The following is a 57,671-nucleotide window of genomic DNA, read 5'->3' as shown; positions in this document are numbered from 1 at the left end:
AAAGAAAAAAAGGTTCTTTTAATGAATAGAGAATAGGTTTTAAAATGAAAATTAAGTCGAATTACTTTATACTTCTTTATAAATGGGTATTGTACAAGAAATTGACTAATGGCTCCTAACAAAGTGGCAATGGCTACACCGTATATCCCATAGAACTGTGAGAGTACGACAATACTAATGATAATCAGGATATTTTGCGGGATGGCTCCCATTGCTGGTGGTGCGAATTCCTTTTCGTATTCTAAAATGCCAGTTGAAACGGCAGATAAAACGTAGAAGCAGAAGCTTGGTAGCATGATAATCGTTAATACATTTGTTACATACCACTGTTCTTCGGTAAACCCTGGTGCCATCCATTGGGTAATGATAGGGGTGAATAGAATTGCGATGACAGTAATCGCTAATGCAAGAATGAGGAATAAAGTCGTAAGTACCCCTACTACGTTTCGTGCTTCTAGTGAATGCTGTTTTTTTAATTCAGCATATAGAGGGATGATACCTGTTGTAATGGACATGCCAACTGCTGAGAATAATAAAACAGGGATAATGGATGCTACAAAGTAAGCATCAGCCACTGTTGAAGTACCGAAATAAGAGGCCATAAGCAATTCTCTTACAAAACCCAGAACCTTACTAATGATTGCAATACCTGTTATGAGTCCCGCAGCTTGGATAAGCTGTTTTTTCATCATGAATCTCCTTTAAGGAAAAGTGCTTTTTATTATTAGTATAATCAGAACGGTATAAACTAAAACACCGACTATTAAGATAAAGATTGAGGTTATAAAATGAGTCATGATTACGTAAATATACTTGGGGTTCCCTTTATTAATACAAGCTTTGCAGAAATGGAATCCATTTTAACCAACCATATAGATAAACAAGAAAAAACAATTGTTGTGACAGCGAACCCGGAAATCGTTATGTATGCCAAAGAGAATAAAGATTATCAAAAGATCATTCAGTCTGCTCATTACGTGGTGCCTGATGGTAATGGGATTCTACTTGCTGCTAATATGCTTCAAAAGCCGATAAAAGAGCGTGTAACAGGCTTTGATTTAACAATGTCCTTATTAGAAGAAGGAAATAAAAAAGGCTGGCATGTATATCTTCTCGGAGGAAGGGAACAAGTAAATAAAAGAGCAGCTGAAAATATAGAAAAAGATTATCCGGGAATTAACCTTGTCGGTAGACATAATGGTTATTTTGATTGGGAAGATGGGCAAGTGGCTGAAGAAGTAGCAGCTAAAGCGCCAGATATCGTCTTGGTTGCTTTAGGCTTTCCACGTCAGGAAGAATGGATTACCACTAATTATCATCGCTTCTCTAAAGGGTTATTCATGGGGGTCGGTGGCACGATTGACATTATATCTGGTGAAATGAAACGAGCGCCTGAATTTTGGCAAAACCTTAAGTTAGAGTGGTTTTACCGCCTATTGAAGCAGCCCTCTCGTTGGAGAAGGGTGCTCGTTTTACCTCAATTTGTGAAGCAAGTACGGCAATCCAGAAAGCGAGATTGATGTAAAAACCCTAGAATCTGCAACTATTTTCTAAGCTGTTCCGTCTGATACTATGAAGAAGGATGGAATATCAACGATGAAAGTACTCCATTTAAATGCAGGGAATGATACAGGTGGGGGCATGACACATATTCTTGATTTATTAGAGAATAGTGACCCTACTGTTTTTACGCTAGGGATTTTTGAACCTGGGCCGATTTATCAGAAGGCACTAGAGCGAGGGATTCGCGTAAAGCTTTTCGCTACGAAAAAAAGATATGATCTATCAGTCATTCAGCGTTTAAAGAAATATATTGAAGCAGAACAAATGACCATGATTCATACACATGGTGCGCGAGCAAATCTTTACGGTTATTTGCTAAAAAAAACCTCCCGAGAATGTAAGTGGGTGACAACATTACATAGCAATCCCTATGATGATTTTCTTAATCGGGGCTTGAAAGGAAAAGCCTTTACTAAGTTGCATTTATGGCTTTTGAAGCACCCTGATTATTATTTCGCCATTTCTAATCGTTCCAAAGAGCTCTTGCTCTCCCATGGTGTGGATGGGAGTAAAGTGAAGACTATTTTCAATGGGATAGATTTTAACAGACAAATGCAGTCTTGTACGCTTGAACGCAAAGGGTTAGGGCTTGAGGCGAATGATTTTGTGATTGCTATGGTGGCGAGACTCACACCTGTAAAGGGCCATCGGATTGCCTTAGAAGCCATCAGCCGTGTCATGGCTAAAGCACCTCAGGTCAAACTCCTTTTAATAGGAGATGGCTTTTTAGAACAAGAATTAAAAGCTTTTGTGAACAACAAAGGATTAGCTAAACAAATAAAATTTCTAGGATATAGACAGGATATTGATGCCTTATTACAAATTTCAGATCTTCATCTATTATCATCATTAAGTGAGAATTTTCCAATTGTCTTATTAGAGGCAGCAAGAGCGAAAAAGCCGGTGATTTCAACCGATGTTGGTGGAGTCTGTGAATTGATTCCATCGAAAGATTATGGCTGGCTTGTTCCAGTGAAAGATGTGGACGCATTAGCTCTGGCAATTGAAGAGGCGATAAATGCCCATTATGTAGGGTCCTTGAAAAAAATCGGTGAAAATCTCTATAAACATGCATCAAGGTGGTTTAGCGTGGAGCATTTTCGGGAAAATGTGATGGACGCCTACAAAAATTGGACATAAATCTTGCGGATTTTGTCAAAAAAAGTACCTTTTTAAATGGTACAACTATGATATAATAGGTTCGATATACATTTGTACGAATTTGTAAATTATGCCTGGTTCCAAGTGTGAAAGAGGGGCATGCTATCCATAAGGAGGGTCTTTATGATTTATTTGACCTTAATATTATGTTTTATATGCTCCGTTCTTTTAACACCGCTGGTAAAACGACTGGCCTTTAAGATAGGAGCAACAGACAAACCAAATAATCGAAAAGTCCATGAAAAAGTGATGCCTCGTTTAGGTGGTTTAGCAATTTATTTAAGCTTCATGCTCGGTGTGCTAATCTTCTCACCAAATAAAGAAGTGCATATCCCAATCATGGTCGGTGCATTTATCATCGTTGTAATCGGTATGTTAGATGATAAATATCAATTACCTGCTAAATATAAATTGCTAGGGCAAATTGCTGCTGCATTAATCGTAGTTTTTTGGGGAAATGTGGAAGTTGAATTTATTAACAACCCATTCTTTGGCGATAATCGAATCGACTTTGGTTATTTTGCCATCCCTATTACAATCTTATGGATTGTTGGTGTGACGAATGCAATTAACCTAATTGATGGTCTTGACGGATTAGCAGCTGGAGTATCATCGATTGCGCTATTTACGATTGCTGGGATGGCTGTATTCATGGGGAATACGTATGTAATTGCCATGGCTTCTTTGTTAATGGTAGCTACACTCGGGTTTCTTGTCTTTAACTTTCATCCAGCGAAAATATTTATGGGTGATACAGGTGCTCTCTTTTTAGGATATATGATTGCTGTCTTGTCATTGCTCGGCTTTAAAAATGTAACAGTGATTTCGTTTATTATCCCTATTTTAATTTTAGGTGTCCCATTATCCGATACGATTTTTGCGATATTTAGAAGGATTTTAAACAAACAACCGATATCAGCACCAGATAAATCACATCTCCATCATTGCTTATTGAATGCAGGCTTTACCCATCGCCAAACAGTCTTATTAATTTACGCGATGGCAGCTACTTTTGGCATGATTGCCATTATCTTCTCTCAAGCAAAAGTATGGGGAGCCATCTTACTAATAGCCGTTGTCCTTGTAATGCTCGAATTATTTGCCGAACTGATCGGTCTACTCGGGAAAGACTACCAGCCCTTATTGAAAAGACTCAAAGGAAAAGGCAACTGATACAAAAGCTAACCAATTTGGTTAGCTTTTTTTGTAGATTAAGAGGTTGATAAGGTTGATAAGGTTGATAAGGGAAAAAAGCTTTATCTAGAGCCATTGGTTAACTACAAAAGTGGCGAGAGCTGTTAGAAGGATGATGCCGAATAGAAGGTAGAATGGGAACTGCGCACGATCCGTGGATCCTATTTGTGTAAAAGTGAAAGAGAATAAGAGAGAACTGCGCGTAAATAGTATATGCGCGCAAAAAGAAGAAGGAAGAGCCTGAGTACTGCGCGTAAATCGAGTATACGCGCAAAAGTAAGAGAGAAAGATCACGAAATTGCGCGCAAGCGGTGTATACGCGCAAAAATGAGAGGGAAAAGCCAGGGAACTGCGCACAAATGGCATATACGCGCAAAAGTAAGGGAGAAAAATCACAGAATTGCGCGCAAGCCGAGTATACGCGCAAAAATGAGAGGAAAAAGCCAGGGAACTGCGCACAAATGGCATATACGCGCAAAAGTAAGGGAGAAAAATCACAGAATTGCGCGCAAGCGGTGTATACGCGCAAAAGCAAGAGGGAAAAGTCGGAGAACTGCGCGCAAATGGCATATACGCGCAAAAGTAAGGGAGAAAAATCACGGAATTGCGCGCAAGCCGTGTATACGCGCAAAAATGAGAGGAAAAAGCCAGGGAACTGCGCACAAATGGCATATACGCGCAAAAGTAAGCGAGAAAGAGCACGGAATTGCGCGCAAGCGGTGTATACGCGCAAAAGCAAGAGGGAAAAGTCGGAGAACTGCGCGCAAATGGCATATACGCGCAAAAGTAAGAGAGAAAGATCACAGAATTGCGCGCAAGCGGTGTATACGCGCAAAAATGAGAGGGAAAAGCCGGAGAACTGCGCGCAAATGGCATATACGCGCAAAAGTAAGAGAGAAAGATCACGGAATTGCGCGGAAGCCGAGTAAATGCGCAAAACAGAGAGAGAAAAGCCAGGGAACTGCGCACAAGCCGTGTATAAGTGCAAAAGCCAAAAGGAGAAGGCTGAGAAGTGCGGGAAAGCCATGTATAAGTGTAAAGTAACAAGAAACGGAGATGCATGTAAAAATTCCCGTACATTCTTATAAAAAGGCTATCAATTGCTTTATAAGGTGCCCCTTTAATTGAAGAGAAAAAAATAGAAAGAAGTCTGGACAAACGAGATATGCCCATACCACTAGCTAGAAAATAAGAGAGAATGAGCCCACCCAAGAGAGAACATACACGTACAACAGAACAGTATGAGTAAGGTGTGCCTGAATAAAAACCCCCAAACAGTTTTTTGTTTGGGGGTTCCTATAAAGCATAATTCTATTAATATCCGCTATTGTAACCAGCTTCACTTGATTCAGTAGAGATTTCGCCGTCTGTTGAACTCTCGCCATTTGTCGGATTAGTAGATTCATTTTGTCCGAGGTTCGTAGTCCCTAAATCAAGATGGCTTTGTAGTTCTGAAATAACTTCCTGTAATCCAGTATCATCTATTTGATAATAATACACACGATTACCATTAGAGTTTGGTAAGTACATATCTTGACCTTTGAGATTGAGCATTTCAATATCTGGAGTCATGCCACTAGAAGTCGCATAACTAATAAGTGATTTCATTTGGTCGAAGGAAAGGTCTGTTTCCATATTGTTTCCGACTGCTTCGATGACATCCCCGTATTTCGAAATAGCATCTACTGATACGGCTTTTTTCATCATTGCTTTAACGATTTCTTGTTGTCTTTGCCCGCGCATAATATCATTATCTTGCTTTCTCGTACGTGCTAGCGCTAATGCTTCTTCCCCATTTAATGTTTGCAAGCCTTCTTCTAATTGAATAGCCCCTGCGTTGTCATTTGAGTCTTGCTCAGATAAGGCATAAGGTACTTCTACTTCTACTCCACCTAGGGCATCAATAATCTCAATGAATGCATCAAAATTTAACTTTAAGTAAAAATCAATGGGAATATCGAGTAGCTGCTCAACCGTTTCAATAGAAGTGAGTGGTCCGCCGTGAGCGTGAGCATGGGTGATTTTGTCTTGATAACCAAGCTTAGGAATCTGAACATAAGAATCACGAGGGATGCTTAATAGTTTAATAGATTTTGATTCCTTATTAAATGTTGCGACCATTAATGCATCTGAACGCGCTGAATTACTAAAACCCCGTTTACTACTATCATCAACTCCGATAATGAGTAGTGAAAAGTTATCAACATCAGGTTGTACAGCTACATCTCGCTTGGTTTCTCTTTCTAGTGGATTATATGTGCTGTTCATCGCTGTCTCTGCTTTATTATAGAGATAGGCACCGTAGGCAGTGGCACTTAGGGCAAGGACTAGTAGAGGAAGAAGGATAAATGCGAAAACACGTCTTCTGCGCTTCACTTTACGTCTCCTCACCTTTTGGGCATTACGACCATCATAAGACATATGATTGCTCCTTTATTAGTAAAAATTTAATCGATTCTTTACATAGTTAATGTTTATTTTACAATGGATTTGCATATACGTAAAATATTTACTCAGAAATTGTCGATTCTAAATATAACACGTCACCTTCAGTTATTTCTGCTTGTCCATTTGTTAATTCGATCATCCAGGCATTGAAGTTAGCTGTTTCTTCATCTTTTACATAAGTTTCAATTTCAACAAGATCGGCATAATGGATTTCTTTTATTGCATAAATGGAAGCGCGTAATTCATTTTCTAGTTTTCCAAGAAAGGTATAATCAACTTTTGTATGCATGATGCGCATTAGCTTTCTTTCAACTATACCTGTAGCAAGTAAACCTTCGGATGTAGCTTTACCGTAAGCGCGAATTAAACCGCCGGCACCAAGTTTAATGCCACCAAAATAGCGGGTGACTACCACAACAGTATCCTTTAATTGTCTCTTCTTTAACACTTCAAGCATCGGTACACCAGCTGTACCACTCGGTTCACCATCATCGTTAGCTTTCTGAATTAAATCATGCTCACCAATTAAATAGGCAGAACAATTATGAGTGGCATTCCAGTTTTGCTTCTTTATTTTCTGAATAAATTCTTGCGCTTCTTCTTCTGTTTCTGCTCGGTCAATATATGCAATAAATCTAGATTTTTGTATAATAATTTCATGTTCCCCGTACCCTTTAACGGTATGATATTGTGGAAGCAAAAATATCGCTCCTTCCTGCAAGTCTCTTCCTATTATAATTCGACAATCTTCGGAAAACATAAATATTAATAGATTGTAAACAAACTTTAATATTGTCGAATCGTTGAAGTGATATAATAAGTATGTATCTGAGGATAACTATAGATATTGCCAATAATCCTCTTTTTTTAACATAAAATTAGGATATATGACATATAAATAATTTTCAAGCGTGCGACTATTTATCGAATTTTGTGTCAAATGGTATTATTTTCTGCCGCTACACATGGTCGAATACCGCTTTTCAAGGTAAAATAAGGAATAGCAACAACAGGGTATACCCTTGGAGGAATCGCGAATGAGTATAAAAAAATTTGATACGAAGTCGCTCGATTTAATTTTAGAAAAAATGATAGAAACGGTCGGTACGAGTAAGAATGAAATTTTCCGGATTGGTGAGCAATGTCGAAAAGATTATGAGACCTTAACCGAAGAACTGAAAGATGTAAAGGTAATGGTTATTAAAGTCATTGATGAAGGCGACCGTTTAGAAAGTCAAACACGTTTTGCGCGTAAACGATTATCTGAAGTCAGTATGCATTTCAAAGATTATACGGAAGCGCAAGTACGTGATGCATATGAAAAAGCCCATCAATTACAAATGGATCTATCGATGAATCGGCAAATGGAAAAGCAGCTTCGTGACCGGAGAGACGACATTGAAAGAAGATTAGTGGGCGTTAGTGATACGATTGAGCGTGCCGAGCATTTAATTTCCCAAATTACTGTTGTCATGAACTACTTGATGAGTGACATCAAACAAATGGGTGAGATGCTTGAAGATGCGAAGATGAAACAAGAGTTTGGCTTACAAATTATTGAGGCGCAAGAAGAGGAGCGTAAAAGGCTCTCACGTGAAATACATGACGGCCCGGCGCAAATGATGGCGAATGTGATGATGCGCTCTGATTTGATTGAACGTGTTTATAAAGAGCGTGGCACAGATGAAGCCATGGAGGAAATAAGGAATTTAAAGAAAATGGTCAGAAGTGCTTTATATGAGGTCCGAAGAATTATTTATGACCTGAGACCAATGGCTTTAGATGACTTAGGTCTTGTTCCTACATTAAAGAAGTATCTACAAACAATCGAAGAATATCATAATTCGACCAAAATCACTTTCATGAATGTTGGTAAAGAGGTTCGTTTACCAAGTCAATATGAAGTGGCGCTATTCCGACTCATTCAAGAAGCTGTGCAGAATGCGATGAAGCATGCTGATGCAGAAGAGATTATTGTTAAAACTGAAATTAATAATGAAAGAATAGCAGTCGTAATTAGAGATAATGGTAAAGGGTTTGATATTAATAAGAAAAAAGCACAATCCTTTGGTATTATCGGCATGAGAGAAAGAGTTGAACTTCTGGAGGGCCAGCTTTCGATAGATTCCAATATTGGTAAAGGCACAATTATTATTATTCAAGTACCTTATATGAAATAATATTTAATTGATGTTGAAACTGGTCAAACATCATGATAGATATAAAACAGTTGAAGATTGGGAGGGGAAGAACTTGAATACTAAAATAGTAATTATTGACGACCATCAACTTTTCCGAGAGGGCGTAAAACGTATTCTTGATTTTGAAAAAACATTTAACGTGGTAGCAGAAGGTGACGATGGCGACGAAGCGATCAGACTCGTTGAAGAAAATCAACCAGACGTAGTTATCATGGATATTAACATGCCGAATATTAATGGCGTGGAAGCAACGCGTCAATTAGTAGAGAAATATCCAGATTCTAAAGTAATCATTCTTTCAATCCATGATGATGAAAACTATGTAACGCACGCTTTAAAAACCGGAGCAAGTGGTTACCTACTTAAAGAAATGGATGCAGATGCATTAGTTGAGGCAGTAAAAGTAGTTGCAGAGGGTGGTTCTTACCTTCATCCGAAAGTAACGCACAATCTTGTCAATGAATACCGTCGCCTTGCTTCAGAAGGAACTGGCACAACAGGCGCTTATGGACAAATCGAAATCCGTCGTCCGCTACATTTACTTACTAGACGCGAGTGTGAAGTGCTCCAACTTCTTGCAGACGGAAAAAGTAACCGCGGCATCGGTGAAGCATTATATATTAGTGAAAAAACAGTCAAAAACCATGTAAGTAACATCCTGCAAAAAATGAACGTCAATGACCGTACACAAGCGGTTGTCGTAGCCATCAAAAACGGTTGGGTAGAAGTTCGCTAATCCCAGCCTTTCATACATATGAAGAAACACTCCGCATTGGGGTGTTTTTTTGTTGTAAATGCGGATCGGTTCGAAGATAAAAAGGTGGGTCAAGGGAAGGGAAGAAGTCCATTTCATGAAGGGAGAGACATAATTATAAGAAAAATGAGCAATGTAGAAGTTTCGTAGATAATAGGGGAGGAGTAGAACATATGAGTCGCGTGAAAGAAGAAATTGCGATTAAAAAAGAGGACGAGAGCGCAAAAGGTTCGCGACTAGTAAAAGAAGAGAGTGAAAGATAAGTAGGGAAAAAGTGAGAATCGCCACTAATAAAAGAAAAGAGTGAAAGATAAGTAGGGCAAAGGCAAGAATCGCGACTAATAAAAGAAGAAAGTGAAAGATAAGTAGGGAAAAAGTGAGAATCGCGACTAAAAAAAGAAGAGAGGAGAAGATAAGTAGGGCAAAGATGAGAATTGCGACTAATAAAAGAAGAAAGTGAAAGATAAGTAGGGCAAAGGCAAGAATCGCGACTGAAAAAAGAAGAGAGGAGAAGATAAGTAGGGCAAAGGCAAGAATCGCGACTAAAAAAAGAAAGGAGTGAAAGATAAGTAGGGAAAAAGTGAGAATCGCGACTAAAAAAAGAAGAGAGTAGAAGATAAGTAGCGCAAAGATGAGAATCGCGACTAATAAAAAAAGAGAGTGAAAGATAAGTAGCGTAAAAGCGAGAATCCCGACTAATAAAAGAAGAAAGGAGAAGATAAGTAGCTTAAAAGAAGGAACCGCATTAATTTCTCCGATCCCTCTCGAGTCTAAGATATTCGATATAAATATCGCCAAGTCCCCAAGAAAAGGAACCTGAGCTGAGAGTTGCGACACACATAAAAGGGGGATTATCAAATAAAATGTCTAAATCCTAATTTACTCTAGGTGTTTCATAACTGGATCATGGAGGAAGAGTTGACTCATGACCGGAGAAGGAGCTACCATACAATATACATTCAAAGCCTGCGCTCTTACACTATCTCAAAAGTTAAACCCCAGCCTTCGAGTATGAATCAAACCAACCACCCCAAAAGCCCACCAAAAAGTAAAAGATTTCCCCTTAAACCTCTCTAAACTTAATGCATTTTTATTAACTTTCATATAGAATGGTAACAGAACATATAGTAGAGAAAAAAGTGAAGGAGTCACTCTATTTATGAAAACGGCCGTAGTAACGGATAGTACATCTTATATCACACAAGAATTGAGAGAAAAGCTGAATATTCACATGATCCCGCTGAGTGTGATATTTGGCAATGAATCATATAAAGAAGAAATAGAAATCACTGCAGAAAGTTTTTATGAGGAAGTCAAACATAAGGATTTGCCGAAAACATCACAGCCATCCGTAGGTGATTTTGTCACATTGTTTGAAACGTTGAAGCAAGACTATGATGCCATCATCTCCATCCACTTATCAAGCGGGATTAGTGGCACCTATCAAGGGGCAGTATCTGCCGGTAATATGGTTGAAGGCATTACCGTCTATCCTTTTGACTCAGAAATTAGCGCACGTGTACAAGGTTTCTATGTCGTCAAAGCAGCCGAAATGGCAGCTGACGGGAAGTCGCCAGCAGAAATTATGGACAAACTGAATGAAATGAAACAATCCATTCGTGCTTATTTTATGGTTGATGATCTGTCACATCTACAAAGAGGTGGCCGCTTATCAAGTGCGCAAGCAATCTTAGGAAGTCTTCTCCAAGTGAAACCATTGCTTCATTTTGAAAATAAGCTCATCGTGCCATTCGAAAAAATCCGTACCCGTAAAAAAGCAATGAAACGGATCGTGGATTTGTTAGCGGAAGATGCAGCGAGTGGAGAAGCTTATGAAGCCTCTATTATTCATGCAAACCGTTTAGAGGAAGCGCAGAAATGGAAGGAAGAGCTAGAAGCACAATTACCGAATGTCACTTTTGGTATAAGCTATTTTGGTGCCGTTATTGGTACACATCTTGGCGAAGGCTCAATGGGTCTTGGCTGGGTAAAAAAGTAATACATCTACTAAGGAGTTATTATCGCAGACAAAACGAACCACTGCTGAAATAACTCCTTTTTTTAGCCACGAAAGGAGTCTATATGCGAATACTCATGAAAGATCACCTACTCATCCCCGTATTTCACCACGACTCAGCTTCTTACACTATTACAGAACTTCCGAACATCCCTCACCATATTCACAACCCTACATACCGCTTCAATCCACAAATTCAGACATTCCTATTTGGTAAACAATTACTGCTAGATGAAATTTCTCACCCTGTAGAAGAATTATTCACCCATGTGAACGAAGGTTATATCACGCTTCGTCGACCCTTTATAAAAGAAGGTAGAAAAATCAAATGTGCTCGCTGTGGCAGTAGTCATCATTTAGCGACATATCCATGTGCTCGTTGTGGAAATGAGCAATGCCATTATTGTCGCAATTGCTTGATGATGGGGAGAGTGTCGGCTTGTACTCCACTTTTTAGTTGGAATGGACCAAGCCCGAGCACCCTAATAGTCGACCAACCGTTAAAATGGGATGGGACGCTTTCTACAGGACAGCAACAAGCATCTACAGCAGTTGTCGCAGCCATTGATAACAAAAAAGAGTACCTGGTTTGGGCGGTATGTGGCGCAGGTAAAACCGAAGTGCTTTTTGGAGGAATCGCTCATGCACTAAAGCAAGGCCAGCGCGTGTGCCTTGCTACTCCAAGAACAGATGTCGTCTTAGAACTCGCACCCCGTCTGAAAAAAGTGTTTCCCCACACCACGGTTGCCGCACTGTATGGTGGAAGTGAAGACCGGCACCTTTTTGCCAATCTAGTCATCAGTACAACACATCAGTTATTCCGCTTTTATCGTGCTTTTGATACAGTCATTGTTGATGAAGTGGATGCCTTTCCTTACACAATGGATGCCACACTCCAGTATGCTGTTCAGCAAGCGAAAAAGTCTGCAGCTGCCACGATTTATTTAACAGCTACTCCTTCAAGGAAGTGGCAAAAAGAATGTCGGCAAAATAAAAGAGCATATATGACCATCCCTGCTCGTTTCCATCGCTTTCCTTTACCGATTCCTCAATTTAAATGGATTGGACAATGGACAATCCCCCTAAAAAACGCCCGTCTCCCTTTTGTGTTAAAAAAATGGTTACAGCAACGCATTGAAAAAGAGAAACAGGTTTTGCTGTTTATTCCTAAAATTAAGCTAATAGATGATATGCTACCTCTCATACAAAAAATTCATCCTAAAGTGGAGGCAGTGCATGCGGAAGATCCTTTACGAAAAGAAAAAGTCCAGAAAATGAGAAAGCAAGAGACGCTTATTTTACTCACAACGACGATTTTAGAAAGAGGAGTGACTTTTCCTCATATAGATGTTGCTGTATTAGGAGCAGAAGAGCGTATTTTCACAGAAAGTGCGCTTGTTCAAATAGCTGGAAGGGTTGGGAGAAGTGTTGAGGCACCAACAGGAGATGTTGTTTTTTTTCATTATGGTAAAACAACTGCAATGGTACGGGCTAAAAAGCAAATACTGCAAATGAATAAAGAAGCAAAACAAAGGGGCTTACTTCATGAATAGCTGTCTCTATTGTCAAAAAGAAATGCAACTTCCTGGTGGATTTCAAGCATTGTTTCAAAAAGCTGCGCAGTCATTTTGGTGTGAAGACTGTATAGCAAAATGGACATTTATCAAAGGTCCCACTTGCCCAACTTGCCACCGGTGGATGGAAACGGCTGAAATCTGTCTCGACTGTAAGAAGTGGCAGGTGGATCCAATATATAGCGGTTGTCTGGACGAGAATATTTCTGTATTAGCATACAACTCTTTTTGTCAGCAAGTGCTCGCTCAATATAAGTATCGTGGCGATTATATCCTCGCAGTTGCAATTGCTGATTTGCTAAAATCCAAATTAAAACAAATAAGCTTTGATCTTATTACACCGATTCCGCTGAGTGAAGAAAGACGCTATGAAAGAGGGTTCAATCAATCAGAAGCACTGATCACCGCATTAGGCAAAAAGCCCACCATTCTCCTCACCCGTATGCATACAGAAAAACAATCGAAGAAAACAAGAAAGGAAAGATTAGAGACACCACAAGTTTTTCGATTCACGGGTCAACAAGAAATAAGCGGGAAGAAAGTGTTAATCGTCGACGATATTTATACAACAGGTACGACTCTTTATCATGCAGCTAAATTGCTAAAAGAGGCAGGAGCAAGTGAGGTTCGATCATTGACGATGGCAAGAAGTTAAAAAAGTTAGCCGATGCTGACGATATATAGAATAGAAGCTATCAGTAGAGGTGAAAAGAATGGCGGAGATCGCAAACTGCCCTAGATGTAATGCCTTATTTATGAAAAATCAAGTCAGCACCATTTGCCAAGCGTGTTTTAAAAAAGAAGAAGAAGCATACGAAGTCGTATATGCCTTTCTAAGGAAAAGAGAAAATCGTGCTGCTACTATGCAAAGAATAACAGAAGCAACAGGAGTAGAGGAGTGGCTCCTGCAGAAGTTTGTTCGATCAGGTCGATTAAAGGTGGCGCAATTTCCCCAGCTAGGCTATCCTTGCGATCAGTGTGGTACATTAATTCAAGAAGGAAGAATTTGTGAGTCTTGTCGCAAAGCATTACAAAAAGAATTAGAGCAATTTGAACGAGAGCAGGATCGGATAAAAGAAAGAGAGAGAACCTACTATTCTTATAGAGGTAAACAGTCTTAAAGAAGGAAGTCTAAAGAACTAATGTTTACTTCCGGAACGATAGTATGTATGTAAAATTTACTAAAAGTGTAATATCACTTTAAACTCATTCTATTTATACCGATAATAGGAGTAATAAAAGGGACGAAGAAAGCGGGGGATTTATAATGAAGGTTAATCATTTTAACGCGGCAAACCAGGTCAATCCCTACCAACGCCAAGCGAATATGACAAAGCAAGTAGAACAAGCGAAAACGAATCAAGCAGATAAACTCGAAATTTCTTCAAAAGCATTAGAAATGCAAAAAACATCACAATCAGATCCTGCTCGCCAAGCGAAGGTGGAGCAATTAAAAATGCAAGTGGAAAATGGTACGTATCATGTTGATGCGAATGAATTGGCGAAAAGCCTAGTTCAACATTTTCAACAAAAACGCTCTTAAGGAGGGTGTGGTATGTCTGCAGAAGCACTTCTCACTGCGATGGAACGCTTAATATCTTATCATCAAAGCCTTTATGAGCTTGCAGGCCAGAAGACAGATATGATTAAAAAGGGTGATATGGCTGCATTAGATCAGATGCTAAAAGATGAACAAACCCATGTCGCAACAATAAAGAAGCTTGAACAAGCGCGTATCCAGATTGCAGCAAGTCTTGTACCTAGTATCGATAAGCCAACAATAGCAGACTGTATATTAGTACTGGAACAACATGAACAACAAGCTTTACTTGAAAAAAGAGAGCAGTTATCATCCGTTATTGACAAATTAAAAGAGAAAAATCAATTGAATCAACAACTGATTTATCACTCCTTACAATATGTGAATTTATCTATGAATCTCGTCAATCCGAAAGCAGCTGCGCAAAATATGAATTATATTCATCCGCAAAAAGCGAAATCTCAAGCTGCAACAGGAATGTTCCAGTCTAAAGTGTAGGATAGAGAAAAGAGAGGAAACGTTATGAAATCTACTTTTATGGGGTTAGAAACGGCGAAGAGAGCCATACATACACAACAAAGTGCACTCTATACAACCGGGCATAATATTGCCAATGCGAATACTGTAGGATATACGAGACAACGGGTGAACTTTACACAAACAAATGCTTTTCCGTCTGTTGGAATGAATGCGCCATACATGCCAGGACAAATTGGAACGGGTGTTCAGGCAGGATCGGTTCAACGCATACGCGAAGACTATTTGGATGTACAGTACCGTAATGAGCACAATAAATTCGGTTATTGGAATACGAGAAGCAGTGAGCTTTCCCGAATTGAAAGTGTCATGAATGAGCCGTCAGATACTGGCCTTGCGAATACATTAGATCAATTTTGGAATGCTTTGCAAGACTTATCAACTAACCCTGAAGATTCAGGTGCTCGTTCGGTTGTTCGTCAGCGTGGGATTGCCGTGAGTGATACTTTTAATTATTTGGCAGGACAACTGAGCGCTCAGAAAGCAGATGTCGGTGAGCAAATTGATATGAATGTGAAAACAATTAATTCAATCCTCACACAAATTAACCAGATCAATGAGCAAATTGCTAGCGTAGAACCACATGGCTATTTGCCGAATGATTTATATGATAAAAGGGATGTACTTGTTGATCAACTCTCAGGCTTAGTCAACATTAAAGTGAGTGCTACACCAAGTGGTGGGAATGCAAGTAGTCAAGCTGCCGGGAAATATTCGATTGAATTAGTCGATGGGAATGGTAAAAGTGTCGGTACTTTACTCGATGGGAAAAATGATATCGTCCAATCATTGAGTGTCAAAAAAGACCCTGAAACACAAGCTATTGCTAGTTTGCAAATCGGTAATAAATCGATGGCGGCATCAGATTTTACTTCGAAAGGGAGCTTACTTGCGAATATAGATATGTACGGCAAAATAGATGCCACTGGGAAGGAAACAGGTGTTTATTCTGATATGCTTGCGAATCTGGACTTAATGGCTTTCCGCTTTGCCACGGCCTTTAATGCTGTCCATCAAAGTGGCTGGAGTTTATCTGAAATTGAGAGCGGCGTTAAGAACGGTGTGGACTTCTTTGAAATTGGCGATAATGCAGCAGGGGCAGCAGCCAGTATAAAAGTGTCTGATTCAATCATGAATAATTTAAATCATATTGCCGCTTCCTCAAGTAGTGAGTTATTTACGGGTTCTATTACGAAACATGCGGACAACCCATCGACTGGTAACCCAACGATTCTGGGTGCGTTCAGTGGTATTCAAACATATGACACCCCGCCGATCACGATTAGTGAGGCAAAAATTGAGTTGACTTATGATAATGGTTCATGGAAGTACTCCGCTTATGATTTAGACGGCAACCCAATAGCTGACCATCAAAATCAAGCAGTGAAAGAAAATATGAATCTCTTTGGCCTTAAAATCGATACTAGTACAATCTCTAATTTACAATCTGGTTCTACTTGGTCATTTGAGTTAACAGGTATTGGACAAAATCCTTCGAGTGAAAGTTTTGTTGGCGACGGTTCTAATGCAGTTGCTCTGGCAAATGTAAAAGACATGATGCTCGATTTTAATGGATCAGATACAAATATGATGAGCTTCTACCAAGGGATGATTGGTGAGTTAGGAGTAACTACACAAGAGGCAAATCGAATGACGGAAAATGCTGCTACGCTAGCCGACACGGTCCAATTTAACCGTTCTTCTGTAAGTTCGGTCTCTCTTGATGAAGAAATGTCGAATATGATCATGTTTCAACATGCTTATAGTGCAGCGGCTAGACAAATCACTGCAATAGACGAAATGCTTGATACCATCATTAATGGTATGGGCAGAGTTGGAAGATAAGGAGGTAATGACTGATGCGCGTAACACAATCCATGCTTTCACAAAATTCACTAAAACATATTCAAAACAACTATCAAAAGCTTGGTAAGTTAGAAGAGCAGTTATATACCGGCAAAAAAGTGAATCGCCCGTCTGATGATCCTGTAGCAGCGATGAAAGGGGTCAATTACCGTTCCCAAGTAACGGCTGTATCCCAATATCAACGCAATTTAGGTGAAGTATATAACTGGATGGATAATACGGAATCGGCACTGGATGAAACGAATAAAATTATCCAACGTATCCGTGATCTTACGGTACAGGCTTCCAGTGATTCATATGATGCAGGTCAACGTAAGAACGTGGCTAGTGAAATTGAACAGCTGCGAAATCAATTAGAAACGATTGCCAATACTAAAGTGAATAATAAGTATATTTTTAACGGCTCAGATACAACGAATAAGCCAGTAGATTTAAAGAAAATTGATCAAAATGTTGATATCAGCACAATTGATGCGAATAATGCCAAGGATTATGTACTTTTCGATGAGAAGGGTAGTCAGCTTGTTTGGAATGAATCTTCGAATGCATTTAAAGCTCAAGATGGCACTGAAATCGGATTCCCGATACCAGATTCTTTTGTAGCGAAAGAAAAAGGGGCGGTTGCTAGCAATGCTGAAGGCGTAAAAATTGAAGTTTCTGCAGGCATTCATCTCGATGTGAATAGTAAGCCGCAAAATGTCTTTTCATTAGATTTATTTAAAGATATTGGCAACTTAATTGATAAGTTGAATTCACCTGATACAACAGCGGATGATTTATCTGGGGAGCTGGATATGATTGATCATCACCATAATAATGTAATCTCCGAAATGGCAGATATCGGTGCTAAATCTAATCGAGTAGAGATGGTTGAAAGTCGTTTAGGGAATCAAGAGATACTTGCCAAAACCATGATGTCTAATAATGAAGATATCGATGCAGAGAAGGTCATTATTGAATTAACATCCCAAGAAGCCCTCCACCGTGCTTCTTTAGCAGTAGGAGCAAGCATTATTCAACCAACATTAATGGACTTTTTACGATAAAAAACGCTGACGACGGTTCATCTCTAGAGATGGGCCGCTCGTCATGTAAAGAGCGGTGAATCTATGCATACACCTTATTTAGAAATAACGACAAAACAGGCGCAACTTGGTATCAATTATTATCAACCTGTGATGAAAATCAAACAGTCGCAAGCAGACGTTTCGATGCATCAGCCACCAGCAAAGCTTACAATTAGTCATGAAGCATCCCGGCTTTTTATTGATCAATCAGAGGCGCGAGCTGATCTGGATAATAAAGGGGCAGGCAGGCGAGTCGCAGAAGCGGCTGAACAGGCAAAGATGACGGCAATTACAGGGATCTCTAGGCGGGTTCGTGAAGGTGATGCGATGATGAAAATTGAAAACGGAGCAGGTGCCATTCCACAAATTGCGAAACAAAATAGTGAGCCCAACCAAAAGACACCAGGGATCGGCTATTTACCGAAAAACCATTTCCGGGTACAAATCGATTATGATCCAGGGAGCGTCGATGTGAACGTAACCCCGCAAACGCCAGTCATTGATGTAAGTATCAATCGACCACAAATCGCTCATGAAAACTGGCAAGCGCAAATTTATTTACAGCAAAAAGAAGCGATTAACTTTGAACTAAGAGATTTTCAAGTGGATCAGCTTATTTAAGGAAGTGTTACGATGAAAATTGAGACAAAATATCAAGGGACAGTTGAAGTGTCAGCAGAGCAACACCTTCATTTTCCGGTAGGCTTGCCAGGGTTTCCAGAAGAACAGCAATATGTGCTTCTTCCCTTTTTAGAAGAACTCCCTTATTTTATTTTACAATCAATCAATACGGCTGAGTTAGCGTTTGTCGTTGTAGACCCGTATGCCTTTTTTGCTGATTACGAATTTCAGCTCAATGAAGCATCGCAACATGCGCTGCAAATTGAACAACCGGAAGATGTAGCTACTTTTGTCATTCTCACGTTAAAGGAACCGTTTAAGTCATCAACGGCGAATTTGCAAGGTCCATTGGTGATTAATATGAAAAAACGAATGGGGAAACAGCTTGTCTTAAATGATGCGCGCTACAAGACGAAGCATCCGTTATTCCAGCTTATGGAGGAGGATGCCTCATGCTCGTATTAACCCGTCGCAAAAACGAATCGATTATCATTAATGAAAACATCGAAATCACGATCGTCGCCGTCGAAGGAGACCAAATCAAACTTGGCATCCAAGCACCAAAAGACATCGACATCTACAGAAAAGAAGTATACCTACAGATCCAGACAGAAAACAACGAAGCCGCACAAAACCCTGTTGATTTAATGGCACTATTGAAAAATAATACTGAGAAATAAACCGGTTGGAGATATCGGTTTATTTTTTTTATATTTTTTCTGAAGATAAACAAAGGAAACAAGAATTCATGTTGGAGTAATGAGAAGGCAATAGAGACAAGTATTTTTTAAATTATTAATTTTTTATAAAAAAGTATTAAACAAACTTTATAGCACTCCGATAATAAATAAGAATAAAGCGACAAGCTTTACTTCAATCCACAAGGACGTGGAAAAATACAACTCATGGAGGAATTCAAATGATTATCAACAATAATATTTCAGCATTAAACACGTATCGTCAATTAGGCGTAAACAACAATGCAAACGCTAAAGCGATGGAGAAATTATCTTCAGGTCTTCGTATTAACCGTGCAGGAGATGACGCAGCAGGTCTTGCAATCTCTGAAAAAATGCGCGCGCAAATCCGCGGTTTAGACCAAGCTAGCCGTAACTCTCAAGATGGTATCTCAATGATCCAAACTGCTGAAGGAGCGCTACAAGAATCACAAAACATTCTTCAACGTATGCGTGAACTTGCTACACAAGCAGCCAATGACTCAAACGTTGGATCTGACCGTGAAGAAATCCAAAAAGAAATCAACCAATTAACTTCAGAAATCAACCGTATCGGTAATACAACAGAATTCAATACACAAAAATTAATCGATGGTGGGAAAGATGGTTCAGAAGCAGTAGCAGCTGTTGCTGGAACAACATCATTTGTTGCAGCTACTGGTGCTGACGCCACTCTAACGATTGATGGTACTGACGTTACTATTGAGGCTGCTGATGATTTAGCTGCAATTGTAGGTAAAATTAATGGAGATGCAGAATTAAGCGCAAAATATACTGCTGCAATTGATCCTGATGATAATACAAAAATATTATTAACACAAAATGCTGGCCAAGAGTCTGCAACAGCAGCAACTGTAGTTGGTGGCACTGATGTTGTTAATACAGCTGGAGCAGAAGGAAAAGCTGCTGGAGCAGGTTCTAGCATTACTTTCCAAATTGGTGCAAACGAAAACCAAAGCATGAGCATCAATATTTCTGATATGAGAGCATCTGCTTTAGGAATCACTACTGCTGATACAACTGATTCTAAATTAGGTGTAACTGACGGGACAAGCTCAACAATCCAAGAATCTGCTCTAAGTGTATTAACTCACGAAGATGCAGCTGCAGCGGTTACTAAATTCCAAGAAGCAATTGATAAAGTATCTGCAGAGCGTTCTAAACTAGGTGCTAGCCAAAACCGCCTAGAGCACACAATCTCTAACTTAAACAACTCTTCCGAAAACCTTCAAGCAGCTGAATCACGTATCCGTGACGTAGATATGGCTAAAGAAGTTATGGAAATGACACGTACAAACATTCTTTCTCAAGCTTCTCAAGCGATGCTTGCGCAAGCAAATCAAAAACCACAAGCGGTTCTTCAATTATTAGGTTAATTCGTCGCTTATTGGTATTTTCATCTAAGAAGTCTCAGCTTTGTCTGGGGCTTCTTTTTGTCTTTTTAGGTAAAAAGACCTTATGTATAAGAAAAAGGTCGCTGTTTTTTCTCTAATAAAAACCGAACTTTAGATTGATAGAGAGCCTTATGGTTGTTTCCGATATAAAGAGAAAATAGGTGATTTCGGTAAGGGGCGAATAGGGATGAGAGTAGAGTCGAATATGAGAATGATGGTGGACTCGCCTTTTGTTATTCAGCAGAAAGAAAAAAGTCAACCTGAAAGAAATTTTACAATAAAAGATAAAGCAAAGGTGTCTGCTCCTGACGTACAAAAAGACTTCTTGCAATCAAAGGTGGAGCAGGCAAATAGTCATTTGCAGACGCATTATACTTCGGTACAGTTCCAGTTACATGAAAAGCTCGATCGCTATTATGTAGAAGTTGTTGATGCGGATACTAAAGAAGTCGTTCGTGAAATACCACCGAAGGATTTCCTTGATATGATTGCAGAAATGACAGAATTTCAAGGGCTTATGGTGGATCAAAAAGTCTAGAAGCTACTGGCTGATGCTAGTGGCTTTTTATTCGTGAACAGTGGCAATTAGTCATATTTTTACTGTAAACGATAGGACTATAGTCGATATAATAAATAGATAGAGAGAAAAGGGGACGGATGGTCATGGCGAATTTTCGAATAGGTGGTTTAGCATCTGGTTTAGATACAGAATCCTTAATTAATGATTTAATGAGAGTACAGAGAGTGCCGATTGATAAATTGTCACAAAAGAAACAAACGCTCGAATGGCAGCGCGATTCATATAGAGATATTAACTTAAAACTAGCATCATTCCGCGATATGACTTTAAATATGCGCTTGCAATCTTCATTTTTATCAAAAATTACGACTTCTTCTAATAGCAACAAAGTCACAGCAACGGCAGATTCGACAGCAGGGAACGGATCTTATACATTGTCTGCCGTGAGTAGATTGGCGACTTCTGCTACGAATGCGAGTGCGGGAAGAATAACTAGTACAGATGAAAAACTAGATACAACGAAAAGTCTATATAGCCAAAAGGACATTTTTGAAAATAGTTCATTTGATTGGAAGAGTACCGAACAAAGTATAAACGAAGAAATCACAGTAAAGAAAGCAGGAACCGAATTTTCATTACAAAAGCTTGGTAAGCATAATATAGAACAAATGGATAGTGTTACAGTTGGTACAGACAACTACCAAGTGGTGACGAGCCTAGATGACTTAGATGCTAGTCAAAAGCAAGTGTTTGTAGATGAGAAAACAGGCAAAATGACTTTCAGCCAACAAATTCCCGCCGACAGTAAAATTGAAGTGGAATACAGTATGGTTCAAAAAGATACAATTTCTGTTGGCTCTGCAACAAAAGAAGTGCAACTTTCACAAATAGGGATCACAGAATTTGAGGATAGCATTACTTTTACATGGGACAAAAAAGATGCAGCTGGTAACATCATTAAAGACACGAATGGTGACCTAATAAAAGAAACGAAAACATTTACTGCTGGTACGGATATGAATAATCTAGCAGAAGATCAATTTTATTTAGATAAAGAAACAGGCAAAATCACTTTCGGCTCTGACCTACAAGCAGGTGCAAAAGCGGAAGTGAGTTATGACCACCAATACTTTGAATTCAGTATGTCTACATACAATGAAACAGGTGAAGTGAGCCAAACATTTACTTTCGATGCCCGTGATTCTTTAACGACAGTCATCGATAAAGTGAATAAATCGTCCTTAGGTGTCAATATGTTTTATGACCAACATTCTGATAAAGTAACGATTGCCCGAACGTCAACAGGTGATTTTAATCAAAGTGGCGATGGGAAAGAGATTTCTTTTAATGGTAGTCCGTTTTTAAATAATGTTCTAAAACTTGATAGCAATAATGAAAAAGGTGGAGAAAATGCGAAGTTTACTTTAAATGGTTTAGAAACGGAGAGAACCTCTAATACGTTTACAGTAAACGGTGTTTCTTTTACTTTGAAGGATACATTTGATGCTGTTAATGGCGATTCGCCTGTTACAATCTCAATCAATAACGACACCGATCAAGCCGTAGAAAAAATCAAAGAATTCGTAGAAAAATACAATGAATTAATAGATAATATACAAGGACAGTTATCTGAAGAAAAATATCGTGATTATGCACCGTTAACAAGTGAGCAACGTGAGGCGATGTCTGAGAAGGATATTGAGCTTTGGGAAGAAAAAGCGAAAAGCGGTTTACTTCGTTCAGATCAACAATTAAGTAGTTTACTAAGTAATATGCGGATGAACTTTTATACACCGCTAGAAGGTGCTACGAGTGAATATAACCAGCTGTCAGCTATTGGTATTACCACAACGAAAAATTATTTAGAAGGTGGTAAGCTTGAAATCAATGAAGATAAGCTGAAGGAAGCATTGGAAAATGATGCAGAAGGTGTATTTAATTTGTTTGCAGCAGATGGGGATACACTTGGTGAACAAGGGATTTCTAGACGATTGCGAGATACCGTTACACAATCAATCGATGCGCTTACCTTAAAAGCGGGTAATGGCATGAAGACAAATAGTCAATTTACTATTGGGAAAAATTTAGATGATATCAATAATCGTATAACTGAACTAGAATCGAAATTAGCAGATAAAGAGCAAAGGTATTGGTCACAATTTGCAGCGATGGAGACCCAAATGCAAAAAATGAATGAGCAAATGAATTATATGCTCACACAATTCGGTTATAGCTCGCAATAAGGAGTGAAAAGATGACAACCAACCCGTACCAAAAATATCAACAAACTTCTATTAATACAGCCACACCGGCAGAACTAACGATGATGCTTTACAACGGTTGTTTGAAGTTTATTAGCATTGCCAAGCAAGCAATGGAGCAAGGTGAAGTTGCAAAGCGCAATGAAAATATGCAGAAGGCGCAAAACATCATACAAGAATTTATGGTGACACTCAATCAAGAGGTTGAAATATCTAGTGATCTGCTACGAATCTATGATTATGTGTTGAGAACCTTAGTTGACGCCAATACACGCAATGATCTAACAGCCTTAAAAGAAGCGGAATCAATGATTATGGATCTTCGTAATACATGGAAAGAAATGATGTTAGCGCAGAAAAAACCCCAAATGGTTAGCAGTGAACAATCATGACAGCGACAACTGATTTGATCGTTTGTACGCGTGAGTTATTGCTTCATTTAAACCAAGGCTTACCTGAACATGAACGAGAAGCTTACATAAAGAAGACGGATGATTTGCTTGATCAACGATTTATTTTAATGAGACAAGTTGATTTTCAGTCAACAGAAGCTCAGAAGATGAAAGACGTGCTATTGAAGCAGGATCGCGCCATTAAACAATTATTAGATCAGCACCAGCAAATCATTAAGGATGATATCAAAAGATTGAAGGTGCAGAAAGTAAAGAGTAAGCAATATGCGAATCCGTATGAAGCTGTTGGGATGAGCGACGGTGTTTTTTATGATAAACGAAATTAGGTGATGAAGTTGAAGGAGGAGCAGTATATTCTCCTAAGAGAGTATTGTTCTGTGTTAAATACACTAGAAGAAAGCTTTACCTATATTGTAGATAGCTTCACAGATTTAGATAAAGACGATGGTGATGCGCTTCTTTTTGAGGTTATTGATTCTTTTCCACAAATCAAAGCAGTGAACGAGCAATTACTGCATTTGTTTAAGGAAAACAGTGAAATGGTTCATATTATGCATGTGTTTGAAAAGGTGCAGGAACAAGCTGATCGACTGGAGCAAACCATCGGTAACGCGCCAGAAAAACAAGAAATATTACGTGAGCAATTTTTCCCTTTGTTTGCAGCTTGGCACCGAATGATAGACTATGAATTGCAACCTTATTTATTTTCTTAATTACGTTAAAAAGGTTTTAGCAGGACTTTTTACGGGTAACATAGAAATATAGAGTATAGTCTTATTTAAAGACTAGCTGATAAGGATTAGCTGAAGAAGGACAGGCTAAATCATCCTTATGACTCTTATAAAGAGAAGGAGGAGTTCACTTATGAATTTTAACATTCGGGGTGAAAACATTGAGGTAACTCCAGCAATCAGAGACTACGTCGAGAAGAAAATTATGAAGTTGGAAAGATATTTTACTGAAACTCCTAATGTAAATGTAAACGTAAACCTGAAAACCAATAATGATAAAACGTCAAAAGTTGAAGTAACGATTCCGATGACGAATCTTGTACTTCGAGCAGAAGAGGCTCATGCTGATATGTATGCAGCCATCGACTTAATCAACGACAAGTTGGAGAGACAGATTCGTAAACATAAAACGAAAGTCAATCGAAAATTCCGCGAAAAAGGCGGCATTAACGAATTATTCGCTACTTTTGAGGAGCCTGAAGAACACCCAGAAGAAGACAATGACTTAGAGGTCGTTCGCCAAAAGCACTTTGACCTTAAGCCAATGGACAGTGAAGAGGCCATTTTACAAATGAACATGCTCGGCCATAGCTTCTTCGTCTTCACCAACGCAGCCACAAGCTTAACAAACGTTGTATACAAACGAAAAGATGGGCGCTACGGACTCATCGAAGCGCAATAATATAAAAGCAAGCAGGTAGGTGCTATGGCACTGCCTGCTTTTTTCATGTGCGAAAGAAGTTTATACCACAGAAGATAAATACTAGCAGAACATTAATATGTCTTCCCTTCGTAAGTTATGCAAGTATTCATATAGCTCCCATTATTAAGATACGTTCTCTAATTTGAGCTCGCCATTCTTTTAGTAGTTCTTTTGTTTGTTCGTATTCCTTTGCTTCAATGGATAGGTAAAGTGCTTCATTATAATGAGCACCAGAAAAAATCCGTTTTTCTGGGTAAAGCAAGTAACTGGCCATAGAACCAATGATGATTTTGTCCATATGCTGATCCATAATTTGAAGCATGATTTGGTTTTGTCCAGCAGCTATGATTTGTCTTATGAATTGTAATGAGTGAGTCGCATAAGAGAAATAACGATCGTTCTCTTTATCTAGTAGTTGTTGCTCTAAATGTTCATTTAAAAGTGATAAATTAAATGAATAAAGCGGATTTGTTTCTACCTTTTCAAGCGCATACATTTGATGGGTGAAAATGACTTCGAACATATCTAGTATCTCTTTAGATGATACTTCCTTCACCATCACACCTCTATTTTTTAAGGAGATCACTAACCCTTCTAGTTCAAGTTTAGCAATCGCATTAGAGATGGGTGTTCGACTCATAGCTAATTCCTCTGATAATTTATATATGGATAGTAGGCTTCCCGGTAGGTATTCGCAAGTAAGAATTTTCGTTCGAATGGTGTGATAAGCGGTATCTATTAAAGATTTTGTCATTGTCCTAATTCCTCTCTGTCTAAATCCATTAATTGAACATCCTATGATTATACAATTATAGCGATGATTTCCTAAGAATACATCTTGTAACCTTTGAATTTACAATAAATTTAAAAATTTCACCAAACTCATAAAATGATTCATGTTAGATTAACATCTTATTAACATGCTAGTTGTATACTTCAGTTGTATTTAAATAAAGGAGGACAACTGGATGCATGTTATAGATCAAAAAAAGCTTGGGACGCAACATTATTTTAAAGAAGATTTTTCTAAGAATGGTAAGAGACCTTGGTTTGGAGACATGTCCACTCACCTTGAAAATGATTTTTCGTTTGTAGTTGTTGGTGATCGCTGTGGGATTACAACACCAGGCATTTTTGAGAAAGGTTTGCAGGTGGTAAAAGGCCTTAATCCTGATTTTGTCCTTTCAGTAGGTGATTTCATTGAAGGTTATTGGGATCAAGAGGAAGCGGCCCATGGAGAGTGGGACTATATTGATCAGTTAATTAAAGAGGTAGACATCCCATTTTATTTAACAGTTGGTAACCATGACTATGGAAATGACACTATGGTTAAAGTTTGGCGTGAGCGAAAAGGTTTTGAGTATTACGCTTTTCGATTAAATGATTATTTATTTTTAGTGCTGAATACAGAGGAAAATCCTTTAGGTATGCCTGAATCTTTTGTAAAGAGTTTTAGGGATATTACCAATCAAGTAGTTGAAAATCCAGCAAAAGCTAGAGGGTACATTGAAGAATTCTTCGGACAAATGACTGAAGGGGCTTCGGAGGAAGATATTGAGAAGGGTAACTTACCTCATATTTCAGATGAGCAATTACAGTTTTTTGCTGAAGTGTTACATGAAAATAATGATGTGAAACATACTTTTGTATTTATGCATAAGCCAGCTTGGAAAACGAAGGATCCTAAGTTCAGCCAATTTGAGAATATGCTTGAATCAAGAATGTATACGATGTTTGCAGGACACCTTCATCAATTGGAAGTAACGAAAAAAAATAACAGAAATTATATTCAAATGGGTCGTACGGGTGCATGTTGGCACGGTGATAGTGTTGGATCGATCGATCATATTCTTTTTGTAACAGTAAAAAATGGCGAAGTTGGTTTTCAAGTTATCGAACTAGATGGTGTCAGTGATTTGGAAAAGTATGAGGTGAATCAATGACAACAACTGGACTTTATTCACAAACTGTTCCCCTAAAAGGGGCTCTGAATTTTCGTGATATGGGAGGGCTCGTTACCGTAGATGGTCGAAAAGTACGAAGCGGCATCATATATAGAGCGGGAGATTTAAGTGGATTAACGACAGATGATATTGCTCAACTGTCTAAACAAAAGATTAAATATATATTTGACTATCGTAGAGAAGATGAAGCAAATGAAAAACCTGATCCGGAAATTGGTAGTGCCAAGCTTTTACGAGTACCGGTAATCGCTGAGGATAATATCGCCGAGCAAGTATCGAAAGTAAAGAAAAAAGAAGATGTATTCAAACACTATACTAAAGAAACATTTTTAACACTCTATTCTACTTTTCCGGTTCGAAATGCTTCTTACCAAGCTTTGATGAATTTATTAAAAGAACCAGAGAAAAACTTGCCGCTAATCCATCATTGTGCTGGAGGAAGGGATCGAACAGGTATAGGCGCTATGATTATTTTACTTACACTCGGTGTGCCATTTTCAACTGTGATGGAAGATTACCTTTATTCTAATGTTGCTTTAGCCACTTTTCATGAGCAAATGTTTCTGCAGGCAGAAGCAGCACTTGTGGAAGAGGAGTTCTTGCAATTAAAAGCAGCCTTTTTATTGCAAGAAGAATATTTACTTGCAACTAAATCTGCTATAGAAGAAATATACGGCGATTTTGACACTTATTTGTACCTAGAGTTTGGAATAACAAATGAAATAAGGAAAAAAATAAAAGATTTCTGCTTGCAAGAGTAATTTTCTAAAGGGGGAAATGAACATGGATAAATTAAGGTTTGCTCATTTATCAGATACACATATTCTAAGAGAATATAAAGGCAGTTTAATTGAAACATTAACAGGTGTTGACAATAACCCAACTGAAACGTTGAAAGGAATACTACAAGCAATCACACAAGATGAAAAAGCGCCAGATTTCATTTTAATTAGTGGGGACCTTGTTCACGAAGGGACAGTTGAAGATTATGCTTTCTTAGCTAAATTACTAGAAGATCATATCATAGATATTCCTTATTATTTAGCTTTAGGGAATCATGATGTGACAGAAGCTTACTGGGAAGGTATAGGCAACGTAAAAGGAGAGAAGCGGGACTTATTTTACGAAGCAATTATTCAAGGCTATCGCCTAATCGTACTAGATTCTAGCTATGATCATAGTGGAAAAGGTGTAGTGAGTGAGGAACAACTCCAATGGTTAAAGGAGACATTAGCTCAGCCTGCCCCTAATGGTTCGATTGTTGTTGTCCATCATCCATTGGAAGCTGGACATGTGGTCGATGGCCATAGCTTATCGAATTCAGCAGAGGTATTGGCTATTATAAAAAATACCGATGTCAAACTAGTTCTTAGTGGTCATACTCATCAGAATAAAGTAACTACCTATGAAAATATTCTATTATCTACTGCGGGAGGAACTTCTTTTAGTATGGAAATTGGTCAAGAATTAGCTTCGTTTAATAATCGTACGGGCTATAGCATATGTACATTAGGCGAAAATGGTGCAAGTGTAGAACAAGTTAGGTACCCAGATAAGTTTGATACATTTTTATCAGTAGAATTGAAGCAGATGCTTCAGCATTCTTAAGTGAAGGGGGAGAGGTAAATGGTTAAATTAAAAAGTAAGAGGCTCTTTATTATGCTCATTCTATTGTTAGGTATCGCTTCAGTGTTAAGTGGTTGTAGCTCTTCTGACGCTTCAACCGTCTCACAGGAAATGGGAGAATTAGACCCAGAGAATCCTACAAAGATAACTTTTTATTCTTATAGTTTAGCTGCTCCAACAATGAAAGAGGGTATGGAACATCTAATTAATGAGTTCAATGACACAATTGGAAAAGAAAAGGGTGTCATTGTTGAAGGGGTTGCTGATGCCTCTTATCAACAGTTTAAGGCAGATATTGCGGCTGGAAAAGCGGTTGATATTGTTCAACATACTTTTTCAACATTAGATAATTCAAGAGAAACTCTCGGATTCCAAGCTTATGAAGATGTGTTTCCAGCAGAAGAATTAAACAATCATTTCAATGGCATTTCAGATAATGCATTGAGTTTAGGGAAAATTGATGGAAAGACATATGGGTTGGCATTTACATTTAGCACACCGATTGTTTTTATGAATGGAAAATTATTCGAAGAAGCAGGCTTAGATCCAACAAAGCCACCACAAACGTGGGAAGAGGTTAAGGAATATTCACTTAAAATAAATGAAGCGACAGGCAAAGATGGCTTTGCGTTAGCACCGGATAATGGTTGGACAACTGAAGGTGTGATATTAAGTAATGGAGGCAAAGTACTTTCTGATGATCGTAAGGAAGCGCAATTCGCAAATCAAGAAAGTATTGAAGCGATTGAAATGTGGAAGGATCTCTATCAAAACGGTGCCCATGCAGTTGGGAGTGATACGGAGTTACCCGAGCAATTTATGGCTGGTAATCTAGGAATGTACATTACTTCTACTGCATTGCATAGCGGATTTAAAAATGCTTCCGAAGCAGGTGGCTGGGAACTTTACGGCGCTGGTTTACCATCATTCGGAAACAATCCGTCTGTACCAGTGAACTCTGGAAGTGTTTTAGCTGTTAGACCAGATAATGATGTGAAAAAGGCAGCGGTGTGGGAGTTTATTAAATATGTTACTGGTAATGAAGGCTATACAATTATAACTTCTGAGGTAGGCTATTTACCGCTCAGAACAGAGTTAGCTGATGATCCCAATTATTTAAAAGGATTTATTGACGAAAATCCATTATATAAAATCAACTTGGAGCAATTGAAAAACATCCAACCAGCAGTAATTTGGCCAGCGGAATATGCAACTGAAATGTCCAATATATTTAGAGATGCGATTGTTCAATCGGTTTCAACGGATGCAGATGTAGAAAAAACTTTAAAAGTAGCAGAAGAAGAAATTAACCAATTAATACAATAGGTGTTCATGAGAGAAGGGAATCTTATGAGTGAGGTAAAAAGCATAATCGTATCAGAGCAAGGAAAAAAAGTGAACGGGCAGAAAAACAGACGTGTTGCTCGTTCACTTATAAAATGGAAACCTTATTTATTTTTACTACCTGCAATTCTTTTATTAGGGGTTTGGATGTATAAACCGTTACTATCTACTTTTGTTTTAGCCTTTCAAAAGTGGAGTATGGTCCCAGGCACAGAACCTATTGCAGTAGGGTTAGATAATTTTATTCGCTTGTTCCAAACTAAGGACTTCGTTCAATCTATCGAAAATACAGTTTTTTATACAGTGGGTATACTACCTTTCTCTATCATCATTCCAATGCTTTTAGCTGTAGCAACAAATGGGTTAAATGGCAGAGTGAAAAATGTGTATCGGGCAATGTTTTTCATCCCAATGATATTGGCACCAGTAACTGTAGGGGCAATCTGGAGATGGCTCTTTCATCCTGCCAATGGATTAGTCAATATTACATTACAAAAACTTGGAATCACCGATGCAAACATCTCTTTCTTTACTGATCCAGTCTATGCGAAATGGCTCATTCTTTTGATGACAGGATGGGGCTTGATTGGATTTAGTACGATTATTTTCTCTGCAGCATTGACCAATATTAACAGAGATTATTTCGAAGCAGCAGCTTTAGATGGTGCGACGAAATGGAAGCAATTAATGACGATCACTATTCCTTTATTGTCACCAACAATATTGTTTATGCTCACAATGAGTATTCTATTTTCTAGTCAATTTACCTTCGCTTATATTGATATTTTAACAGCAGGCGGTCCGTTCGGTACGTCAACGAATATTTATTATGAGATGTATAAATATGGATTCAGTAACTTAAATGCAGGATTAAGTTCAGCAGCCGCGACGTTATTTTTTATTGTATTTGCGATCATTGCTATCGGTTTAAATGTGTTAACGAAAAAATTTGCATTCTATGATAATTAAGGGAGTAAAAGTGATGAAACGGATAAAATCAGTAACGGTACTTCAGCATTTTCTATTAATAATGATGAGTATCATCGCTATTTTCCCACTATATTGGATGATTATCTCTTCATTTAAAAATGAATCTGAAATTTTCACAAGTTCTTTTATACCACAGGCACCAACATGGCAAAATTATCTATATGCATTCGCAGAAATGCCTATCATACAAATGTTATTTAACTCATTTGTAGTTGCTACTTTAATGACGATTTTGCAGTTGTCAACCAGTTTATTAGCGGGGTATGCATTAGTCCGATGGAGTTTTAAAGGGAAACTTTTAATTTTTACATTACTTAGCTTAACTTGGCTGATTCCTTTTCAAGCGGTAATGATTCCAAACTATGTGTTGATTAATCAAATGGGCTTAAATGAAAATCCATTAGGTATTGTCTTACCATTCGCTGCATCAACCTTTGCTATTTTATCAATCTATCAAAGTTTTAAGTCATTTCCTACTGCACTAATTGATGCGGCAAGGTTAGATGGAGAGTCTGACCTCGGTATTTTATTAAGAATTATCCTTCCAAATATTCGTTCGACCGTCATTTCATTGGGCATTATTCTTTTTATTAATGCTTGGAATGAGTATTTATGGCCAATGTTAGTGACGAAAGAAATGGAGAATGCACCCATTCAAATTGGATTGAAGTCTTTTGTCAATTCGGATGTGAATATGTGGGGATCACTGATGGCAGCTACAACTATCTCATGTATACCGATATTACTTATCTACTTATTTTTACAAAAACATATCGTTGACTCTTTTGTTCGATTTGGCATCAAATAAATAAGCTGGAGGCGTAAATTATGGGGAGTATCAAAGTTGAACAAATGAAGAAATCTTTCGGTCAAAAAGAAATACTAAAAGGAATCGATGTTGATATACCAGATGGATCCTTTGCCATTTTACTAGGTCCTTCAGGATGCGGTAAGTCAACGCTATTGCGTATGATTGCTGGTTTAGAAGAACCGACAAGTGGGTCTATTTTTATTAATGACCAAGATATTACCTATAGCGAGCCTAAAGACCGTGATATCGGCATGGTTTTTCAAAATTATGCATTGTATCCGCATATGACAGTATTTAAGAACATTGAATACGGATTAAAAATAAAAAAAATAGAGAAAAACAAACGTCTGATCATGGTAAATAAAGTGATTGAGATGGTGGAGTTAACAGAACACGCTAATAAGCGTCCAGGTGAGTTATCAGGGGGGCAAAGGCAAAGGGTGGCGTTAGCGAGGGCTATTGTTAAAAGGCCGCACGCGTTTCTAATGGACGAGCCTTTGTCCAACTTGGATGCAAAACTGAGGAATCAAATGAGACAAGAACTTATTGAATTACAAAAAGAATTACAAACTACCTTTCTTTATGTCACACATGACCAAATTGAAGCGATGTCAATGGGGTCATATATCATTATTATGAACAATGGTCATATCATGCAAAAAGGGACACCGAAGGAGATCTATACAAATCCAGCCAATCTATTCGTAGCACAATTTATCGGCTCACCCCCCACAAATATATTGTCTTATGGTGATTATTCCATCGGTATCCGACCAGAAAATATGAGTATGAAGGAAGATGACCTTAATGTGAATGCTGATTATGTATTAACAGGTGCCGTTGTTTCTACTGAACATTTAGGTGGAGAATCTATCTATTGTCTTACAACGGATTGGGGGAAAGTTTTTGTAAAAGGTGAGTCCACTTGGCAAACACCTACTAAAGAATCCCTAATCGCATTTTCAAAAGAAGATGTCTTGGTATTTGATAAGAGTGGGGAAAGAGTGAGAGATGTTAATTTGGTAGAAAATCTTTTAGCAGATATGAAGGTAAGTAATAATAGAAGAGAACCAGTAGTTTTATAACAGGTATGCGCAATTCCAGGTAGGAGATTGCGCTTTTTTAAGTTTTGTAGGGGCCACCGGGAATTATTCATTTGCCGAATCGATTTTTTCTGGTGCTTCTTTTATTTGTGCCCCCACAGTAAAATTTCGACGTTTGTTGTATAGCTCACAACCTTTGCTAAATATCGCTTATTTTAGGATACATGATCAAAAAGCTGAATAAACAAAAGCCCCTTCTAAAGTAGAAGAAAGGGCTGATTTACATTAGTCTTGCGGAAGAGCTGAAACTTGCCACTCTACTCCATATTTATCAGTTACTTGTCCATATGATGGGCTCCAAAACGTTTCTTGTAGAGGCATTGTAACTTTCCCCTCTTTAGACAATTTCTCAAATATTTGTTTTGATGAATCCACTGAATCGATTTGAATGGCAATGGTTACTTGATTTCCAATCGTATAAGGAGCTCCAGGAAAATTATCGGAAAGCATCATAGTGGTATTGCCTACTTTAAATTGAGCATTCAATACACGGTCCTGTGCTTCACTTGGAAGTGGGTGATCCGGATCCTCTGGCATCTCTCCAAATGTTTGCAACGAAATAAGCTCTGCGTTAAAGACATCAACATAAAATTGCACTGCTTCTTTTCCATTTCCGTTTGTTACTACATAAGGGTTTACTGCTACAATCATTTTTAGCACCTCATCGTCTCATTTTTTTACCACAGAATATTTATTTGTATACCTTGTATCAAACTTTATTTCTATATTTCTACTAAAACAGATTTACACCTTCTATTTCGTAAAAAAAAGAGAAGCATTTAAGCTCTCTCTTAACTTCATACTTTAGATAATCCGAAAATAGTGTTAATAAGTACCCTCTACCATAGCCTTTATCTGCCTGGGAAAATCAACAGGCATAAGTTTCTTTAGATTCCCCTTCATAGGAGATTACGAAAGGAATATTCTTTCAAAAGTCACTTCGACTTCACTTCTTACCGACAGCCTTGAGTAAACAAGATTTTTGCTTCAATAGCTTACATTGATTCATTGTCTTAATTAAACGCAAAAAGCCCTCAACAAGAACAGAGGGCAATCCACATATAAGCATTTATTTCTTCACGAGTTTCTGGTTGTCATCCAAGAGCTTCGAGTACTTCAGTTTCAACCGGTCCGGTGCATATTTAACCATACTTTGGAGAATAAAGGTTGTGAAGAGTACATCATCTGTGATACCGATGATATAAAGAAAGTCTGGAATGAGATCTATTGGAATGAGAATATAGGCAATCGATACGCCTACAGGAAGTAGTTTCTTCCATAAAGGAATATCTTTAGCTGCTAAGTATTCAAAGAAAAAAGGAATGAATCTCCAGAAGGTTAGGACAAACCCAACACGTTTAAAGAATTTCTTCATCTTCCTCTTCCTTTCCGATTGTTGTCTGTTATTTCCCTCATCATACCTGTTGAGACGATTATTGACAATCTAAATGCTGTTTATGTTCATTACCCCTACTCTTTAGAAGATATCCTTTACTCTATCAGTTGAATTATACTGAATCATTCCATCTTTTATAATTTTCTATTAAATGACCTTAGCCCTAGATTAATGTTAGTATAGAATAGCGATAATTTTGTAGGTTAGCCGGGGGCACTTATTGTGAGTCGGCTTTTAGTTGAGTTGGTATATCCGCGATCAACGAAAGTAGATAACTAATCATATATAATAGAACAAGCTGTTCCTAGGTGATGAGAGGAGAATGAAATATGCAAACAGCTGTGAAAATTAATCGAAATGACCCTTGTCCTTGTGGCAGTGGAAAAAAATACAAAAAATGCTGTGCGAAAAAGGAAACAATTACTATTACAGAACTCATTGATAATGAAGTGAGCGAGTTACAAAAAGAATTACGTATTTTTGCGTATCAAAGATATGGTAACGCCATTAGAAGTGAGTATCAACAACTAATGGAAAAACTGGAAGATACCGATAAAGATGACGCGGAATTTTTCGAATTTATGATGCCTTTCTGGTATATTCCATTTAAAACGGTTGAAGACGGTGAAACGATTCTTCATAAGTTTATTGAACATAAAGAATCAGCTGTCTTAAGACCAAGATTACAAGAAATTCTACAATCTTGGAAAGTGGCGATCCCGGTAGCTGGGAAAGTGATTGGACTTGATGATAGAGACCTACATTTTGTTGATACACTGACAAATGAATCGTATACAGTCGTATTAGATGAAGCAATGAATGATTTTTCTGAAGGTTGGTTTGCTTTCGGTGTATTATTCCCATATGAGGACAAATATACCGCTTTCCCTTGCTTATTCGAAGTATCAGAAGGAAAAGCAGCAGATTATGAAGGTTATCTAAAAGATGATTTTGCAGCAATCGGAAATAATCATGCTATCCAATATCTCGAAGATCATTTCTTGGAGCTCATGCATCGCCTTCCAGAGGCAGCAGCAAGTGTAGATATGGATGCTTATGAATGGCCAACCGAAGGGGCTAAACAAGTGGCAGAGCAATTTGAAAAAGATATGACTGCAGCGGGAGAACCGCAATGGGTCATTAATTTCGGTGTAGGTGTGTGGGTAGAATACATTAAACAAACGAATAAACGTATTCAAAAAGCAGAAAATTATATTGCTGCCCTACGTTATTTTGTTTATGAACAGTCAGGTGTCGAATCAAGTATGACACAAAAAGAGCTTGGGGAAAAATACGGGCTAACAGCTGGCCGCGTATCCACTTACTATAGGGATATTCAGAGCCAAGTAGCTGCATTTATTGACGATATTTTTAATAAAACAAAGCAAGATATTTAAATGGGAGAGAAGCTAGTAATGAATCTAGCTTCTTTCTTTATTATTTCGCCGCCCTATATGACAAAAATTACACCGTCACACCTGACAAAAGTTGTCTCTACCCATGCGAAGTGGTATCATTAATACCATATATCATTGTTTCAGGATGACACATTAAATAGACATCTCCAATAGATAAAGGAGCGTTTGTATGCTTGGGATTTTAAATAAGGTTTTTGATGTGAATAAACGTGAATTAAAACGCCTAACGAAAACGGCGGAACAAATAGAAGCATTAGCTTCGAAGATGGAAGCGCTGAGTGATGAACACTTAAAAGCGAAAACGGGTGAGTTCAAAGAGCGTCATCAAAAAGGTGAATCGCTTGAGGATTTACTAGTAGAAGCATTTGCTGTGGTAAGAGAAGCGTCAAGACGTGTGTTTGGCTTATACCCGTATCCCGTACAGTTAATGGGTGGGGCAGCACTTCATGATGGCAACATATCTGAAATGAAAACCGGTGAAGGTAAAACTTTAACTTCGACGATGCCGGTTTATTTAAATGCGATTTCAGGAAAAGGTGTACATGTTGTAACAGTCAATGAATACTTAGTGACTCGTGATGCTACTGAAATGGGACAACTATATGATTTCCTTGGACTAACTGTTGGTTTGAACTTAAATGGTATGTCTAAAGAGGAAAAACAAGCAGCCTATGCAGCTGATATTACTTATAGTACAAACAATGAATTAGGTTTTGATTATTTACGAGACAATATGGTGCTTTATAAAGAGCAAAAAGTGCAACGGCCGTTAAATTTTGCAGTTATTGATGAGGTTGACTCGATTTTAATTGATGAAGCGCGTACACCATTAATTATTTCTGGATCCGCACAAAAATCAACGAAACTTTATTTACAAGCGAATGCCTTTGTTAGCCGCTTAAAGGTAGAGGAAGACTTCACTTACGATGAAAAAACAAAAGGTGTGCAATTAACGGAAGAAGGGATGACAAAGGCCGAGAAAGCTTTTGGCATTGAAAATTTGTTTGATGTTTCTCATGTTTCTTTGAATCACCATATTACGCAAGCGCTAAAGGCACACACAAGTATGCATAAAGATGTGGACTACGTTGTACAAGAAGGCGAAATTGTGATTGTCGACCAATTCACTGGCCGTCTCATGAAAGGTCGTCGTTATAGTGATGGTCTTCACCAATCAATTGAAGCGAAGGAAGGCTTAGAAATTCAGAATGAAAGTATGACCCTTGCTTCCATTACATTCCAGAACTACTTCCGTATGTATGAGAAATTATCAGGTATGACAGGTACAGCAAAAACAGAAGAAGAGGAATTCCGTAACATTTACAATATGAATGTCATTGCAATTCCGACAAACCGTCCTGTTGCACGTGATGATCGTTCTGATTTAATTTATGCAACGGTGGATGGAAAATATCGTGCTTTAGTGGAAGACATAGCAGAACGCCATAAAAATGGGCAACCAGTCCTTGTTGGTACAGTTGCCATTGAAACGTCTGAAATTATCTCAAAATACTTAACGAAAAAAGGGATTCCGCATAATGTCTTGAATGCGAAAAACCATGGTCGTGAAGCAGATATTATTTTAGATGCTGGTAAGTCTGGCGCCGTTACGATTGCTACAAATATGGCTGGTCGTGGTACTGATATCAAACTTGGTGAAGGTGTCAAAGAAGTTGGCGGCTTAGCTGTTATCGGTACAGAGCGACATGAAAGTCGTCGAATTGATAACCAGCTCCGTGGTCGTTCTGGTCGTCAAGGTGATCCTGGTGTCACCCAGTTCTATTTATCAATGGAAGATGAATTAATGCGTCGTTTTGGCTCGGATAATATGAAAAACATGATGTCGAAGCTCGGCATGGATGATTCGCAACCGATTCAAAGTAAAATGGTTTCACGTGCAGTTGAATCCGCCCAAAAACGTGTAGAAGGAAATAACTTCGACGCACGTAAACAATTGCTTTCATATGATGATGTTTTGCGTCAGCAACGTGAGATTATTTATACACAAAGAAATGAAGTGCTTGATTCAGAGAACTTAAGAGAAATTGTCGAGCGTATGGTTCATAGCGTCTTAACACGGAACGTCCACGCTTTTGCTTCACAAACAGAAGAAGATGGTGACGATGAATGGAACTATGAAGGATTAATTGATTACGTTAAAGGAAATCTTCTTCCAGAAGGAACGGTTACGGTGGAAGATATTCGCAGAAAAGAAGCGGATGAAGTAATCGATCATATTTGGGATAAAATCATTGCCTTCTATAATGAAAAAGAAGAAAAAATGCAAAGTGAACAAATGCGCGAATTCGAAAAAGTAATTATGCTTCGTGCTGTTGATACAAAATGGATTGATCATATTGATGCCATGGATCAACTTCGTCAAGGGATTCACCTGCGTGCGTATGGACAAATTGATCCACTGCGCGAATATCAAAAAGAAGGATTCCACATGTTTGAAATGATGATTGCTGCTATTGAAGAAGATGTAGCGAAATATGTGATGAAAGCAGAAATTCGTGACAATCTTCAACGTCAAGAAGTAGCAAAAGGCCAAGCTGTCAACCCGAAAGAAAGTGAAGACGGTAAACAGAAGAAGAAAAAGCCTGTTGTCAAACAAATGGATGTTGGTCGTAATGATCCATGTATTTGCGGCAGTGGAAAAAAATATAAAAACTGCTGTGGTGCAAAAGGTTAACAATATCTGAATAAGAGCCGGCAAAAACCTGTTTATAAGGGTCGCTGCCGGCTTTTTACACGAAGTGTTTCACTTTGCCGGGAGAAGTTATATAATATAAAGGTTAAAAATATGTGTAGAGGTGACCAAGATGGAATTAGCAGAGATTCGTCATGAGTTAGAGAAAACAGCTAAAATTTTAGCGGACTTTAGGGGGTCTCTTTGACTTAGAAAACAAAGAGGCACGTATTGCAGAACTTGATAACGAGATGCTTCATCCTAGTTTTTGGGATGATCAACAAGCCGCACAAGTAGTGATCAATGAGTCCAATGCATTAAAAGAACAAGTCAATGAGTTCAATGATTTAAATGAGACGTTCGAGAATCTCGAATTAACATATGAATTAGTAAAAGAAGAAGCAGATGCAGAGCTACAAGAAGAGCTTGAAACGGAGATCGTCGCTTTATCTAAGCGTTTAGCTGATTTTGAGCTGCAATTGCTTTTAAGTGAAGAATACGATAAAAATAACGCGATTTTAGAACTTCATCCAGGTGCTGGTGGTACAGAGTCTCAGGACTGGGGTTCGATGTTATTACGTATGTACACTCGTTGGGCAGAGAAAAAAGGATTTAAAGTAGAAACATTAGATTACCTGCCAGGTGACGAAGCGGGAATTAAGAGCGTAACATTGTCTATTAAAGGACATAATGCATACGGCTATTTAAAAGCGGAGAAAGGCGTTCATCGACTCGTACGTATTTCGCCATTTGATTCTTCTGGCCGTCGCCATACTTCCTTCGTATCTTGTGAAGTAATGCCAGAATTCAACGATGAAATTGAAATTGATATCCGGACAGAGGATTTGAAAATTGATACGTACCGTGCCAGTGGAGCAGGTGGACAGCATATCAATACAACGGATTCAGCGGTAAGGATTACGCACTTACCGACAAATGTCGTTGTTACATGCCAGTCAGAACGTTCCCAAATTAAAAACCGCGAACAAGCAATGAAAATGTTGAAAGCGAAACTTTACCAAAAGAAAATCGAAGAACAAGAGCAAGAATTACTAGAGATCCGTGGAGAACAAAAAGAAATTGGTTGGGGAAGCCAAATTCGTTCCTACGTCTTCCACCCATACTCTATGGTCAAAGACCACCGTACAAACACCGAATCAGGCAATGTACAAGGCGTCATGGACGGAGACCTAGACATCTTCATCAACGCTTACCTACGCTCTAAATTGAGCTTAGGTGAATAAGAAGGAAAGCAGCGTCCGCAATGGAGGACGTTGCTTTTCTTATATTGGTGATAGTTTTATGTTGGAAACGAGGTTTGGTAAGTGGGGCAGAAGTGAGGGGGGATGAACGCTATGTGAAGCGGGGTTTGTGAGTCACTTGGAAAGAAGAAGGGGAATGAGAATGAGAGCTTTGTAAAGTGGATTAGTGAGCCGCTCAGCAGGAAAATTGGGAAAGAGAGCTTCGCAAATTGGAATTGTGAGTCACTCAGCAGGAAAAATGGAAATGAGGGCTTCGCAAATTGGATTAGTGAGTCACTCAGAAAGAGAACCGAAGCTGAGAGCTTCACAACCTGAATTAGCAAGTCGCTCAGAAAGAGAACCGAATATGAGAGCTTCGCAAACTGGATTAGTGAGTCACTCAGAAAGAAAACCGAAAAGGAGAGCTTCGCAAACTGGATTAGTGAGTCACTCAGAAAGAAAACCGAAAAGGAGAGCTTCGCAAACTGAAATAGCAAGTCACTCAGAAAGAAAACCGAAAAGGAGAGCTTCGCAAACTGGATTAGTAAGTCACTTAGCAGGAAAATTGGAAATGAGAGCTTCACAAACTGGATTAGTTAGTCACTCAGCAGGAAAATTGGAAATGAGAGCTTCACAAACTGGAATTGTGAGTCACTCAGAAAGAGAACCGAAAATGAGGACTTCACAAACAGGAATAGTAAGTCACTCAGAAAGAAAACCGAAAATGAGAGCTTCACAACCTGGAACTGTGAGTCACTCAGAAATAAAACCGAAGCTGAGAGCTTCACAAACAGGAATAGCAAGTCACTCAGCAAGAGAACCGAAAATGAGAGCTTCGCAAACAGGAATAGCAAGTCACTCAGAAAGAGAACTGAAAATGAGAGCTTCGCAAACTGGATTAGTAAGTCACTCAGCAGGAAAATTGGAAATGAGAGCTTCACAAACTGGATTAGTAAGTCACTCAGAAAGAGAACTGAAGCTGAGAGCTTCGCAAACTGGATTAGTAAGTCACTCAGCAGGAAAATTGGAAATGAGAGCTTCACAAACTGGAATTGTGAGTCACTCAGAAAGAAAACCGAAAATGAGAGGTTCGCAAACAGGAATAGTAAGTCACTCAGAAAGAGAACTGAAGCTGAGAGCTTCGCAAACAGGAATAGCAAGTCACTCAGAAAGAGAACTGAAGCTGAGAGCTTCACAAACTGAAATAGCAAGTCACTCAGAAAGAGAACCGAAGCTGAGAGCTTCACAAACAGAAATAGCAAGTCACTCAAAATGAAAATCAGAAGTGGAAGCACAGCTACCGTATCCCTTGAAAGGTTTTCACATCTATGTTGAGGACGAACAATTAGCGCATCCAGTCAAGAAGATTCCACAATGGAAAAAGGATTGAGTTTCTATACGAATTAGAATTATCCGGCTATTCATGGCTACAAAAAATCAAAAAATACAACTAGCTGAAACCAAGCAGCTCCCTTTAAAGTAAGCCTCTCCTTACACCCACCACATGTATCCCTAAAATAAATCTAAATAGAGAACGTATAGTCTTCCCGCATAATCCCATCCACCACAACTCATAATAAAATTTATATCTTTGTTTATTTACCCCTTTAACACAGTAGTTGAATGTCATTTACATAGGATAAAAGCCATGCTATACTCACTCTCTGAAAAGACAAAGGTGATGAAAAGATTGAATTGTGTGCATTTACTCGTAATTGAGACGATTTCTTATTGCCTCGTGTCCTTTAGCAAATGAACATCATATAAGACTTGGCACTAAGGAGGCATTTTACGTAAATGAATACTCAAAAAGTAAATAAAAAGAAACGAAAGACAGGATCAGGGAACTCAAAGCTAGTTGAATACGTATTCGTATTGATTGGATCGGCACTTGTCGCTATCAGTTTTAACTTATTCTTACTACCAAATGAAGTGGCCTCAGGGGGAGTAAGCGGGATTAGTACAATATTGAAGGCAATTACAGGATGGGAGCCAGCTTATGTGCAGTGGGCACTAAATATTCCCCTATTTATTGCTGGCGTCATATTATTAGGTGGATCATTCGGTATTAAAACATTAGTAGGAACCATATTCCTTCCTTTCGTCGTTTTCTTAACAAAAGACTTGGAGCCTTGGACTATGGATCCGCTACTTGCCTCTTTGTTCGGTTGTATCGGTGTCGGTTTGGGTCTAGGTATTACTTTCCGCGGGAAGGCATCTACAGGTGGGACTGACTTAGCAGCTCAGATTATTCATAAATATACGGGATTATCTCTCGGTGTATGTGTGGCACTTATTGATGGATTGATTGTGATAGCAGCTGCTGTAGTGTTTGATATTGAAAAAGGTTTATATGCATTAATTGGCCTATATGTAACGAGTAAAACCATTGATATAGTTCAGGTTGGCCTTGGTAGGAAAAAAATGGCGCTTATTATTACTAACCGTCAAGATGAAGTTCGTGATGGAATTTTGAATAAAATTGATAGAGGTGTGACAAAACTATCAGCATACGGTGGATATACAGATCATGAACGTCCTGTTTTAATGTGTGTGGTTGATCAGACAGAGTTCACGAAATTGAAACAACTGGTTCAATCAATTGACCCATCTGCTTTTATCATTGTTAGCGATGCTTCAGAGGTACTTGGAGAGGGTTTTAAACGGGCGTAATATTGGTATAATTTCACTGTAATCTGTAAATTTTCCTATAAAGGGAGGTAAATGTAATGAAGAAAAAGCTTTTATCAATTCTTTTCGGCTCAGCTCTTGTTTTTTCACTCGCTGCATGTGGTGGCAATGATGAGGCAGGTGAAGACACTGCAACAGATGATAATACGAGTGGTGAAGAGTCAACAGCAGATGCGGGAGATGCACAAAAACTGTATGACAATAACTGTATGAGTTGTCATGGTGGCGATCTTTCAGGGGGCGCTGGACCTGCGCTAGATAAAATCGGTGCTAACTACTCTGCTGATGAAATTCACGATATTATTATCAACGGTAAAGGTGCAATGCCTGGCGGACTCTTGAATGAAGAAGAAGCAAATACAGTTGCTGAATGGCTTGCAGCTAAAAAGTAATAAAAGAGAAAAATCGCGCTCACTCACAGCGCGTTTTTTCTTTGGGAAAAATAAAGAAAAATCGACAAATGTTACATTACCTTAGGGTGAAAAACGTCACTAGCATATCCAGTCAACAATAGAGCTGCTTACATAATATTAAACGGAAAATTGCGACAAAAGAAAGGTCTAATTATCTAATATTGGAAAATAATTCTATTATAATTCCTCAAAAGTAGACATATTTACCTATAATATTACTGTGTTGAAAAGAAAATGTAATAATTTTATGCGTTATTTTGACAATATATGATGTTATAATGGGTGAAGTAAACGTAAGAAATGTTGTTTGATCCCTCGAGTCAATGGTTTTTAGAAGAAGATGTCAGTTTATGTCGATTAAATGCATCTTTATCATTCACACACCGCAATTGCCCCGCCTAAGGAAAAGAAACCCACTTTAACTGATGATTATTTTATAAAAAATAATTGGGTTAGGCTTGCGCAATTTTTACTAAAAATAAACTCCGGATATAAGGTGATCTACATGTTAGAAATGAAAAATGTATATAAAAAATATAAAAATGGTGTTACTGCAACAAATGGCATTGACGTGAAGATCGACCAAGGTGAGTTTGTCTATATCGTTGGTCCAAGTGGTGCAGGTAAATCTACATTTATAAAAATGATGTATCGAGAAGAAAAGCCAACAAGCGGTACAATCACTTTAAATGGAATAGATATGGGTTCATTAAAGAACAGTAAAGTTCCACTCATTAGGCGTAATATCGGAGTTGTCTTCCAGGACTTTAAGTTGCTACCGAAGTTGAATGTATATGAAAATGTAGCGTATACACTTGAAGTTATTGAAGAGAATCCGAAAAATATAAAGAAAAAAGTAATGGATACATTAGATTTAGTTGGTTTGAAGCATAAGGTGCGCATGTTTCCAGATGAGCTTTCAGGTGGAGAGCAACAGCGTGTTTCCATCGCACGATCGATTGTCAATCAGCCTAAGTTGGTTATTGCCGATGAACCAACAGGAAACTTAGACCCTGATACATCTTGGGAAATCATGAATATCTTTGAGGAAATCAACACGAGAGGTACAACGGTTATCATGGCTACCCACAACAAAACGATCGTTAATACGATTAAGCATCGTGTCATTGCGATTGAGAGTGGCAGAATTGTCCGTGATGAGCAAAGAGGTGATTACGGATATGAAATCTAATACTTTTTTAAGGCATATAAGAGAAAGTTTCAAAAGCTTAGGTCGTAACGGTTGGATGACATTTGCTTCTGCAAGTGCCGTCACGGTTACATTGATTCTTGTTGGTGTATTCTTTGCCATTATGATGAACCTTAACCATATGGCTAGCAGTATTGAAAGTGATGTTGAGATTCGAGTTTATATTGACCGAACCGCAACAGAAGAAGATGCCACAGCATTAGAAGAGAAGATAGCTGCACTGCCGAAAGTTGATTCTGTGACATTCTCTGGGAAAGATGAAGAACTAGATAGTTTAATTAGTAGCTTAGGTGAAGAGGGAGAAGCGTTTAAGCTTTTCCAACAGGACAACCCATTAAATGATGTTTACGTTGTGCAAGCAAAAACACCAAATGATACGATTCCATTAGCTGAGGAAATCGATGAAATGGAATTCACTGCTAACGTGAATTATGGACAAGGAACGGTTGAGAATTTATTTTCTACCATTAACTTTGGCCGTAATATAGGCATTATTTTAATTGTTGGTTTATTATTTACTGCTATGTTCTTAATCTCAAACACGATTAAAATCACTATCGTTTCAAGACGTCACGAAATTGAGATTATGAGATTAGTTGGGGCAACAAATTCCTTTATACGCTGGCCATTCTTTTTAGAAGGGTTATGGCTAGGGTTACTCGGTTCGATTATTCCTGTCGCCGCTGTAGGTACAGCTTATTATTACTTTTATGATTACGTATCGCCAAAACTTCAAGGACATTTTATTCAACTGTTAGAGGTAACACCATTTGTTTATCAAGTAGGTGCGATTCTCATACTATTAGGCGCAATTATTGGCGTTTGGGGAAGTTTAATGTCTGTTCGTAAGTTTTTGAAAATATAAGGATGCTTGAGCTGAGTTGGCATGAGATGCTGACTTCAGCTCTTTATACATATTTGCCACGGGGAGAAACATACGAGAGGGGAAAATGAAATTGAAGAAAAAGATGGTTACATTATCTTTAGCCGCAATGATGAGTGTTGGAACGGTTACGGCAACATTGCCAACGAATGCTTTTGCCGATAAGCTTGGCGATTTAGAAAGTCAAAGTGAAGAACTTAAGAAAGAGCAATCTAATATTGATTCGCAGATTGATAAGTCTCAAAAAGAGATTGAAAGATTAGTAGGCGAACAAGAGGATGCTAAGACTGCTGTAGAAAGACTAACGAAAGAAATCTCAGATGCAGAAGCGCAAATAGATGAGAAAAACAAAGAAATTGAAGCAAAGAAAGCAGAAATTAAAAAGCTTGAACAAGAAATAGAAGATTTAAAAGAACGTATTAAACAAAGAAATGAACTTTTAAAAGACCGAGCACGTTCGATGCAAGAATCAGGTGGAACAGTTAATTACATAGACGTATTACTTGGCGCACAAAGTTTCAGTGATTTTATTGGACGAGTTGGTGCAGTAGCAACAATTGTTGAAGCTGACCAAGAGATTGTAAGACAGCAAGAAGAAGATAAGAAATCACTAGAACAAAAACAAGCAAAAGTAAAAGAAGATTTAGCTTCGCTTGAAGGTATGCGTAAAGAATTAGAAAAAATGAAAGCAAATCTTGATAACCAGAAAAAAGAGAAGGCTAATCTTATTACAATCTTAAAAGAAGAAGAGGACCATCATCACGCTGAAAAAATAAGTGGTGAAGAAGAAAAAGAATTATTAGCTGCACAAGAGAAAGCTGTTGCAAAAGCAATACAGGCAGAAAAAGATCGTCAAGCTGAAGCAGCACGAAAAGCTGAAGAAGCGAGACAAGCCGAACTCGCAAGACAGGCGGAAGCAAAAAAAGCAGCTGAAGCAGCCAAATCAGCAAAACAAAATGCAGGTACAACTAGCAGTTCCGGCAACAGTGGTTCCGATAGTTCTTCAGAATCTAGTGGTGGACAAGAACAAGTACAAACACCACCTCCGTCAAGTGGAGATTGGATTCGTCCTTCAGCAGGTGTATTAACTTCAGGTTTAGGACAAAGATGGGGCTCATACCATGCTGGAATTGATCTAGCAGCTGCAGGAACAGTGCCTATTTATGCCGCAGCTGATGGTGTGGTCATTCAATCTTACCATTCATCTAGCTATGGTGAAGTCGTGTTTATTGCACATTCTATTAATGGACAAACGTATACAACGGTTTATGCACATATGAGAAGTGGCTCAAGATCTGTTAGTAATGGCCAAACGGTTTCACAAGGTCAACAAATTGGTTTAATGGGTAATACAGGACAATCGACAGGACAACATTTACACTTTGAATTGCATAAAGGTGGTTGGAACCAATCGAAATCCAACGCAATTAACCCAGTTGGAATTGTACCATTGTAAGAGAGGAGCTTTTAAAGCTTCTCTTTTTTCTTTTACCCATCGTACGATATATAAAACAATTTTAGCATAAAAATGGCTCTTTTGATACCTCGATCGAGGTGAAAAAGAGTCATTTTTCACTTTTTTGGATATTTAAAGACTTGTGTTGCCTTTTTTAAGAACAGGTAGGATATGACATCGAGCTTTCTTGGCTAACTTTATGGTTAAACAATTTCACAATCATAACTCGTCCTATTCATTCATATATTGATGAAAGAGCCACAGTTGCTTAAAGAAGGGACGGCGGTTAAGTGGGCAAAAAGAAAGTAGTCATATTAATGGTCATATCATTACTTGTGGGCGCGATAGGTTCCTATGCAGGCTTTCAATTAAAGTTAAATATATCGCAAACAAAACAGCTAGAAGAAATGGGAGGTAGTCAACAGCTTGCATCTGATTTGGAGAAAATGAACGCGGCTTATCAGCTCATTTACAAAAATTATGTTGAAGAAGTTGATGCACATAAGTTAACAGAAGGCGCGATTCAAGGGATGCTTACCACGTTAAATGATGATTATTCCGTTTATATGGATGAAAGTACAGCAAAACAATTTAGTGAAACACTCGATTCTTCATTTGAAGGAATTGGAGCCGAGGTTAGTTTAGTAGATGGTAAGATCATTATTGTATCTCCAGTAAAAAATTCACCAGCAGAGCAAGCTGGTTTGAAACCAAATGACCAAATCATCAAGATTGATGATGAGAGTGTTGAAGGCTTTAATTTATTGCAAGCGACCTTAAAGATAAAAGGAAAAAAAGGGACAAAAGTCAAATTGACCATTATGAGAGAAGGTTTGCAAAACCCGTTAGAAATAGAAATTGTTCGGGCAGAAATACCTCATATTACAGTCAATTCTGAAGTTATAATGCACGACAATGAAAAAGTTGGCTATGTTGAGATTACTTCTTTTGCAACAGATACAGCTAAGGAATTTAAGATTGCTCTCAAGGACCTAGAAGAACAGGGAATGGACAGTTTGTTAATTGATGTACGAAATAACCCTGGTGGACTATTAAAAGTAGTTGACGAAATATTGGAAGAGTTGGTTACGAAGGATAAACCATATGTGCAGATAGAACAAAGAAACGGTGAAAGAATGATGAATTTCTCTCCTTTAGAAGAGAAGAAATCGTACCCTATCGGCGTTCTTATTGATAAGGGTAGTGCATCTGCCTCAGAAATATTAGCAGCAGCCCTCAAAGAAGCAGGTGATTATCCGTTAATTGGTACACAAACATTTGGTAAAGGAACAGTTCAACAACCTGTTCCAATGGGGGATGGCAGTAATATTAAATTGACCTTATATAAATGGCTTACACCTGACGGAAATTGGATTCATAAAAAAGGTGTCGCACCTACTTATGAAGTAAAACAATCTGAACTGTATGAGACTCACCCGATCCAAGTGGAGAAAACGTTAAAAACGGACATGAATAATGATCAAGTGAAGAATGCGCAATTCATATTAAAAAGCTTAGGTTATGCACCTGGTCGAGAGGATGGCTATTATAGTGCTGCAACTGCAACAGCAGTTAGAGCGTTTCAACATGCGGCCGGACTAACAGCAAACGGACAAATTGATGAAAAAACAGCCGAATCTCTTGAGAAAGAAGTCATTAAGCAAAGAAATAACCAGGACAATGATATGCAATTACAAACAGGCTTGCGTATTATGGCAAACCAATAGTGTTTACTCTATATATCAAAGCCGGACAAACTCAATGTTTGTTCGGCTTTTTAATGTGAGGTTGATGAAAAGGCTCCGGAATAAATGGTAAAATAGGGGAAATGTAGCAAATATAGAAGTGCCTGTATATGATGGATGAACGAAAGCGAAAATCATCGCTTTTTGGGAATTGCGAATTACTCAAATATAAAAAGGTAATAGCGTTAGCGTGTCTTCAAGTTAAAAAACAGAAACGAGAAACAGCTCGGAAACTGCGCGATAGAAGAAACCCTTCTCCCATACGAAAGTAAATTCTAGCGGAAAGAGATTTTCTCTCACTATTTGTCTATATTTTGAATATCGGACACCTATTCCTTGTCATCACTTCTATTATAAGAAAATGTATTTACAAGTAGGAAGAAGACAATGGGTTGGCTATGTTTTTAAAGGGATATTTGGTAGAATATAGTCAGATTAGTAGATTAGATTAATGGTAGAGGTTGGTGGGAAGCTTGGCTGAGGCTTGGGCAATAGAGTTATTCAAGGGGTTAGGAAGGTTATTTCTAAACCCGGTCTTTTATTTAGTATTTCTAGCAGCTGCTTATTACGGTATACAAAGAGTCAACAGGGAAAGACAGCATTTCTTAGTCCGTGCTGAAAATGCCTATTTTGAGCTGAAGCAATTATTGCCTTTAGGGTTCATTCTTGGTGTTTCTCTTTCCCTTATTACCGTACTAGCTGGTTTAACTGTTCCTATTGAGTTACTTGTTTTTGCAACTGTTGCAACAATTATCTTGATGCTGACTCCAAAAGCAAGATGGGCGACACCGGCTTATACGGTAAGTATTGGTTTTATTCTTACCTTCTTTGCATTAGAACAGAACTGGCCACTGCCTGCCTTCATCTCATCACAAGTGGAAGGCGTAGAGTACCTACTGCCAGCTGCCGCAATGATCATTGCCTTGCTTGTGATTGCTGAAGGAATAATGATCACCATCAATGGTCCAAAAGGGACGTCTCCAAGACTAATGAAGAGTCGCCGTGGTCAGGTTGTGGGTATGCATGAAGCAAAAAGAATGTGGCTTTTACCACTGTTTTTACTAATACCTGGTGACGCCATTAGTTTGGACTCAACATGGTGGCCATTATTTTCAATTGGAGATCAATCTTATGCTTTAGTAGCTGTTCCTTTCGCTATTGGTTTTCAACAACAAATCCAAAGCAAATTTCCGGCTGTAGCCGTCGCAGCTTATGGAAAAAAAGTAATCTTCTTTGGTGCATTGCTGCTCATTATTGCCAGTGGCGCATTTGTTTATCCAATTGTAAGCTTAGCGATACCAGTACTAGCAATAGTAGGGAGAGAGTGGTTAAATTATCGCCAACGATCTGTAGATGCAAAGGCGGCGTTTTACTTTGCTAAAAAGAATGATGGTTTAATGATTATTGGTGTTGTTCCTCATTCACCAGCAGACAAAATGGGATTAAAAGTAGGAGAAACTGTTCTTAAAGTGAATGGTTTGCAAGTGAATGACGAAAAGGGATTTTATCAAGCATTGCAAAAAAATGCAGCTCATTGCAAACTTGAAGTCATTGACACCAATAATGAAAACCGATTTGTGCAAAGGGCACTTTATAAAACAGATCATCATGAATTAGGTATTCTCTTTATTAAAGAGGAATTTAAGAAAAGTCACCAAGTAGTTTAATATTTTTACCGGTTGTCTCTATGGGGCAATCGGTTTTTTTATTCAATAGATTGTGAAAAGAACATGTCCTTGATTCATTCTATTTATATTCCTAATTTGAGGAAATTAATATAAAATATAACAAAATTCAGATAACTTGTGTTAAGTTAATCAAAAGGAGGTATTTCATTGACCCATTCGATTTTAATTAAAAATATGTCTTTTCAGTATCATTCAATGGATAAAAGGATTTTTAGTGATGTGAATGTAAGTATTGATGAGCACTGGAAGCTTGCGCTGCTAGGGCGTAATGGTCGCGGAAAAACGACATTTATGAACATTTTAACAAATAAACTTCAATATAGAGGGACGATTCAAACGCCACTGACATTTAAATATTTCCCTGCCTTTCCACTACAAGAGGAGAATTTAACAGTATTAGAGTTATTGCTTAAAGAAAACCCTAATGTTGACCGGTGGAGAATTGATTATGAATTATCACTCATCGGATTACCACCTCATATTAGTCAAAGAAAGTTCCATCAATTAAGTGGTGGGGAACAAGTGAGAGTGTTACTTGTAGAGCTATTCTTAAATGAGGATGCTTTTCCTTTAATTGATGAACCGACAAATAATCTTGATAAAGAGGGACGTAACATGATTGGGAATTATTTGAGAATGAAAGAAGGGTTTATTGTAATTAGTCATGATGAATCCTTTTTAAACCAATTCGTCGATTATGTGTTAGCAATTGAAAAGCAGTCGCTCACCTTAATTAAGGGAAATGTGGATGTGTGGCGAAGAGAGAAAGAGCATGCGGATCAGCTTGCTGAATCTAGAAATAGTAAGTTAAAGTCAGAAATCAAACGGTTAAATGAAGTATCTGGTAAGGTAAACCAATGGGGAATGAAGCGAGAAAACAGCACAAAGGATGCGTCGGAAAGACGTTTAGCCGCGAAACAAATGAAAAGGGCAAAGGCAATAAAAAAACGCACAGAAGCGATGGTTTCTGAAAAAGAAGGACTTATCGATAATCGGGAGAGGGTCTCACAATTGAAAATGCTTGTGAAACAACCTGAAAAGCAAGTTTTATACTTCCGTGATTTTTCGATATTAAGAGACGGAACCCCCTTATTCCAACCAATTTCCATCGATATGTATCCTAATGATCGCTTATTTATTGAAGGGAGTAATGGTGTCGGGAAGTCAACACTACTCCAATTTATATTAGGGGTAAAGTATTTAGAGACAGTAGGGGAGTATCGCATTCATTTACCGCGAAAGATATCCATTTTAAATCAAAAAAATGAGCAAGATGTAGATTATGCTTCTTATTTACAACAATTGACTATAAAAGAAGAAAAACAAGCTTTTTGGCATTTGCTGTATCAGTTAGGCATAGATAGACACAGTTTCACTGATACATCTAGTCAGCATTGGAGTGCTGGCGAGCAGAAGAAAGTATTTTTAGCTCATGCTTTATTAGGGGAAAATAATTTATTTATATGGGATGAAGTCACCAATTACTTAGACATATTTGTCATTCAGCAATTAGTTGAGACGATTAAGGTGTATCAGCCGACGATGATTGCAGTTGATCATAATGAATCTTACATAAATGCAATTGCAACAAAGACGATATCATTAATTCCCTACGAATAGAGGTTCTTGTATCATGTTATAGGCAATATATTATCAAGAGAAGAAGCGGATAGGAAAAAAACAATGCAGTTATTGCTATTTATCTATCGACAGCGAATCGTTTATATCGTATGTATTAATAGAAGTTAGCAATATTTCTTTTTATTCAAACGGAATATGTTTGTTGTCTAGGCCAGTCGGGGTGAAGAAAAATGTCTCTGTTTTCACAAGGTAAAAACCGGATCTTAAAATGTCGAGAAAGTCATTTGAAAAAGATGCACCAGCAATATGAGTACGTCCTTTACCTATTGAAAACTTTGCTAGAAGATAAGGATGCTACCGATGCTACCTATTCTAAAAGCAGTAAAACGACTTAGTTATTTAGTTTTTTCTACCTATATTAGAAGAGCAAGTGCACTAGAATGAACACTATGGTTAGAAATTTAAAAAAATTTGAAAATGGGATTGACATTAGTTTGAATTCGAGATATTATTATCTCATATTCAAGATAATTAAATTAAAGATAAAAAGTGAGGCGATGAAAATGGTTCATAAGAAGACATTAGATTCATTCGCTTGCTTAATGCAAACCAACAGATACATGCAAGATCAGATGAAAGACTGGTTACACAAATATAAGCTCACCTTTACAGAGTATTCCGTACTCCAAGTGCTGCATCAAAAGGGGAGGCAATCGGTCCAGCAAATTAGTAAAAGCGTTTGGTTAACGAGCGGCAGTATGACTTATGTGATTGACCGCTTGCAAGAAAAGGGCTATTTATCTAGAAGTGATTGCAAAGAGGATCGCCGGGTTGTTTTTGTAACTATAACAAATGCGGGGAAGGAATTAATGGATCTAATCAGTCCATACTTATTAGAACAGATTTCAACCTTATTTCAACAAACAACTGAAGAAGAACAACAATTATTAATTCATATTCTTCATAAAATAACACAAAATAAACTAACTCACACCTAATATCTCAATTTCGAGATACTTGAAGGTTAGGGACATGGAAGGATGTTCAAAATGGAAAAACAAACGATGGGAATTCATCACATTACAGCTATTGTCGGCCATCCACAGGAAAATGTTGATTTTTATGCTGGTATTTTAGGTTTACGTCTTGTTAAAAAAACAGTTAACTTTGATGACCCAGGAACGTATCATCTTTATTTCGGTGATGAGGGAGGTAAACCAGGTACAATTATTACTTTCTTTCCATGGGCAGATGCGTACCCTGGCATCATTGGTGATGGGCAAGTGGGAATTACTGCATATGCTGTTCCATCTGGCGCCCTACCATTTTGGGAGGAACGCTTAACGAGTAAAGGCATTTCTTTTGAAAAACAAGTACGTTTTGGCGAACAAGTACTAAGCTTCGATGATCCACATGGCTTACATTTAGAGCTTGTTGAAAGAGAAGCTGGGGACGAGAATACTTGGACATTTAATGGGATAACTCCGGATGTGGCGATTAAAGGTTTCGCCGGGGCTGTTCTTTATTCTAGCAATGGTGGAAAAACAGGTGAGCTAATTGAAACAATGGGTTTAACCAAAGTGGCTGAAGAAGGAGTATTCGTCAGATATCAATCAAAAAGCGATATAGGTAATATTGTCGATGTAAAGATAACAAGCTCTGGAAAAGGAAGAATGGGTGTAGGAACTGTCCACCACATTGCATGGCGCGCAGCAGATGATGCTGACCAATTAGATTGGAAGAAATATATTGAAAGCTTTGGTTATGGTGTCACACCCGTGCAAGACAGAAACTATTTTAATGCGATTTACTTCAGAGAATACGGCGACATTCTTTTTGAAATTGCTACTGATCCGCCAGGTTTTGCTCATGATGAAAGTCAGGAAACGATGGGAACAGAATTAATGCTTCCTGAGCAATATGAAAAATACCGTGGACAATTACAGAGAAGGTTAATTCCGATTGATGTGAGGGAAGTGTAATTGCAAAAGGAGGAGTTACGCAATGGTAAGTATTGATCCAAACGCGCAAACGGAGAGGGAGAATTACAAATTATTGATCGGCAGTATTATCCCGAGGCCGATTGCCTTCGTCACTTCACAATCAAACACTGGTGTGATGAATGGTGCACCATTTAGTTTCTTTAATATTGTGTCTTCTAATCCGCCGATGATTGCTGTTTCAGTAGCAAGAAGAGCGGGTGAGATGAAAGATACTGCTAAAAATGTGTGTGATACGAAGGAGTTTGTCGTTCATATTGTTGATGAGTCGAATGTTACGCAAATTAATGAAACAGCGGCTACTGTCTCACCAAATGTGGATGAATTAAAGCTCAGTGGATTAGAGACAATTTCAAGTACAGTTGTCAATGTACCAGGAATCGTGAAAGCGAAAGTGAGGATGGAATGTCAGCTTGCTCATCATATTGAACTTGAAGGGAATGCTGATCTTCTTATCGGTAAAGTTGTCTACTTCCATTTCGATAATGAAATTTATGAAGCGGGCAAAATCAACGCTGAGAATTTAGGGGCAATCAGTCGCTTGGCTGGAAATGATTATGCGAAAGTAGGAGAAGTATTTACAATGGTTCGACCGAAATAATGGAGGGAATTTACATGAAACATATTTTTGAAAAGGGTAGTGACACATCAAAACCAACCCTATTATTACTTCATGGTACAGGGGGAAATGAGCTAGACCTTCTACCGTTAGCTGGCAAAATAGATGAAAGTGCATCAGTGCTAAGCGTTCGAGGTAATGTGCTTGAAAATGGAATGCCGCGCTTTTTTAGAAGGTTAGCAGAAGGGGTCTTTGATGAGGAGGATTTAATCTTTCGTACGAAAGAGCTTTATCAATTTTTAGATGAAGCAGCTGACAAATATGGTTTTGACCGCCATAATATCGTCGCTTTAGGATATTCAAATGGTGCTAATATTGCGGCAAGTATGATGTTCCATTATAAAGATGCTGTGAAAGCAGCAATCTTACACCATCCAATGGTACCAAGAAGAGGTATAGAATTGCCTGATTTAACAGGACAAAAGGTGTTCATTGGAGCAGGGACAAATGATCCGATTTGTTCACCCGAAGAATCTGAAGAGTTAAAGAGATTATTAGAAAAAGCGGGAGCCGATGTTCATCTTCATTGGGAACATATGGGACATCAGCTTTCATTCAAAGAAGTTGAAGAAGCAGCAAAATGGTTTAAAGCCAGCATCTAAGAAATGGGGAGAAACAATATGGGCTTTTTAAATAAATTATTCAATAAAAATAATCCACATCCTAAGGAGGAAATGAAAATGGAAAAATTAAATATCGGTATTATTTTAGGAAGTACAAGAGAAGGTCGTGTAAGTCCACAAGTAGGTCAATGGGTGAAAGAAATAGCTGATGCACGTGGGGATGCAAATTATGAAATTATTGATATTGCTGACTTTCATCTTCCGTTCCTTGGTACAACAGATGGCACAGAGCCTGGTATTGCAGCATGGGGAGATAAATTAGATAGTATGGATGGGTTTGTGTTTATCGTACAGGAATACAACCATAGTATTAGTGGTGCTTTGAAAAATGCGATCGACTTTGCTCGCGATCAATGGGCGAATAAAGCAGCAGGTATTGTCAGTTATGGATCTACTGGTGGTGCCCGTGCGGCAGAACATCTACGTGGCATTTTAGGCGAGCTACAAGTCGCAGATGTACGCACACATCCAACACTTTCCCTTTTTACTGATTTCGTAAATGGTAATGAATTTAAGCCTCAGGACTTACACCAAGCAAATATGAAAATGATGCTTGATCAAGTGCTAGCATGGAGCGGTGCATTAAAAACATTAAGATAAGTTTAATGTATAGAGCTGAAAGGAATAGAAACAATATAGATGTATGTGAGATATCAAGGAGGATTCTATTCAAATGAGTATTAAATTAGCAGTCATTTATTATAGTTCAACAGGTACCAACTACCAAATGGCACAGTGGGCAGAACAAGGGGCAAAAGAAGCCGGCGCTGAAGTGAAGTTGTTAAAGATTCCTGAAACAGCACCTGAAGCAGCCATCGATTCCAATCCTGCATGGCGTGCCAATGCTGATGCTACGAAAGATGTACCAGAAGTTACACTTGCTGACCTTGAATGGGCAGACGCGATTGTTTTTAGTTTCCCAACTCGTTTTGGTAACATTGCTTCACAAGTGCAAGCTTTTATTGATACTGCTGGGGGCCTTTGGGCACAAGGCAAACTTGCGAACAAAGTAGTGAGTGCAATGAGCTCTGCTTCTAATCCTCACGGAGGTCAAGAAGCAACCCTTCTTTCATTTTATACAACTATGTTCCATTGGGGCGCGATTGTTGCCGCACCGGGCTTCACTGACCCAAGCATATTTGCTGGTGGCGGAAATCCTTACGGCGCAAGTTCAACTCAAGGACAAGATGGTAAAATCGTTGAAGATAATGAAGCAGCAGTTAAACATCAAGCCAAACGTACGGCAACTGTTGCTGAATGGATTCAAAAAGGCCAAGAATAATCATGCTTTAAAAAGGTATTTTAGGGAGACTCCTAAGATACCTTTTTTTAACTTGGGGATATAAGTGAAATTTTCTATCTAGTTGCCATGTCGTTGTGTGAATGGATAAAAGGATTTCCTTAACACATGGCTGATTATATAAATATCTGTTGGTTAAAATAACCAAAAGGAAATATTTGTCGAAAAAAATTCACGGAAAATATCCTTATGAGGCGACATTTTGTGGTGGAATGCATTACAATAATACATACAAATAAATCCTAGTGGTTTTACTTTTTTGGAAAAAGGGAACTACGAATGAAAATGTAGTCTATAGAGAAAAATTTATTTTTTGGGAAAAGGTGAGAATGTGAACAAGAAGAAATTCCAGTACTGGTCTCTTCAAATTCTAATTATTGTATCCGTCATTTTTGTAGCTTCAAAAATTTCTTTTTTATTTGAACCGATTGGAATCTTTTTTTCCACGTTGTTCTTCCCTATTATTATCTCGGGGTTCTTATTCTTCATTTTAAATCCATTTGTGCATTTAATTGAAAAAGCAAAAATTCCTAAGATATTATCGATCATATTACTATTTGCAATTGTTGCTGGATTGCTGGTGCTTGTCGTTAGTATTTTTGTACCAAAAATTTCAGCCCAATTGGCAGGGTTATTAAATGAACTACCTACCTATGTTAAACAAACAGAACAGTTCTTTAACAACTTCTCGCAATCTGAGGGTTATCGCTGGTTAATGAATCAAGATTATGTAACACAAGAAGAAATAATGGGTTATTTAGTTGATTATGCTAATCAACTTCCACAAAGGATTACGAATGGTCTCAGCGATTTAGTTGGATTAGTTGCAAATATAGCCATTACGATTATTACTGTACCATTCCTTTTATTCTTTATGTTAAAAGACGGGGAGAAGTTCCCACCTGCACTAGGGAAGTTTGTTCCCAAAAGTTATCGTGCTGAAGCAATTGATACATTAAAAGAAACAGGTAAAACTCTTTCTTCCTATATTCAAGGTCAGATTACGGTCGCATTATTCGTCGGGACAGCGTCTTTTATCGGTTTCTTAATTATTGACCTACCATACGCAATTGTTTTGGCATTAATTATTTCAGTAACGAATATTATTCCTTATGTTGGACCATTTATTGGTGGTGCACCGGCGGTTATAGTTGGGCTATTTGAATCACCTACGATGGCGATTTTAGCAATAATAGTCATCGTCGCCGCACAACAATTAGAAGGTAATTTAATTTCACCATTAATTTTAGGGAAAACATTAAATACCCATCCAGCAACAATCATTATTATCTTATTGGTAGCAGGAAACTTAGCTGGTATATTAGGCATGTTACTTGCTGTACCAACATACGCCGTTGGGAAAACCATTGTATTAAGCGGTGTTCAATTTATAAAAGCAAGGAAAATGGCAAAAGAGATGGAAGCTGAAAAAGGTCCGCATCCAGCAGATATATAAATGAGTAGAACCCCATCAAAGTGAACTGCACCCCAATTGTTAGACACTATCTACAACTATTGGAGGTGCAGTTTTTTTGTCCAAATTTACTGCGGAAATGAAGCTACAAGCCGTGACTC

Annotated in this window: 56 protein-coding genes (1 of these 56 running past the window's edge); 50 read left to right on the top strand and 6 right to left on the bottom strand. The window is 38.2% G+C overall.

Translation table 11 applies throughout. The features are described from left to right. Positions 1-689, bottom strand: partial view of a murein biosynthesis integral membrane protein MurJ gene (gene murJ, locus U9M49_RS10115; protein ID WP_307319521.1) — the beginning only. 847 nt of this gene lie to the left of the window's left edge; only the first 689 of its 1,536 coding nucleotides appear in the window; its start codon is at positions 687-689; the stop codon falls past the left edge of the window. Between the two features lie 99 nt (positions 690-788). Between murJ and U9M49_RS10110 the strand changes: the two genes are divergently transcribed. From U9M49_RS10110 to U9M49_RS10095, 4 genes are all read left to right on the top strand, one after another. Further along, positions 789-1,520: a WecB/TagA/CpsF family glycosyltransferase gene (locus tag U9M49_RS10110; RefSeq protein ID WP_322909714.1), complete on the top strand. Its 732-nt coding sequence runs from the start codon at positions 789-791 to the stop codon at positions 1,518-1,520. 76 nt (positions 1,521-1,596) lie between these two features. Continuing rightward, positions 1,597-2,703 (top strand): glycosyltransferase, encoded by a 1,107-nt coding sequence (locus U9M49_RS10105; RefSeq protein WP_322909713.1) that lies wholly within the window; start codon positions 1,597-1,599, stop codon positions 2,701-2,703. 144 nt (positions 2,704-2,847) lie between these two features. Further along, positions 2,848-3,897, top strand: coding sequence for an MraY family glycosyltransferase (locus tag U9M49_RS10100; RefSeq protein ID WP_307319514.1), 1,050 nt, complete (start codon positions 2,848-2,850; stop codon positions 3,895-3,897). A gap of 380 nt (positions 3,898-4,277) precedes the next feature. Next, a complete protein-coding gene (locus tag U9M49_RS10095) occupies positions 4,278-4,847 on the top strand; it encodes a hypothetical protein (RefSeq protein WP_322909712.1) in 570 nt (189 codons plus the stop codon). Positions 4,848-5,232: 385 nt separating this feature from the next. Here the strand turns inward: U9M49_RS10095 and U9M49_RS10090 are convergent, their stop codons facing one another. Next, positions 5,233-6,339, bottom strand: coding sequence for an LCP family protein (locus U9M49_RS10090; RefSeq protein WP_322909711.1), 1,107 nt, complete (start codon positions 6,337-6,339; stop codon positions 5,233-5,235). 88 nt (positions 6,340-6,427) lie between these two features. Beyond that, complete coding sequence (locus tag U9M49_RS10085) at positions 6,428-7,066, bottom strand: YigZ family protein (RefSeq protein ID WP_322909710.1); 639 nt, start codon at positions 7,064-7,066, stop codon at positions 6,428-6,430. 337 nt (positions 7,067-7,403) lie between these two features. On the opposite strand from U9M49_RS10085, the gene U9M49_RS10080 reads away from it, so the two are divergent. The 20 genes from U9M49_RS10080 to hpf all read left to right on the top strand — a co-directional run bounded on the left by U9M49_RS10080 (position 7,404) and on the right by hpf (position 25,281). Continuing rightward, positions 7,404-8,546 (top strand): sensor histidine kinase, encoded by a 1,143-nt coding sequence (locus U9M49_RS10080; protein ID WP_095371820.1) that lies wholly within the window; start codon positions 7,404-7,406, stop codon positions 8,544-8,546. Positions 8,547-8,619: 73 nt separating this feature from the next. Beyond that, positions 8,620-9,303, top strand: coding sequence for a response regulator (locus tag U9M49_RS10075; protein WP_224937162.1), 684 nt, complete (start codon positions 8,620-8,622; stop codon positions 9,301-9,303). 1,177 nt (positions 9,304-10,480) lie between these two features. Beyond that, on the top strand, positions 10,481-11,320 hold the full coding sequence (locus U9M49_RS10070; RefSeq protein WP_095371821.1) for a DegV family protein: 840 nt from the start codon (positions 10,481-10,483) through the stop codon (positions 11,318-11,320). Between the two features lie 83 nt (positions 11,321-11,403). Continuing rightward, entirely contained in the window at positions 11,404-12,891 is a 1,488-nt protein-coding gene (locus U9M49_RS10065) for a DEAD/DEAH box helicase (RefSeq protein WP_322909709.1), read from the top strand. Then, positions 12,884-13,567 (top strand): ComF family protein, encoded by a 684-nt coding sequence (locus tag U9M49_RS10060; protein WP_322909708.1) that lies wholly within the window; start codon positions 12,884-12,886, stop codon positions 13,565-13,567. The genes U9M49_RS10065 and U9M49_RS10060 overlap by 8 nt, the downstream gene beginning before the upstream one ends. Before the next feature lie 58 nt (positions 13,568-13,625). Then, positions 13,626-14,033 carry a TIGR03826 family flagellar region protein gene (locus tag U9M49_RS10055; RefSeq protein WP_095371824.1) on the top strand — a complete coding sequence of 136 codons (408 nt, stop codon included), beginning with the start codon at positions 13,626-13,628 and terminating at the stop codon, positions 14,031-14,033. Positions 14,034-14,179: 146 nt separating this feature from the next. Further along, positions 14,180-14,455: a flagellar biosynthesis anti-sigma factor FlgM gene (gene flgM / locus U9M49_RS10050; protein WP_095371825.1), complete on the top strand. Its 276-nt coding sequence runs from the start codon at positions 14,180-14,182 to the stop codon at positions 14,453-14,455. A gap of 12 nt (positions 14,456-14,467) precedes the next feature. Then, positions 14,468-14,950, top strand: coding sequence for a flagellar protein FlgN (locus tag U9M49_RS10045; protein WP_095371826.1), 483 nt, complete (start codon positions 14,468-14,470; stop codon positions 14,948-14,950). A gap of 24 nt (positions 14,951-14,974) precedes the next feature. Beyond that, positions 14,975-16,834, top strand: a complete 1,860-nt coding sequence (gene flgK, locus U9M49_RS10040) for a flagellar hook-associated protein FlgK (RefSeq protein WP_322909707.1) — start codon at positions 14,975-14,977, stop codon at positions 16,832-16,834. 14 nt (positions 16,835-16,848) lie between these two features. Further along, a complete protein-coding gene (flgL, locus tag U9M49_RS10035; RefSeq protein WP_322909706.1) occupies positions 16,849-17,901 on the top strand; it encodes a flagellar hook-associated protein FlgL in 1,053 nt (350 codons plus the stop codon). A gap of 63 nt (positions 17,902-17,964) precedes the next feature. Continuing rightward, the gene (locus tag U9M49_RS10030) at positions 17,965-18,543 is read left to right on the top strand and encodes a DUF6470 family protein (protein ID WP_322909705.1); all 579 of its coding nucleotides are present in this window, start codon (positions 17,965-17,967) and stop codon (positions 18,541-18,543) included. 12 nt (positions 18,544-18,555) lie between these two features. Beyond that, on the top strand, positions 18,556-19,008 hold the full coding sequence (gene fliW, locus U9M49_RS10025; protein WP_322909704.1) for a flagellar assembly protein FliW: 453 nt from the start codon (positions 18,556-18,558) through the stop codon (positions 19,006-19,008). Beyond that, a complete protein-coding gene (gene csrA, locus U9M49_RS10020) occupies positions 18,996-19,223 on the top strand; it encodes a carbon storage regulator CsrA (protein WP_095371831.1) in 228 nt (75 codons plus the stop codon). Before fliW ends, csrA begins: the two co-directional genes overlap by 13 nt. Before the next feature lie 239 nt (positions 19,224-19,462). Next, entirely contained in the window at positions 19,463-20,656 is a 1,194-nt protein-coding gene (locus U9M49_RS10015; RefSeq protein WP_322909703.1) for a flagellin, read from the top strand. Between the two features lie 205 nt (positions 20,657-20,861). Next, a complete protein-coding gene (locus tag U9M49_RS10010; RefSeq protein WP_307319398.1) occupies positions 20,862-21,212 on the top strand; it encodes a flagellar protein FlaG in 351 nt (116 codons plus the stop codon). A gap of 125 nt (positions 21,213-21,337) precedes the next feature. Then, positions 21,338-23,437, top strand: a complete 2,100-nt coding sequence (gene fliD / locus U9M49_RS10005) for a flagellar filament capping protein FliD (protein WP_322909702.1) — start codon at positions 21,338-21,340, stop codon at positions 23,435-23,437. A gap of 11 nt (positions 23,438-23,448) precedes the next feature. Then, entirely contained in the window at positions 23,449-23,847 is a 399-nt protein-coding gene (gene fliS / locus U9M49_RS10000; protein WP_095371835.1) for a flagellar export chaperone FliS, read from the top strand. Then, positions 23,844-24,194, top strand: a complete 351-nt coding sequence (locus tag U9M49_RS09995; RefSeq protein ID WP_251162128.1) for a hypothetical protein — start codon at positions 23,844-23,846, stop codon at positions 24,192-24,194. Before fliS ends, U9M49_RS09995 begins: the two co-directional genes overlap by 4 nt. 9 nt (positions 24,195-24,203) lie before the next feature. Continuing rightward, positions 24,204-24,581, top strand: coding sequence for a hypothetical protein (locus tag U9M49_RS09990; protein ID WP_180316929.1), 378 nt, complete (start codon positions 24,204-24,206; stop codon positions 24,579-24,581). Between the two features lie 151 nt (positions 24,582-24,732). Next, positions 24,733-25,281: a ribosome hibernation-promoting factor, HPF/YfiA family gene (hpf, locus tag U9M49_RS09985; RefSeq protein WP_095371838.1), complete on the top strand. Its 549-nt coding sequence runs from the start codon at positions 24,733-24,735 to the stop codon at positions 25,279-25,281. Between the two features lie 127 nt (positions 25,282-25,408). Here hpf and U9M49_RS09980 read toward each other — a convergent pair whose 3' ends face one another. Next, positions 25,409-26,056: a GntR family transcriptional regulator gene (locus U9M49_RS09980; protein WP_095371839.1), complete on the bottom strand. Its 648-nt coding sequence runs from the start codon at positions 26,054-26,056 to the stop codon at positions 25,409-25,411. Positions 26,057-26,270: 214 nt separating this feature from the next. Here U9M49_RS09980 and U9M49_RS09975 point away from each other — a divergent pair, with 214 nt between their 5' ends. Genes U9M49_RS09975 through U9M49_RS09945 form a run of 7 tightly spaced genes read left to right on the top strand, consistent with a single transcriptional unit; the run spans position 26,271 to position 33,122 of the window. Continuing rightward, entirely contained in the window at positions 26,271-27,245 is a 975-nt protein-coding gene (locus U9M49_RS09975; protein WP_322909701.1) for a metallophosphoesterase family protein, read from the top strand. Then, positions 27,242-28,027 (top strand): tyrosine-protein phosphatase, encoded by a 786-nt coding sequence (locus tag U9M49_RS09970; protein WP_095371841.1) that lies wholly within the window; start codon positions 27,242-27,244, stop codon positions 28,025-28,027. The genes U9M49_RS09975 and U9M49_RS09970 overlap by 4 nt, the downstream gene beginning before the upstream one ends. Positions 28,028-28,049: 22 nt before the next feature. Then, complete coding sequence (locus U9M49_RS09965) at positions 28,050-28,874, top strand: metallophosphoesterase family protein (RefSeq protein WP_307319379.1); 825 nt, start codon at positions 28,050-28,052, stop codon at positions 28,872-28,874. A gap of 18 nt (positions 28,875-28,892) precedes the next feature. Beyond that, positions 28,893-30,218 carry an ABC transporter substrate-binding protein gene (locus U9M49_RS09960; protein ID WP_322909700.1) on the top strand — a complete coding sequence of 442 codons (1,326 nt, stop codon included), beginning with the start codon at positions 28,893-28,895 and terminating at the stop codon, positions 30,216-30,218. A 24-nt stretch (positions 30,219-30,242) separates the two neighbouring features. Next, on the top strand, positions 30,243-31,205 hold the full coding sequence (locus U9M49_RS09955) for a carbohydrate ABC transporter permease (protein WP_095373598.1): 963 nt from the start codon (positions 30,243-30,245) through the stop codon (positions 31,203-31,205). A 13-nt stretch (positions 31,206-31,218) separates the two neighbouring features. Continuing rightward, entirely contained in the window at positions 31,219-32,034 is an 816-nt protein-coding gene (locus tag U9M49_RS09950) for a carbohydrate ABC transporter permease (protein ID WP_322909698.1), read from the top strand. Positions 32,035-32,054: 20 nt separating this feature from the next. Further along, positions 32,055-33,122 carry an ABC transporter ATP-binding protein gene (locus tag U9M49_RS09945; protein WP_095371845.1) on the top strand — a complete coding sequence of 356 codons (1,068 nt, stop codon included), beginning with the start codon at positions 32,055-32,057 and terminating at the stop codon, positions 33,120-33,122. A 243-nt stretch (positions 33,123-33,365) separates the two neighbouring features. Here U9M49_RS09945 and U9M49_RS09940 read toward each other — a convergent pair whose 3' ends face one another. Together U9M49_RS09940 and U9M49_RS09935 are read right to left on the bottom strand one after the other, a co-directional pair. Further along, entirely contained in the window at positions 33,366-33,791 is a 426-nt protein-coding gene (locus U9M49_RS09940) for a VOC family protein (protein ID WP_095371846.1), read from the bottom strand. 418 nt (positions 33,792-34,209) lie between these two features. Further along, a complete protein-coding gene (locus U9M49_RS09935) occupies positions 34,210-34,515 on the bottom strand; it encodes a YkvA family protein (RefSeq protein ID WP_322909697.1) in 306 nt (101 codons plus the stop codon). A 350-nt stretch (positions 34,516-34,865) separates the two neighbouring features. Here U9M49_RS09935 and U9M49_RS09930 point away from each other — a divergent pair, with 350 nt between their 5' ends. The 19 genes from U9M49_RS09930 (at position 34,866) to U9M49_RS09840 (ending at position 57,552) form a co-directional block, all read left to right on the top strand. Next, the gene (locus U9M49_RS09930; RefSeq protein ID WP_095371848.1) at positions 34,866-35,933 is read left to right on the top strand and encodes a YecA family protein; all 1,068 of its coding nucleotides are present in this window, start codon (positions 34,866-34,868) and stop codon (positions 35,931-35,933) included. 190 nt (positions 35,934-36,123) lie between these two features. Beyond that, complete coding sequence (gene secA / locus U9M49_RS09925) at positions 36,124-38,649, top strand: preprotein translocase subunit SecA (protein WP_322909696.1); 2,526 nt, start codon at positions 36,124-36,126, stop codon at positions 38,647-38,649. A gap of 130 nt (positions 38,650-38,779) precedes the next feature. Then, positions 38,780-39,890 (top strand): peptide chain release factor 2 gene (gene prfB / locus U9M49_RS09920; protein ID WP_157733891.1). Its coding sequence is split into 2 segments (ribosomal slippage): positions 38,780-38,851 and positions 38,853-39,890, totalling 1,110 coding nucleotides; the frame shifts between segments, so codons are not numbered across the junction. Between the two features lie 184 nt (positions 39,891-40,074). Beyond that, entirely contained in the window at positions 40,075-41,163 is a 1,089-nt protein-coding gene (locus U9M49_RS09915) for a hypothetical protein (protein WP_322909695.1), read from the top strand. A 521-nt stretch (positions 41,164-41,684) separates the two neighbouring features. Beyond that, entirely contained in the window at positions 41,685-42,560 is an 876-nt protein-coding gene (locus tag U9M49_RS09910) for a YitT family protein (protein WP_095371852.1), read from the top strand. Positions 42,561-42,616: 56 nt separating this feature from the next. Next, a complete protein-coding gene (gene cccB / locus U9M49_RS09905) occupies positions 42,617-42,970 on the top strand; it encodes a cytochrome c551 (RefSeq protein WP_095371853.1) in 354 nt (117 codons plus the stop codon). A 526-nt stretch (positions 42,971-43,496) separates the two neighbouring features. Further along, the gene (gene ftsE / locus U9M49_RS09900; protein WP_095371854.1) at positions 43,497-44,183 is read left to right on the top strand and encodes a cell division ATP-binding protein FtsE; all 687 of its coding nucleotides are present in this window, start codon (positions 43,497-43,499) and stop codon (positions 44,181-44,183) included. Then, on the top strand, positions 44,173-45,066 hold the full coding sequence (ftsX, locus tag U9M49_RS09895; protein ID WP_322909694.1) for a permease-like cell division protein FtsX: 894 nt from the start codon (positions 44,173-44,175) through the stop codon (positions 45,064-45,066). The genes ftsE and ftsX overlap by 11 nt, the downstream gene beginning before the upstream one ends. 91 nt (positions 45,067-45,157) lie before the next feature. Continuing rightward, entirely contained in the window at positions 45,158-46,540 is a 1,383-nt protein-coding gene (locus tag U9M49_RS09890) for a murein hydrolase activator EnvC family protein (protein WP_307318912.1), read from the top strand. A gap of 290 nt (positions 46,541-46,830) precedes the next feature. Next, positions 46,831-48,267, top strand: a complete 1,437-nt coding sequence (locus U9M49_RS09885) for a S41 family peptidase (protein ID WP_180316931.1) — start codon at positions 46,831-46,833, stop codon at positions 48,265-48,267. 491 nt (positions 48,268-48,758) lie between these two features. Continuing rightward, positions 48,759-49,952, top strand: coding sequence for a PDZ domain-containing protein (locus U9M49_RS09880; protein WP_322909693.1), 1,194 nt, complete (start codon positions 48,759-48,761; stop codon positions 49,950-49,952). Positions 49,953-50,120: 168 nt separating this feature from the next. After that, the gene (locus U9M49_RS09875) at positions 50,121-51,593 is read left to right on the top strand and encodes an ATP-binding cassette domain-containing protein (protein WP_322909692.1); all 1,473 of its coding nucleotides are present in this window, start codon (positions 50,121-50,123) and stop codon (positions 51,591-51,593) included. Between the two features lie 524 nt (positions 51,594-52,117). Continuing rightward, positions 52,118-52,552: a MarR family transcriptional regulator gene (locus U9M49_RS09870; protein ID WP_322909691.1), complete on the top strand. Its 435-nt coding sequence runs from the start codon at positions 52,118-52,120 to the stop codon at positions 52,550-52,552. Between the two features lie 42 nt (positions 52,553-52,594). Beyond that, positions 52,595-53,536, top strand: a complete 942-nt coding sequence (locus tag U9M49_RS09865) for a ring-cleaving dioxygenase (RefSeq protein ID WP_157733894.1) — start codon at positions 52,595-52,597, stop codon at positions 53,534-53,536. Positions 53,537-53,558: 22 nt separating this feature from the next. After that, complete coding sequence (locus tag U9M49_RS09860; RefSeq protein WP_322909690.1) at positions 53,559-54,155, top strand: flavin reductase family protein; 597 nt, start codon at positions 53,559-53,561, stop codon at positions 54,153-54,155. A gap of 14 nt (positions 54,156-54,169) precedes the next feature. Further along, complete coding sequence (locus tag U9M49_RS09855) at positions 54,170-54,775, top strand: alpha/beta hydrolase (protein WP_322909689.1); 606 nt, start codon at positions 54,170-54,172, stop codon at positions 54,773-54,775. Between the two features lie 18 nt (positions 54,776-54,793). Further along, positions 54,794-55,396 (top strand): NADPH-dependent FMN reductase, encoded by a 603-nt coding sequence (locus U9M49_RS09850; RefSeq protein WP_095371863.1) that lies wholly within the window; start codon positions 54,794-54,796, stop codon positions 55,394-55,396. A 73-nt stretch (positions 55,397-55,469) separates the two neighbouring features. Further along, on the top strand, positions 55,470-56,078 hold the full coding sequence (gene wrbA / locus U9M49_RS09845) for an NAD(P)H:quinone oxidoreductase (protein ID WP_095371864.1): 609 nt from the start codon (positions 55,470-55,472) through the stop codon (positions 56,076-56,078). Between the two features lie 349 nt (positions 56,079-56,427). Then, positions 56,428-57,552: an AI-2E family transporter gene (locus U9M49_RS09840; RefSeq protein ID WP_095373600.1), complete on the top strand. Its 1,125-nt coding sequence runs from the start codon at positions 56,428-56,430 to the stop codon at positions 57,550-57,552. The last annotated feature ends 119 nt before the right edge of the window (positions 57,553-57,671 follow it).

This window comes from Cytobacillus sp. OWB-43 (assembly GCF_034651445.1).
Taxonomy (GTDB): Bacteria; Bacillota; Bacilli; order Bacillales; family Cytobacillaceae; genus Cytobacillus; species Cytobacillus kochii.
The sequence above is the reverse complement of the archived record's forward strand: the minus strand, read 5'-3'. Positions and strand labels throughout refer to the sequence as shown.

Coding starts and splice junctions, on each gene's coding strand:
- U9M49_RS10110 (WP_322909714.1), top strand. CDS start 789: ATGAGTCATGATTACGTAAATATACTTGGGGTTCCCTTTATTAATACA.
- U9M49_RS10105 (WP_322909713.1), top strand. CDS start 1,597: ATGAAAGTACTCCATTTAAATGCAGGGAATGATACAGGTGGGGGCATG.
- U9M49_RS10100 (WP_307319514.1), top strand. CDS start 2,848: ATGATTTATTTGACCTTAATATTATGTTTTATATGCTCCGTTCTTTTA.
- U9M49_RS10095 (WP_322909712.1), top strand. CDS start 4,278: ATGGCATATACGCGCAAAAGTAAGGGAGAAAAATCACAGAATTGCGCG.
- U9M49_RS10090 (WP_322909711.1), bottom strand. CDS start 6,339: ATGTCTTATGATGGTCGTAATGCCCAAAAGGTGAGGAGACGTAAAGTG.
- U9M49_RS10080 (WP_095371820.1), top strand. CDS start 7,404: ATGAGTATAAAAAAATTTGATACGAAGTCGCTCGATTTAATTTTAGAA.
- U9M49_RS10070 (WP_095371821.1), top strand. CDS start 10,481: ATGAAAACGGCCGTAGTAACGGATAGTACATCTTATATCACACAAGAA.
- U9M49_RS10065 (WP_322909709.1), top strand. CDS start 11,404: ATGCGAATACTCATGAAAGATCACCTACTCATCCCCGTATTTCACCAC.
- U9M49_RS10060 (WP_322909708.1), top strand. CDS start 12,884: ATGAATAGCTGTCTCTATTGTCAAAAAGAAATGCAACTTCCTGGTGGA.
- U9M49_RS10055 (WP_095371824.1), top strand. CDS start 13,626: ATGGCGGAGATCGCAAACTGCCCTAGATGTAATGCCTTATTTATGAAA.
- flgM (WP_095371825.1), top strand. CDS start 14,180: ATGAAGGTTAATCATTTTAACGCGGCAAACCAGGTCAATCCCTACCAA.
- U9M49_RS10045 (WP_095371826.1), top strand. CDS start 14,468: ATGTCTGCAGAAGCACTTCTCACTGCGATGGAACGCTTAATATCTTAT.
- flgK (WP_322909707.1), top strand. CDS start 14,975: ATGAAATCTACTTTTATGGGGTTAGAAACGGCGAAGAGAGCCATACAT.
- flgL (WP_322909706.1), top strand. CDS start 16,849: ATGCGCGTAACACAATCCATGCTTTCACAAAATTCACTAAAACATATT.
- U9M49_RS10030 (WP_322909705.1), top strand. CDS start 17,965: ATGCATACACCTTATTTAGAAATAACGACAAAACAGGCGCAACTTGGT.
- fliW (WP_322909704.1), top strand. CDS start 18,556: ATGAAAATTGAGACAAAATATCAAGGGACAGTTGAAGTGTCAGCAGAG.
- csrA (WP_095371831.1), top strand. CDS start 18,996: ATGCTCGTATTAACCCGTCGCAAAAACGAATCGATTATCATTAATGAA.
- U9M49_RS10015 (WP_322909703.1), top strand. CDS start 19,463: ATGATTATCAACAATAATATTTCAGCATTAAACACGTATCGTCAATTA.
- U9M49_RS10010 (WP_307319398.1), top strand. CDS start 20,862: ATGAGAGTAGAGTCGAATATGAGAATGATGGTGGACTCGCCTTTTGTT.
- fliD (WP_322909702.1), top strand. CDS start 21,338: ATGGCGAATTTTCGAATAGGTGGTTTAGCATCTGGTTTAGATACAGAA.
- fliS (WP_095371835.1), top strand. CDS start 23,449: ATGACAACCAACCCGTACCAAAAATATCAACAAACTTCTATTAATACA.
- U9M49_RS09995 (WP_251162128.1), top strand. CDS start 23,844: ATGACAGCGACAACTGATTTGATCGTTTGTACGCGTGAGTTATTGCTT.
- hpf (WP_095371838.1), top strand. CDS start 24,733: ATGAATTTTAACATTCGGGGTGAAAACATTGAGGTAACTCCAGCAATC.
- U9M49_RS09980 (WP_095371839.1), bottom strand. CDS start 26,056: ATGACAAAATCTTTAATAGATACCGCTTATCACACCATTCGAACGAAA.
- U9M49_RS09975 (WP_322909701.1), top strand. CDS start 26,271: ATGCATGTTATAGATCAAAAAAAGCTTGGGACGCAACATTATTTTAAA.
- U9M49_RS09970 (WP_095371841.1), top strand. CDS start 27,242: ATGACAACAACTGGACTTTATTCACAAACTGTTCCCCTAAAAGGGGCT.
- U9M49_RS09965 (WP_307319379.1), top strand. CDS start 28,050: ATGGATAAATTAAGGTTTGCTCATTTATCAGATACACATATTCTAAGA.
- U9M49_RS09960 (WP_322909700.1), top strand. CDS start 28,893: ATGGTTAAATTAAAAAGTAAGAGGCTCTTTATTATGCTCATTCTATTG.
- U9M49_RS09955 (WP_095373598.1), top strand. CDS start 30,243: ATGAGTGAGGTAAAAAGCATAATCGTATCAGAGCAAGGAAAAAAAGTG.
- U9M49_RS09950 (WP_322909698.1), top strand. CDS start 31,219: ATGAAACGGATAAAATCAGTAACGGTACTTCAGCATTTTCTATTAATA.
- U9M49_RS09945 (WP_095371845.1), top strand. CDS start 32,055: ATGGGGAGTATCAAAGTTGAACAAATGAAGAAATCTTTCGGTCAAAAA.
- U9M49_RS09940 (WP_095371846.1), bottom strand. CDS start 33,791: ATGATTGTAGCAGTAAACCCTTATGTAGTAACAAACGGAAATGGAAAA.
- U9M49_RS09935 (WP_322909697.1), bottom strand. CDS start 34,515: ATGAAGAAATTCTTTAAACGTGTTGGGTTTGTCCTAACCTTCTGGAGA.
- U9M49_RS09930 (WP_095371848.1), top strand. CDS start 34,866: ATGCAAACAGCTGTGAAAATTAATCGAAATGACCCTTGTCCTTGTGGC.
- secA (WP_322909696.1), top strand. CDS start 36,124: ATGCTTGGGATTTTAAATAAGGTTTTTGATGTGAATAAACGTGAATTA.
- U9M49_RS09910 (WP_095371852.1), top strand. CDS start 41,685: ATGAATACTCAAAAAGTAAATAAAAAGAAACGAAAGACAGGATCAGGG.
- cccB (WP_095371853.1), top strand. CDS start 42,617: ATGAAGAAAAAGCTTTTATCAATTCTTTTCGGCTCAGCTCTTGTTTTT.
- ftsE (WP_095371854.1), top strand. CDS start 43,497: ATGTTAGAAATGAAAAATGTATATAAAAAATATAAAAATGGTGTTACT.
- ftsX (WP_322909694.1), top strand. CDS start 44,173: ATGAAATCTAATACTTTTTTAAGGCATATAAGAGAAAGTTTCAAAAGC.
- U9M49_RS09870 (WP_322909691.1), top strand. CDS start 52,118: ATGGTTCATAAGAAGACATTAGATTCATTCGCTTGCTTAATGCAAACC.
- U9M49_RS09865 (WP_157733894.1), top strand. CDS start 52,595: ATGTTCAAAATGGAAAAACAAACGATGGGAATTCATCACATTACAGCT.
- U9M49_RS09860 (WP_322909690.1), top strand. CDS start 53,559: ATGGTAAGTATTGATCCAAACGCGCAAACGGAGAGGGAGAATTACAAA.
- U9M49_RS09855 (WP_322909689.1), top strand. CDS start 54,170: ATGAAACATATTTTTGAAAAGGGTAGTGACACATCAAAACCAACCCTA.
- U9M49_RS09850 (WP_095371863.1), top strand. CDS start 54,794: ATGGGCTTTTTAAATAAATTATTCAATAAAAATAATCCACATCCTAAG.
- wrbA (WP_095371864.1), top strand. CDS start 55,470: ATGAGTATTAAATTAGCAGTCATTTATTATAGTTCAACAGGTACCAAC.